This window comes from Streptomyces sp. NPDC031466, assembly GCF_055581265.1.
This window is the reverse complement of sequence record NZ_JBVIJT010000015.1, coordinates 57672-115342: the sequence shown is the minus strand read 5'-3', so window position 1 is coordinate 115342 and position 57671 is coordinate 57672. Positions and strand designations below refer to the sequence as shown.

Annotated in this window: 44 protein-coding genes and 2 pseudogenes (2 of these 46 cut by a window edge); 33 read left to right on the top strand and 13 right to left on the bottom strand. The window is 71.4% G+C overall.

Annotation, left to right across the window (positions count from 1 at the left end; all coding sequences use genetic code 11):
• The 5 genes and pseudogenes from rlmN to ACZ5GP_RS31530 all read left to right on the top strand — a co-directional run.
• On the top strand, positions 1-32 hold the final stretch of the coding sequence (gene rlmN / locus ACZ5GP_RS31550; RefSeq protein ID WP_468754112.1) for a dual-specificity RNA methyltransferase RlmN. It extends 1075 nt beyond the left edge of the window; the window shows 32 of its 1107 coding nt (coding positions 1076-1107); the start codon falls outside the window, past its left edge; it ends in the stop codon at positions 30-32.
• 250 nt (positions 33-282) lie between these two features.
• The gene (locus tag ACZ5GP_RS31545) at positions 283-1362 is read left to right on the top strand and encodes a thiamine ABC transporter substrate-binding protein (protein WP_468754111.1); all 1080 of its coding nucleotides are present in this window, start codon (positions 283-285) and stop codon (positions 1360-1362) included.
• On the top strand, positions 1338-3029 hold the full coding sequence (locus ACZ5GP_RS31540; RefSeq protein WP_468754110.1) for an ABC transporter permease: 1692 nt from the start codon (positions 1338-1340) through the stop codon (positions 3027-3029). The genes ACZ5GP_RS31545 and ACZ5GP_RS31540 overlap by 25 nt, the downstream gene beginning before the upstream one ends.
• A pseudogene (locus tag ACZ5GP_RS31535) lies at positions 3029-4069 on the top strand (ABC transporter ATP-binding protein); the annotation flags it as partial. The gene ACZ5GP_RS31540 and the pseudogene ACZ5GP_RS31535, both read left to right, overlap by 1 nt.
• 87 nt (positions 4070-4156) lie before the next feature.
• Positions 4157-4948 carry a maleylpyruvate isomerase family mycothiol-dependent enzyme gene (locus tag ACZ5GP_RS31530; protein WP_468754109.1) on the top strand — a complete coding sequence of 264 codons (792 nt, stop codon included), beginning with the start codon at positions 4157-4159 and terminating at the stop codon, positions 4946-4948.
• A gap of 73 nt (positions 4949-5021) precedes the next feature.
• Here ACZ5GP_RS31530 and ACZ5GP_RS31525 read toward each other — a convergent pair whose 3' ends face one another.
• Positions 5022-6191: an LOG family protein gene (locus tag ACZ5GP_RS31525; protein WP_468754108.1), complete on the bottom strand. Its 1170-nt coding sequence runs from the start codon at positions 6189-6191 to the stop codon at positions 5022-5024.
• 248 nt (positions 6192-6439) lie between these two features.
• On the opposite strand from ACZ5GP_RS31525, the gene ACZ5GP_RS31520 reads away from it, so the two are divergent.
• From ACZ5GP_RS31520 to ACZ5GP_RS31505, 4 genes are read left to right on the top strand one after another with little or no spacing between them, the layout of a single operon-like run.
• Positions 6440-10762, top strand: a complete 4323-nt coding sequence (locus ACZ5GP_RS31520) for a HAMP domain-containing protein (RefSeq protein ID WP_468754107.1) — start codon at positions 6440-6442, stop codon at positions 10760-10762.
• On the top strand, positions 10759-13203 hold the full coding sequence (locus ACZ5GP_RS31515) for a SpoIIE family protein phosphatase (RefSeq protein WP_468754106.1): 2445 nt from the start codon (positions 10759-10761) through the stop codon (positions 13201-13203). The genes ACZ5GP_RS31520 and ACZ5GP_RS31515 overlap by 4 nt, the downstream gene beginning before the upstream one ends.
• Before the next feature lie 33 nt (positions 13204-13236).
• Positions 13237-13599: an STAS domain-containing protein gene (locus ACZ5GP_RS31510; RefSeq protein ID WP_468754105.1), complete on the top strand. Its 363-nt coding sequence runs from the start codon at positions 13237-13239 to the stop codon at positions 13597-13599.
• Positions 13596-14528 carry an anti-sigma factor RsbA family regulatory protein gene (locus tag ACZ5GP_RS31505; RefSeq protein WP_468754104.1) on the top strand — a complete coding sequence of 311 codons (933 nt, stop codon included), beginning with the start codon at positions 13596-13598 and terminating at the stop codon, positions 14526-14528. Before ACZ5GP_RS31510 ends, ACZ5GP_RS31505 begins: the two co-directional genes overlap by 4 nt.
• A 55-nt stretch (positions 14529-14583) precedes the next feature.
• Here ACZ5GP_RS31505 and ACZ5GP_RS31500 read toward each other — a convergent pair whose 3' ends face one another.
• The 5 genes and pseudogenes from ACZ5GP_RS31500 to ACZ5GP_RS31480 all read right to left on the bottom strand — a co-directional run bounded on the left by ACZ5GP_RS31500 (position 14584) and on the right by ACZ5GP_RS31480 (position 19874).
• Positions 14584-14988 (bottom strand): VOC family protein, encoded by a 405-nt coding sequence (locus ACZ5GP_RS31500; protein WP_468754103.1) that lies wholly within the window; start codon positions 14986-14988, stop codon positions 14584-14586.
• Positions 14989-15113: 125 nt separating this feature from the next.
• Positions 15114-16289, bottom strand: a complete 1176-nt coding sequence (locus ACZ5GP_RS31495) for a hypothetical protein (protein ID WP_468754102.1) — start codon at positions 16287-16289, stop codon at positions 15114-15116.
• Positions 16290-17053: 764 nt separating this feature from the next.
• Positions 17054-17770, bottom strand: a pseudogene (locus ACZ5GP_RS31490) (ABC transporter ATP-binding protein); the annotation flags it as partial.
• A gap of 194 nt (positions 17771-17964) precedes the next feature.
• A complete protein-coding gene (locus ACZ5GP_RS31485; protein ID WP_358579146.1) occupies positions 17965-19344 on the bottom strand; it encodes an aspartate aminotransferase family protein in 1380 nt (459 codons plus the stop codon).
• Positions 19329-19874: an Lrp/AsnC family transcriptional regulator gene (locus ACZ5GP_RS31480; RefSeq protein ID WP_358579149.1), complete on the bottom strand. Its 546-nt coding sequence runs from the start codon at positions 19872-19874 to the stop codon at positions 19329-19331. The genes ACZ5GP_RS31485 and ACZ5GP_RS31480 overlap by 16 nt, the downstream gene beginning before the upstream one ends.
• Before the next feature lie 162 nt (positions 19875-20036).
• Here ACZ5GP_RS31480 and ACZ5GP_RS31475 point away from each other — a divergent pair, with 162 nt between their 5' ends.
• The 10 genes from ACZ5GP_RS31475 to ACZ5GP_RS31430 all read left to right on the top strand — a co-directional run bounded on the left by ACZ5GP_RS31475 (position 20037) and on the right by ACZ5GP_RS31430 (position 33319).
• Positions 20037-21473 (top strand): gamma-aminobutyraldehyde dehydrogenase, encoded by a 1437-nt coding sequence (locus ACZ5GP_RS31475; protein ID WP_468754101.1) that lies wholly within the window; start codon positions 20037-20039, stop codon positions 21471-21473.
• A gap of 251 nt (positions 21474-21724) precedes the next feature.
• Complete coding sequence (locus tag ACZ5GP_RS31470; RefSeq protein WP_468754100.1) at positions 21725-24319, top strand: MXAN_6230/SCO0854 family RING domain-containing protein; 2595 nt, start codon at positions 21725-21727, stop codon at positions 24317-24319.
• Positions 24320-24436: 117 nt separating this feature from the next.
• A complete protein-coding gene (locus ACZ5GP_RS31465; protein ID WP_468754171.1) occupies positions 24437-25609 on the top strand; it encodes a polyamine ABC transporter substrate-binding protein in 1173 nt (390 codons plus the stop codon).
• A gap of 333 nt (positions 25610-25942) precedes the next feature.
• The gene (locus ACZ5GP_RS31460) at positions 25943-27250 is read left to right on the top strand and encodes a B12-binding domain-containing radical SAM protein (RefSeq protein WP_468754099.1); all 1308 of its coding nucleotides are present in this window, start codon (positions 25943-25945) and stop codon (positions 27248-27250) included.
• A complete protein-coding gene (locus ACZ5GP_RS31455) occupies positions 27247-28773 on the top strand; it encodes a B12-binding domain-containing radical SAM protein (protein ID WP_468754098.1) in 1527 nt (508 codons plus the stop codon). Before ACZ5GP_RS31460 ends, ACZ5GP_RS31455 begins: the two co-directional genes overlap by 4 nt.
• Positions 28770-30545, top strand: coding sequence for a fatty acyl-AMP ligase (locus ACZ5GP_RS31450; RefSeq protein ID WP_468754097.1), 1776 nt, complete (start codon positions 28770-28772; stop codon positions 30543-30545). The genes ACZ5GP_RS31455 and ACZ5GP_RS31450 overlap by 4 nt, the downstream gene beginning before the upstream one ends.
• Positions 30535-30810 carry an acyl carrier protein gene (locus ACZ5GP_RS31445; RefSeq protein WP_468754096.1) on the top strand — a complete coding sequence of 92 codons (276 nt, stop codon included), beginning with the start codon at positions 30535-30537 and terminating at the stop codon, positions 30808-30810. The genes ACZ5GP_RS31450 and ACZ5GP_RS31445 overlap by 11 nt, the downstream gene beginning before the upstream one ends.
• An 11-nt stretch (positions 30811-30821) precedes the next feature.
• A complete protein-coding gene (locus ACZ5GP_RS31440) occupies positions 30822-32090 on the top strand; it encodes a beta-ketoacyl-[acyl-carrier-protein] synthase family protein (RefSeq protein WP_468754095.1) in 1269 nt (422 codons plus the stop codon).
• A 36-nt stretch (positions 32091-32126) separates the two neighbouring features.
• A complete protein-coding gene (locus tag ACZ5GP_RS31435; RefSeq protein WP_468754094.1) occupies positions 32127-32561 on the top strand; it encodes a PaaI family thioesterase in 435 nt (144 codons plus the stop codon).
• Positions 32562-32581: 20 nt separating this feature from the next.
• On the top strand, positions 32582-33319 hold the full coding sequence (locus ACZ5GP_RS31430; protein WP_468754093.1) for an enoyl-CoA hydratase/isomerase family protein: 738 nt from the start codon (positions 32582-32584) through the stop codon (positions 33317-33319).
• 34 nt (positions 33320-33353) lie between these two features.
• Here ACZ5GP_RS31430 and ACZ5GP_RS31425 read toward each other — a convergent pair whose 3' ends face one another.
• Positions 33354-34268: a helix-turn-helix domain-containing protein gene (locus ACZ5GP_RS31425; RefSeq protein ID WP_468754092.1), complete on the bottom strand. Its 915-nt coding sequence runs from the start codon at positions 34266-34268 to the stop codon at positions 33354-33356.
• Positions 34269-34483: 215 nt separating this feature from the next.
• Here ACZ5GP_RS31425 and tkt point away from each other — a divergent pair, with 215 nt between their 5' ends.
• From tkt to gnd, 6 genes are read left to right on the top strand one after another with little or no spacing between them, the layout of a single operon-like run.
• A complete protein-coding gene (gene tkt, locus ACZ5GP_RS31420; RefSeq protein WP_468754091.1) occupies positions 34484-36580 on the top strand; it encodes a transketolase in 2097 nt (698 codons plus the stop codon).
• Positions 36581-36612: 32 nt separating this feature from the next.
• Positions 36613-37764 (top strand): transaldolase, encoded by a 1152-nt coding sequence (gene tal / locus ACZ5GP_RS31415; RefSeq protein ID WP_468754090.1) that lies wholly within the window; start codon positions 36613-36615, stop codon positions 37762-37764.
• Complete coding sequence (gene zwf / locus ACZ5GP_RS31410; protein ID WP_468754089.1) at positions 37761-39293, top strand: glucose-6-phosphate dehydrogenase; 1533 nt, start codon at positions 37761-37763, stop codon at positions 39291-39293. The genes tal and zwf overlap by 4 nt, the downstream gene beginning before the upstream one ends.
• A complete protein-coding gene (opcA, locus tag ACZ5GP_RS31405) occupies positions 39290-40231 on the top strand; it encodes a glucose-6-phosphate dehydrogenase assembly protein OpcA (protein WP_468754088.1) in 942 nt (313 codons plus the stop codon). The genes zwf and opcA overlap by 4 nt, the downstream gene beginning before the upstream one ends.
• Positions 40224-41882, top strand: coding sequence for a glucose-6-phosphate isomerase (pgi, locus tag ACZ5GP_RS31400; RefSeq protein WP_468754087.1), 1659 nt, complete (start codon positions 40224-40226; stop codon positions 41880-41882). The genes opcA and pgi overlap by 8 nt, the downstream gene beginning before the upstream one ends.
• A gap of 13 nt (positions 41883-41895) precedes the next feature.
• Entirely contained in the window at positions 41896-42801 is a 906-nt protein-coding gene (gene gnd, locus ACZ5GP_RS31395) for a phosphogluconate dehydrogenase (NAD(+)-dependent, decarboxylating) (RefSeq protein WP_358913841.1), read from the top strand.
• 138 nt (positions 42802-42939) lie between these two features.
• On the opposite strand, the gene ACZ5GP_RS31390 is transcribed toward gnd, so the two are convergent.
• The 4 genes from ACZ5GP_RS31390 to ACZ5GP_RS31375 form a co-directional block, all read right to left on the bottom strand.
• Positions 42940-44106 (bottom strand): serine hydrolase domain-containing protein, encoded by a 1167-nt coding sequence (locus ACZ5GP_RS31390; protein WP_468754086.1) that lies wholly within the window; start codon positions 44104-44106, stop codon positions 42940-42942.
• A gap of 119 nt (positions 44107-44225) precedes the next feature.
• The gene (locus ACZ5GP_RS31385) at positions 44226-45173 is read right to left on the bottom strand and encodes a DUF72 domain-containing protein (protein ID WP_468754085.1); all 948 of its coding nucleotides are present in this window, start codon (positions 45171-45173) and stop codon (positions 44226-44228) included.
• A gap of 44 nt (positions 45174-45217) precedes the next feature.
• Positions 45218-45898 (bottom strand): glycerophosphodiester phosphodiesterase, encoded by a 681-nt coding sequence (locus ACZ5GP_RS31380; RefSeq protein ID WP_468754084.1) that lies wholly within the window; start codon positions 45896-45898, stop codon positions 45218-45220.
• Between the two features lie 25 nt (positions 45899-45923).
• Positions 45924-46988: an adenosine deaminase gene (locus tag ACZ5GP_RS31375; protein WP_468754083.1), complete on the bottom strand. Its 1065-nt coding sequence runs from the start codon at positions 46986-46988 to the stop codon at positions 45924-45926.
• 124 nt (positions 46989-47112) lie between these two features.
• Here ACZ5GP_RS31375 and ACZ5GP_RS31370 point away from each other — a divergent pair, with 124 nt between their 5' ends.
• Positions 47113-48036 (top strand): DUF4190 domain-containing protein, encoded by a 924-nt coding sequence (locus tag ACZ5GP_RS31370; RefSeq protein WP_468754082.1) that lies wholly within the window; start codon positions 47113-47115, stop codon positions 48034-48036.
• Positions 48037-48061: 25 nt separating this feature from the next.
• On the opposite strand, the gene ACZ5GP_RS31365 is transcribed toward ACZ5GP_RS31370, so the two are convergent.
• Positions 48062-49381 (bottom strand): aminotransferase class I/II-fold pyridoxal phosphate-dependent enzyme, encoded by a 1320-nt coding sequence (locus ACZ5GP_RS31365; RefSeq protein WP_468754081.1) that lies wholly within the window; start codon positions 49379-49381, stop codon positions 48062-48064.
• A gap of 112 nt (positions 49382-49493) precedes the next feature.
• Between ACZ5GP_RS31365 and ACZ5GP_RS31360 the strand changes: the two genes are divergently transcribed.
• Positions 49494-50732: an MFS transporter gene (locus tag ACZ5GP_RS31360; RefSeq protein ID WP_468754080.1), complete on the top strand. Its 1239-nt coding sequence runs from the start codon at positions 49494-49496 to the stop codon at positions 50730-50732.
• A gap of 13 nt (positions 50733-50745) precedes the next feature.
• Here the strand turns inward: ACZ5GP_RS31360 and ACZ5GP_RS31355 are convergent, their stop codons facing one another.
• Positions 50746-51303 carry an NADAR family protein gene (locus ACZ5GP_RS31355; protein WP_468754079.1) on the bottom strand — a complete coding sequence of 186 codons (558 nt, stop codon included), beginning with the start codon at positions 51301-51303 and terminating at the stop codon, positions 50746-50748.
• A 207-nt stretch (positions 51304-51510) separates the two neighbouring features.
• Here ACZ5GP_RS31355 and ACZ5GP_RS31350 point away from each other — a divergent pair, with 207 nt between their 5' ends.
• The 6 genes from ACZ5GP_RS31350 to ACZ5GP_RS31325 form a co-directional block, all read left to right on the top strand.
• The gene (locus tag ACZ5GP_RS31350) at positions 51511-53013 is read left to right on the top strand and encodes a gamma-aminobutyraldehyde dehydrogenase (RefSeq protein WP_468754078.1); all 1503 of its coding nucleotides are present in this window, start codon (positions 51511-51513) and stop codon (positions 53011-53013) included.
• Positions 53014-53082: 69 nt separating this feature from the next.
• Positions 53083-54333, top strand: a complete 1251-nt coding sequence (locus tag ACZ5GP_RS31345) for an ABC transporter substrate-binding protein (protein ID WP_468754077.1) — start codon at positions 53083-53085, stop codon at positions 54331-54333.
• Positions 54334-54477: 144 nt separating this feature from the next.
• Positions 54478-55638, top strand: coding sequence for an ABC transporter ATP-binding protein (locus ACZ5GP_RS31340; RefSeq protein ID WP_468754076.1), 1161 nt, complete (start codon positions 54478-54480; stop codon positions 55636-55638).
• On the top strand, positions 55635-56573 hold the full coding sequence (locus ACZ5GP_RS31335) for an ABC transporter permease (RefSeq protein ID WP_468754075.1): 939 nt from the start codon (positions 55635-55637) through the stop codon (positions 56571-56573). The genes ACZ5GP_RS31340 and ACZ5GP_RS31335 overlap by 4 nt, the downstream gene beginning before the upstream one ends.
• On the top strand, positions 56573-57373 hold the full coding sequence (locus ACZ5GP_RS31330) for an ABC transporter permease (protein ID WP_468754074.1): 801 nt from the start codon (positions 56573-56575) through the stop codon (positions 57371-57373). Before ACZ5GP_RS31335 ends, ACZ5GP_RS31330 begins: the two co-directional genes overlap by 1 nt.
• Positions 57374-57436: 63 nt before the next feature.
• Positions 57437-57671, top strand: partial view of an NAD(P)/FAD-dependent oxidoreductase gene (locus ACZ5GP_RS31325; protein ID WP_468754073.1) — the 5' end (the start) only. The gene runs 1184 nt beyond the window's last position; the window shows 235 of its 1419 coding nt (coding positions 1-235); the start codon lies at positions 57437-57439; its stop codon lies off the right edge, out of view.

The window sequence follows — 57671 nt, the reverse complement described above, 5'->3', positions numbered from 1 at the left end:
CGTGCGGCCAGCTCGCCGCGGCCGAGAGGTAGTCTGACGGGCGTACGCCTCGCACACCCGGTCGCGTACGGTCGTCACCACATCTGCATATTCCGACAGGGGAGCGCCACAGCGCTGAGAGTGCGGCACCTTGGACAGGTGGGCCGCAGACCCTCTGAACCTCGCCCAGGTCATTCTGGGTAGGAAGTTCGGGCACGACTCAAGCTGTTGCGCCCTGCCCGCGGGCCACTGGGCCCGCGGGCAGGGCCGCGTCTCTTCCTGGACACCCAGGAGGACATTCAAGTGAGCACCAAGAAGATCACGTCCGTCGCCGTCGCGGTGGGCCTCGGGCTCGGCGCCCTCTCGGCCTGCGGCTCCGGGGACGGCTCCGACCAGGCCGACTCCAAGACCGTCACCCTCGTCAGCCACGACTCCTTCAACGTCTCCAAGGACGTACTGAAGGACTTCGAGAAGCGGTCCGGCTACCGGGTCAAGGTCCTCAAGGACGGCGACGCGGGCGCCGCCGTGAACAAGGCGATCCTCTCCAAGGACAACCCGCAGGGCGACGTCTTCTTCGGCGTCGACAACACCCTCCTGTCACGGGCGCTCGACAACGGCCTCTTCCAGTCGTACGAGGCCAAGGGCTCGGGCGCGATCAGGCCGGAGTTCCGGGTCGACGCGGCCGAACACCGGGTCACGCCCGTCGACAGCGGCGACATCTGTGTGAACTACGACAAGAAGTACTTCGCCGAGAAGAAGCTGGCGCCGCCGAAGTCCTTCGCGGACCTGACCAGGCCCGCCTACAAGAACCTGCTGGTCACCGAGAACGCCTCGACCTCTTCGCCCGGCCTCGGCTTCCTGCTGGGCACCGCCGCCGAGTACGGCGACGACGGCTGGCAGGGCTACTGGAAGAAGCTCAAGGCCAACGGCGTCAAGGTCGTCGACGGCTGGGAGCAGGCCTACAACGAGGAGTTCTCCGGCTCCGCAGGCGGCAGGAAGGCGGGCGGCGAGCGGCCGCTCGTCGTCTCCTACGCCTCCTCGCCGCCCGTCGAGGTGCTCTACGGGAAGCCGCAGCCGAAGCACGCCCCGACCGGCGTCGCGACCGGTACGTGCTTCCGCCAGGTCGAGTACGCGGGCCTGCTCGGCAACGCCGGGAACCCGAAGGGCGGCAAGGCGCTCCTGGACTTCCTCGTGGGCAAGGAGTTCCAGGAGGACATGCCGCTGAACATGTTCGTCAACCCGGTGCGCGAGGGCGCCAAGCTGCCCGGGCTGTTCACCGAGCACGGCGTGCGCGTCGACAAGCCCGAGACCATGGATCCGAAGAAGATCGCCGACAACCGCGAGCCGTGGATCAAGTCGTGGACCTCGCTCGTACTGAAGTGACGAAGCCCCGCTCCCGGGCGGGCCTCGGCCGGGGGAGCGCGACGCGGCTCGCTCTGCTGGCCGTGCCCGTCGCGTTCTTCGCGCTCTTCTTCGCCTACCCGGTCACCGCGATCGTCGCGCGCGGCCTGCACGTCGACGGCGCCTGGCGCCTCGGGCGGATCGCGGACGTGCTCGGGCAGTCCGACGTCCGGCACGTGCTGTGGTTCACCACCTGGCAGGCGCTCGCGTCGACCGCGCTCACGCTGCTGATCGCGCTCCCCGGCGCCTACGTCTTCGCGCGCCTCGACTTCCCGGGCAAGCGGGTGCTGCGGGCCGTCGTGACGGTGCCGTTCGTGCTGCCGACGGTCGTCGTCGGCACCGCCTTCCTCGCGCTCATCGGGCGCGGCGGGCTCTTCGACGAGCTGTGGGGCGTGCGCCTGGACACCACCGTGTGGGCGATCCTGCTCGCCCACGTGTTCTTCAACTACGCGGTCGTCGTCCGCACGGTCGGCGGGCTCTGGTCGCAGCTCGACCCGCGCCAGGAGGAGGCCGCCCGGATGCTCGGCGCCTCGCGCTGGACCGCCTGGCGGACCGTGACACTGCCCGCGCTCGGCCCGGCGGTGGCCGCCGCCGCGCTGATGGTCTTCCTGTTCACCTTCACTTCCTTCGGCGTCGTACAGATCCTCGGCGGACCCGCGTACTCCACGCTCGAAGTGGAGATCTACCGCCAGACCGCCCAGCTCCTGGACCTGCCGACGGCCGCCGTCCTGACCCTCGTGCAGTTCGCCGCGGTCGGTCTGATCCTGGCGGTCCACGCGTGGACCGCCAGGCGGCGTGAGAGCGTGCTGAAGCTGGTCGACGTCTCGGCCGCCGCGCGCCGCCCGCGCGGCGCCGGCCAGTGGACGCTGCTCGCCTCGGTCATGGCGACGATCGCCCTGCTGATCCTGCTGCCGCTCGGCGTGCTGATCCAGCGGTCCTTCGACGGACCCGACGGCTTCGGGGTGACGTACTACACGGAGCTGACCTCGGCGGAGGGTGGCGCCTTCCTCGTGCCGCCGATCGAGGCGATCTGGAACTCCCTCCAGTACGCGATCGTGGCCACCGCCATCGCGGTCGTCGTCGGCGGGCTCGCCGCGGCCGCGCTCACCCGGCGTGCCGGTCACCTCGTACGCGGCTTCGACGCGTTGCTCATGCTGCCGCTCGGGGTGTCGGCGGTGACCGTCGGCTTCGGGTTCCTGATCACGCTGGACGAGCCGCCGCTCGATCTGCGGGCCACCTGGATCCTGGTGCCGCTCGCCCAGGCCCTGGTCGGCGTGCCCTTCGTCGTACGCACCATGCTGCCCGTCCTGCGCGCGGTCGACGGACGGCTGCGCGAGGCGGCGGCCGTCCTCGGGGCCTCGCCGCTGCGGGCCTGGCGGGAGGTGGACCTGCCGATGGTGCGGCGGGCGCTGCTGATCGCCGCCGGGTTCGCGTTCGCCGTCTCGCTCGGCGAGTTCGGGGCGACCGTGTTCATCGCGCGGCCCGACAACCCGACGCTGCCGGTCGCCGTGGCGCGGCTGCTCGGCCGTGCCGGTGACGTCAACTACGGGCAGGCGATGGCCCTGTCGACCCTTTTGATGGTGGTGTGCGCGGTGTCCCTGCTGCTCCTGGAACGCCTGCGGGCCGACCGTACCTCCGGAGAGTTCTGATGACCTTGCTGAGACTTTCCGGGGCGAGTGTCCGCTTCGGGGCGCGGGCCGCGCTCGACGCCGTGGACCTGGAGGTCGCCGAGCACGAGATCGTCTGTGTGCTCGGGCCGAGCGGCAGCGGCAAGTCGACGCTGCTGCGGGTGGTGGCGGGGCTCCAGGCGCTCGACGCCGGGCGGATCGAGCTGGACGGTCGCGACCAGCGCGGGGTGCCGGCGCACAAGCGGGGCGTCGGCCTCATGTTCCAGGACCACCAGCTCTTCCCGCAGCGCGACGTGGCGGGCAACGTCGCCTTCGGGCTGCGGATGCGCGGTGCCTCGCGGGCCGAACAGGCCGACCGGGTCGCCGAGTTGCTCGAACTCGTCGGGCTGCCGAAGGCGCAGCGGCGCGCGGTCGCCTCGCTGTCCGGCGGCGAGCAGCAGCGGGTCGCGCTCGCGCGCGCGCTGGCCCCCCGGCCCCGGCTGCTGATGCTGGACGAGCCGCTGGGCCAGCTCGACCGGTCGCTGCGGGAGCGGCTGGTGGTGGAACTGCGGGACCTGTTCGGCGAGTTGGGTACGACCGTGCTCGCCGTCACGCACGACCAGGGCGAGGCGTTCGCGCTCGCCGACCGGGTCGTCGTCATGCGGGACGGGCGGATCGCCCAGTCCGGTACGCCGCTTGAGGTCTGGCGGCGTCCGGCGGACGAGTTCGTCGCCCGCTTCCTCGGCTTCGACAACATCGCGGACGCGACGGTCACCGGTGGGACGGCCACGACGGTGTGGGGAGCCGTTCCCGTGCCACCCGGCACCCCCGCGGGACGGCACAGGATTCTGGTGCGCCCCGCCGGGGTGCGGCTGCTTGCCCCCGAAGAGGGGTTGCCGTGCGAGGTGACGGCCCGTACGTTCCGCGGCACCCACGTCGCCCTGCGCCTCCAGCCGAAGGAGGGGCCGAGCCTGGAGGCGGCGTGCGCGCTGCGCCGTGCGCCCGAGGTCGGCGAGGTCGTCGGGGCGGGCTTCGACGCCGGGGACATCGTCATCCTCGGGGAGGCGGGCGCGGTGCCGGAGGCGGGCTCGGCGCGGGCGTCGGGACAGCAGGACGCGACGCCGGAAATTGAAGTGTCCCCGGTGCGTAAATCACTCTAATGTTCGATCATGACGACTCTGAGCCATGACCGCTACTGCGCCGAAGTCACCACCCAACTCGACCTCTTGAGAGCCACGCTGAAGGGCGCGGACCTCTCCGCCACCGTCCCGACGTGCCCCGACTGGACGCTGGCGCAGCTCGCCCGGCACGCGGGCGGGGCGGTGCGCTGGAGCGAGCGGCTGGTCGCGACGCGCGCGCGGCGGAACATCCCGGCCGAGGAGGTCCCGCACGCCTCGGGGCCCGAGGGCGACGACCCGGCCGCCCTGGACGCCTGGCTGGCCGAGACCGCCGCGCTCGGCACCCGGACCTTCCGCGAGGCGGGCGCCGACGCCGAGGTGTGGGCGTGGGCCGATGACCACACCGCCGGGTTCTGGGCGCGGCGCATGACGCACGAGCTGGCGATCCACCGCGCGGACGCGGCGATCGCCGTCGGTGTCGCCTACGAAATCGCCCCGGAGATCGCCGCCGACGCGCTCGACGAGTGGCTGGACCTCCTACGGTTCATTCAGCTCAACATCCCCGGGGGCAGTGCGGCGGAGCTGCGGGGCACCGGACGCTCCCTCCGTCTGCACGCGACCGACGCGCCGCCCGGCCTGGACGCCGAGTGGCTCGTCGAGCTCGGCGAGGACGGCTTCACCTGGCGGCGCGGCCACGCCGAGGCGGACGTCACGCTGCGCGGCCCGCTCACCGAGGTGCTGCTGGCCTTCTACCGGCGGCGGCCACTGGACGCCGGACGCGTGGAGGTGCTGGGGGAGCGGGAGCTGCTGGACTTCTGGCTGGAGCGGGCCACGTTCGGCTGACGGCTCCGGGCCCGGCGCCGCGAGACCGGGGCGGGTCCCTCGCGCTCGCGGGCCGTCCGCTCCGGGGGCGGTCCTACGAGGTGCTCGCGGGGCCGTTGGAGGCGTGACCCGCGCCCGACAGGAGCGAGTCGAGCGCGGCCGGGGCGTCCTCCACCCGGTCCACCAGCGCGATCCGGGACTCCATGGACCTGCCGCTCGCCAGGGACCGGAGCAGCGGCCAGACCGGCAGGTGGTCCGTCCAGTGCGCGCGGTCGACCAGGACCATCGGGGTCGGCGTGCCGCGCGACTCGTAGTAGTTGGGGGTGGCGTTGTCGAAGACCTCCTGGACCGTCCCCGCGGCCCCCGGCAGGAAGACGACGCCCGCGTTCGACCGGGCCAGGAGGCCGTCCTCGCGGGTGGCGTTGGCGAAGTACTTCGCCAGGTGGGAGGCGAAGGCGTTCGGCGGCTCGTGGCCGTAGAACCAGGTCGGGATGCCGACGGAGGCGCCCCCCGAGGGCCAGCGCTCGCGGACCGCGAAGGCCGCCCGCGCCCACTCGGTGACCGACGGCGTGAACGAGGGGGCCTTGGCGAGGAGTTCCAGCGCCTCGTCCAGCATGCTGTCGGCGAAGACGGCGGCGTACGCGCCGAGGTTCGCCGCCTCCATCGCGCCCGGCCCGCCGCCGGTGGCGACGGTGAACCCGGAGCGGGCCAGGGCGCGGCCGAGCCGCGCCGCCCCCGCGTAGGCCTCGGTGCCCCGGGCCATCGCGTGGCCGCCCATGACGCCCACCACACCGGCCCCGGCGAGCAGCTCGTCCAGGGCGTCGGAGATGGAGTCGTCGTGTATGGCGCGCAGCATCGAGGAGAACACGTCGCCGTCGGTCTTGGTCCGCTGGAACCAGGCGTAGGCGTGGGCGTCCGGCGTCGCGTCGTAGCCGCCGTCGGCGAGGCCGGCGAAGAGGTCGTCCGGGGTGTAGAGCAGCCCGCGGTAGGGATTGAACGGCAGACCCGGCACCGGCGGGAAGACCAGGGCGCCCGAGGCCCGCACCTTCGCCGCCGCCTCCTCGTCCATGGGGCAGCCGAGGAAGACGGCGCCCGCGACATCGGCGCTCAGGAGCGCGGCGGTGCGCTCGGTCAGGTCGACGGCCTGGACGCGGCAGCCGGCGAGCGCGCCCCGTTCCCGGACGTCGTCGAACTCGGCGAGGGTCTCGATCTCGCGGTCCTCACCGGGCGCCGGGGTGGATGCGTGTTCGTCGGTCGGCTGCATGCGCCCATACTAGGAGGGCGCCTTTGGACCGGCGGCATCCGGAATGTCGGTTCTGGGGCGCTTTGCGTTGAGAGATAAATCTCGGCCCCTGGGTACGAGTTGAACCACTCGCTGCGTATGTTTGTACAGCCGTGTTCAGACGGTGAAGTTTGTGCGAGTCCGATGGCGGTCCCGATGGGCAGGCGAGTGCTGCCCGGTCGGGGCTGCCCTTTGTCGTGAGTAACCGAGCGAAACGAGGTCGAGCGATCATGGCTGAGGCGGCGGTCGAGAAGGAGCGCTCGGCGCCACGATCGCGGTCCTCTCGTGAGGGCGGCGGAGTGGGCGAGCCGGAGCTGCGGCAGTTGCTCGCGGGACTTACTGCCGTGCGGGACGGGGACTTCGGCACGAGGCTGCCGGACGAGGGCGACGGACTCATCGGAGAGATCGCCACCGTCTTCAACGGCATGGTCGACCAGCTGTCGCTGTTCACCTCCGAGGTGACCCGGGTGGCCCGGGAGGTCGGCACCGAGGGAACCCTGGGCGGTCAGGCCGTCGTGCCGGGCGTCTCCGGGACCTGGGCGGACCTGACCGACTCGGTGAACGCCATGGCGGGCAATCTGACCACCCAGGTCCGCGACATCGCCCAGGTGGCGACGGCGGTGGCCAAGGGCGACCTGTCGCAGAAGATCGACGTGGACGCCCGGGGCGAGATCCTGGAGCTGAAGGACACCGTCAACACGATGGTCGACCAGCTCTCCGCCTTCGCCGACGAGGTCACCCGCGTCGCTCGCGAGGTCGGCAGCGAGGGCCGGCTGGGCGGCCAGGCCCAGGTGCCGGGTGTCGGCGGCGTCTGGCGGGACCTGACCGACTCGGTGAACCTGATGGCCGGCAACCTCACCGACCAGGTCCGCAACATCGCCCAGGTCACGACGGCCGTGGCCAAGGGTGACCTGTCGCAGAAGATCACGGTCAACGCGCGCGGCGAGATCCTGGAGCTGAAGGACACCATCAACACGATGGTCGACCAGCTCTCCTCGTTCGCCGACGAGGTCACCCGCATGGCGCGTGACGTCGGTACCGAGGGCATCCTGGGCGGCCAGGCCGACGTCAAGGGCGTCTCGGGCACCTGGCGGGACCTGACCGACTCCGTGAACAGCATGGCCGGCAACCTGACGGACCAGGTGCGCTCGATCGCGCAGGTGGCCACCGCGGTGGCCGGCGGCGACCTGTCGCAGAAGATCAAGGTCAACGCCCGGGGCGAGATCCTGGAGCTGAAGGAGACCATCAACACGATGGTCGACCAGCTCTCCGCCTTCGCCGACGAGGTCACCCGCGTCGCCCGCGAGGTCGGCACCGAGGGCAACCTCGGCGGCCAGGCGACCGTCCGCGGTGTCTCCGGCACCTGGAAGGACCTCACCGACAACGTCAACGTCATGGCGTCGAACCTGACGGGTCAGGTGCGCTCCATCGCCCAGGTCGCCACGGCGGTGGCGCGCGGCGACCTCTCGCAGAAGATCACCGTCGAGGCCAAGGGTGAGGTCGCCGCGCTCGCGGGCGGCATCAACACCATGGTCGACACGCTCTCGGCGTTCGCCGACGAGGTCACGCGCGTGGCGCGCGAGGTCGGCACCGAGGGCCAGCTCGGCGGCCAGGCCCGCGTGCCCAACGTGGCCGGCACGTGGAAGGACCTCACCGACAACGTCAACTCGATGGCGAACAACCTCACCAACCAGGTGCGCAACATCGCCCTGGTCACCACCGCGGTGGCCAACGGCGACCTGTCGAAGAAGATCGACGTCGACGCCCGCGGCGAGATCCTGGAGCTGAAGACCACCATCAACACGATGGTCGACCAGCTCTCGGCGTTCGCCGCCGAGGTGACGCGCGTGGCGCGCGAGGTCGGCAGCGAGGGCAGGCTGGGCGGCCAGGCCGAGGTCGAGGGCGTCTCGGGCACCTGGAAGCGCCTGACCGAGAACGTGAACGAACTGGCGGGCAACCTCACCCGGCAGGTACGCGCCATCGCCGAGGTGGCGAGCGCGGTCGCCGAGGGCGACCTGACCCGCTCCATCACGGTCGACGCCTCCGGTGAGGTCGCCGAACTGAAGGACAACATCAACACCATGGTCGAGTCGCTGCGCGAGACGACCATGGCCAACCAGGAGCAGGACTGGCTCAAGTCCAACATCGCCCGCATCTCCGGCCTGATGCAGGGACACCGCGACCTCGCCGTGGTCGCGGAGCTCGTGATGGACGAGCTGGCGCCCCTGGTGGCCGCGCAGTACGGGGCCTTCTACCTCGCCGAGGAGGCGGACGGATCCACCGACCTCAGGCTGGTCGGGTCCTACGGCCGCCCGGTCGAGTCCGCCGGCCACCGGCGCTTCGGGCTCGGGGAGTCCCTGGTCGGGCAGGCGGCGCGCAGCAGACGGCCCATCGCCGTCCAGCAGATCCCGGCGGACTACGTCAGCATCTCGTCCGGGCTCGGGCAGGCCGTGCCGGGCAGCCTGATGGTGGTGCCGATCCTCGTCGAGGACCAGGTGCTCGGCGTCATCGAGCTGGCGTCGTTCGAGCAGTTCACCCCGGTGCACCGGGACTTCCTGGAACAGCTGATGGAGACGCTGGGGGTGAACGTCAACACCATCGTCGCCAACGCGCGCACCGACGAACTCCTCGAGGAGTCCCAGCGGCTCACGGCCGAACTCCAGGCCCGCTCCACGGAGTTGCAGGTCCAGCAGGACGAACTGCAGCGCTCCAACGCCGAACTGGAGGAGAAGGCGGCCCTGCTGGCCTCCCAGAACCGCGACATCGAGACGAAGAACCTGGAGATCGAGCAGGCGCGCCAGGAACTGGAGGCCCGGGCACAGCAGTTGTCCCTCACCTCCAAGTACAAGTCGGAGTTCCTGGCCAACATGAGCCACGAGCTGCGCACCCCGTTGAACAGCCTGCTCATCCTCGCCCAGCTCCTCGCGCAGAACCCCACCCGCAACCTCACCGCGAAGCAGGTCGAGTACGCCGGCATCATCCACTCGGCGGGCTCCGACCTGCTCCAGCTCATCAACGACATCCTCGACCTGTCCAAGGTCGAGGCGGGCAAGATGGACATCACCCCCGAGCGGGTGGCGCTGCGCAAGCTCCTGGACTACGTCGAGGCCACCTTCCGGCCGATGACCACCCAGCGGAACCTCGAATTCACCATCAGCACCGCGCCCGACGTCCCCGCCGAGCTGCGCACCGACGATTCGAGGCTGCGCCAGATCCTGCGCAACCTGCTGTCCAACGCGGTCAAGTTCACCGAGCGCGGCAGCGTCGAACTCCGCATCGAGATGGCCGGGGACAGCGAGGTGCCGGCGTCCGTCCGGCGCGGCGAGGCCATGCTCGCCTTCCGGGTCAAGGACACCGGCATCGGCATCGCCGAGCACCAGCTCGAAGCGATCTTCGGCGCGTTCCAGCAGGCCGACGGCACCACCAGCCGCAAGTACGGCGGCACCGGCCTCGGCCTGTCCATCAGCCGCGAGATCGCCCACCTCCTCGGCGGCGTGGTCGTCGCCGCCAGCACGCACGGGCAGGGCAGCACGTTCACGCTCTACCTGCCGGTGACCCGCGCCGAGTGGGAGAAGGCCGTGGGCGCCCCCGCGCCCCCCGCGCAGATCGCACCCGTGCGTCCGCAGGACGACGGGCCGGGCAACCCCCTCGCCGCCCCGGAGCCCCGGCAGCGGCGCCGGCTGCTCGTGGTCGAGGGGCGGGCCCGCGGCCTGCTGTCCCTGGTCGCCGAGAGTGCCGTGGCCGACCTGTCCGGCGGCCGCGACCTCTCCGTGAAGTCGGCGGACGCGGGCATCGAGGTCATCACCGCCGTCGGCGCGGTGGAAGCGGCCGAGAGCCTGGCCGCGGGGGCCTGCCACTGCGTCGTCCTCGAACTCGACATGCCGAAGGACGAGGCGCTGCGGTTCCTCGACGCGATGGACGGCGACACCGCCGTGACCTCGGTGCCCGTCCTCGCGCACAACAGCCGCCGGCTGGACCCGGAGCACGAGCAACGCCTCCAGTCCCGGTCCCTGACCCGGCCCCTGGAACTGATCTCCAGCCTCGACGAGCTGCGCGAGCGCATCGCACTGCACCTGTCCGCCGAGCAGCCCGGCGACGTGGTCCCGCTGGTGCGCGGGGATGACGTCGGCGAGCAGCGGCCTCCGCAGGCGGCCGGCGGCGGACTGTCCGGACGGCTCGTGCTGGTCGTGGACGACGACGCCCGCAACCTGTACGCCATCAGCGGCATCCTGGAGATGCACGGCGTCGAGGTCCTGCACGCCGAGAACGGACGCAAGGGCATCGAGACGCTGCGCGCCAACCCGGAGATCGACCTCGTCCTGATGGACGTGATGATGCCCGAGATGGACGGCTACGCGGCGACGGCGGAGATCCGGCAGGACCCGGCCTACGCGACGCTGCCCATCATCGCCGTGACGGCGAAGGCCATGCCGGGCGACCGGGAGAAGAGCCTGGCCTCCGGCGCCAGCGACTACGTCACCAAGCCGGTCGACGCCAACGATCTCGTCGCCTGCATGGGGCGCTGGCTCAGTGAGGAGTCGGCAACACAATGACCACCTCGACACCCCGTGAGGACCCCGCCCGCGAGGACGTACCGTCCCCGTCGGAGCTCTCCGCCCCGCCGGGTCACCAGCCGCCCGAGGCCGAGACGGAGCGCAGCGGCGTGGGGCGGCTCGCCGCGACGGTGGAGCGGCTGCGCGGCGAGATCCTCGCCGCGCAGGCGGCCGCCGACGGCCGCGCCCTGATCGAACTGGCCAAGGGCGTGCTGGTCGAGCGGCTGCGGTGCGGTCCCGCCATGGCCGCGCGGCAACTGGCCTCGCTCGCCGACGAGGCGGGCGTCTCCCAGCTGGAGCTGGCCGCGGACATCATCAACCAGTCGGCCCAGGACCGCCTCGCCGAGATCGCCAGCGGTTTCGCCAGCCGGGCCAACGGCGAACCGGACGCCGAGCCGGCCGCGACCTCCGTCGGCGTGCGCCTGCGCACGGCGGAGAGCGGCGCGCTGGCCTCGGGCGACACGCAGGCGGCCGCCCAGTCGCTCCTCGCGCACGCCCTGACCCCGCTGGGCGCTTGCGCCGTCGCCGTGTGGAGCGCGGGGACCGACGCGTCCCTGACCCTGGCCGGGCACGCGGGCTTCGGAGCGGTCGAGGCCGACCGCTGGCGCTACGTACCGCCGGGCGTGTCCACCCTGGCCCGCCGGGCGCTGACCGAGCGGCAGACCGTGCACGTCACGGACATGGCCGCGCAGGGCCTGCCGTCCGTGGGCCGGGCCCAGCACCCCCGCGGCGGCCGCATCGCCCTGCCGGTGGGCACCGGCGGCCGCGTCAGCGGCGTCCTGGAGATCTGCTGGCCGGACCCGCTGGAACCGCAGACACCGCAGATCCTGCGCCAGATCGAGGCGCTGGCGGAGCTGTGCGCCCACACCCTGGAGAGCCGTCCGGACACGGCGGCCGCGCCCTCGGTGGACACCTGGGTGCCCGCGCCGGAACTCGCCGAGCTGGTCGAGCTGGCCGAGGGCCTGTACGACCCCGCCCTGGTCCTGATCCCGCACCTGACCGCGGAGGGACAGCTCACGGACTTCCGGGTCCACCACGTCAACAGCAGCTTCGTGGACCCCGCGGGCCGGCCGCGCAGCGCGGTGAACGGAGCGCTGCTGCTGGAGGCCTACCCCATGGCCGTCAGCGGCAGCGAGCTGTTCGACAGGATCGAACGGGTCTACGCGACCGGCGAGCCGTTCCGCACCCGCCGGATGACCCTGACCGCGCTGGTCGGCCAGGTCTCGCTCGCCGCGGTCGCCGACGTCAGCATCAGCCGGCACGGTGGCTGCGTGCTGCTCATCTGGCGCATCGAGGACGAGGCCGCCCGCCTGGCCCACCTCCTGCAGCACGCCCAGCGCCTGGGCAGGATCGGCGGCTTCGAGGAGAACCTCACCACGGGCGAGGTCACCTGGAACGATCAGCTGTTCGATCTTTACGGCCGGCCGCACGACGCGTCGCCCGTGCCACTGGAGGCGCTGACGTCGTACGCCCACCCCGACGACGCCACCACCATCCGCCGCTTCCTGCGCACGGTCCTCCATCACCGCCGGTCGTCCACGGCCGCCTTCCGCCTCGGCCGCCCCGACGGCGTCACCCGGCACATGCGGGTGATCGCCGAACCGGTGCTCGACGCCGACGGCAGACTGCTCTCCGTACGAGGCGCCTACCAGGACATCTCCTCCCAGCACTGGACGGAGGTGGCGCTGGCGGCGACCCGCGACCAGCTGGCGCACACCGAACAGCAGGCCGCCGAGAGCAACCGCCTGACCCTCCAGCTGCAACACGCGATCATGCCGCCCACCCAGGCCCCGCTGAGCAGCCCGGGGCTGCAGATCGCCGTGCGGTACCGGCCCGCGGAGTCGGAGTCCATGGTCGGCGGGGACTGGTACGACGCGGTGACCCTGCCGTCCAAGCAGATCCTGCTGTGCGTGGGCGACGTGGCCGGACACGGCATCGAGGCCGCCACCAGCATGGTGGTCCTGCGCAACGCCATGCGGGGGCTCGCCGTCACCGGGGCCGGACCCGGGCAGCTGCTGTCCTGGCTCAACATCGTGGCCCACCACCTGACCAGCCAGGTCACGGCCACGGCCGTGTGCGGCCTGTACGACCCGGAGCGCCACACCCTGCGCTGGGCGCGCGCCGGACACCTGCCCCCGGTACTGCTGCGCGGGCAGGAGGCGGCACCGCTGCCCCAGGCGGGCGGTATCCTTCTGGGCGCCCTGTCCGACGCCTCTTACGAGGAACAGGAACTGAGCCTGGAACCCGGTGACATCCTGCTGATGTACACCGACGGACTGGTGGAGCGCCGTGACGAATCGGTGCAGGACTCCCTGGCCCGTCTGTTGACCACAGCGGGACCCCCCACCGCGAACCTGGAGCAGCAACTCGACAGACTGCTCACGCACAGCGCCTCCGACACCGATGACGACACCTGTCTCATCGGCGTCCGGGTCACCTGAGCGCGACGTACGGGACGGAAGCAGAGGGACGACGTGAACGAGCCGCATGGGGGGAAAGTGAAGGCCGATGAAGCGCCGCCGTCCGGCGAGCGACTGCACATCTGCCCCCTGCCGGACCGCGCCGGCCTGGAGGTGGCGGGCGAGGTCTGCCTGCCCACGCACGCGGCGTGGGAGCGGGCCCTTGAGCGGGCGGCCCGGCGGCAGCACGGCCCGTACCACTTCGACCTCTCGGCACTGACCTTCATCGACATGGCCGGCGCCACGGCCCTGGCGATGACGGCCCAGGGTCTGCACGGCGAGCAGCGGCTCGTTCTGGAGAGCCCGCCGCCTGCCCTGAGCCGTCTGCTGGAGCTTTTCTGGCCCGATCTGTCTGCAATCGAGGTGGCCACATCATGAGTGCCGTGACCGAGACCGAACCCTTCGTCCACCCGGCGCTGTTCTACCGGGGCGAGCGGGACTACGTGGCCGGCACCGTACCGTTCGTCGAAGAGGGCCTGGACGCGGGTGAGGCGGTGGCCGTGGCGGTCCCCGGGCCGAACCTGGAGCTCATCCGCGACGTGCTGGGCCCGCGCGCCGCTCAGGTACGCCTCCTCGACATGACGCAGGTGGGCCGCAACCCCGGCCGGATCATCCCGCGGGTGCTGCGTGCCTTCGCCGACGCCCACCCCACCGGGCGGGTGCGGATCATCGGCGAGCCCATCTGGGCCGGGCGCACCCCGACGGAGTACCCCGCCTGCGTCCAGCACGAGGCGCTGATCAACCTCGCCTTCCAGGGCCGCGCGGCGACCATCCTGTGTCCCTATGACCTGGAGCGGCTGGAAGAAACGGTCCTGTCCGACGCCTACGCCACGCACCCCACGGTCATCGAGGCCGGTCGGCACGGCCCCAGCGCGGCCTACGCCCCCGAAGCGGTGATCTCCCGCTACAACGAGCCGCTGACCGCGCCCGCCGACGTGCCGCAGACGCACTACACGGCGCAGACACTGCCCGACGTACGGCATTACGCCACCGGTCGGGCGGCGGAGCTGGGCCTGCCCGCGTCCCGGCTGGACGACTTCGCCCTGGCCGTGGCCGAGCTGACCACCAACAGCGTGGTGCACGGGCAGGGGTCCGGTGCGCTGCGGGTCTGGGCGCAGGACCGCTCCGTCGTCTGCGAGGTGCGTGACGAGGGGGTCCTCGCCGACCCGCTCGCGGGCCGCCGCCCGCCGCCCCCGGGCCAGAGCGGGGGCAGGGGACTGCTGCTCGTGCACGTGGTCGCGGACCTCGTCCGCATCCACACCGACCCACAGGCGGGCACGACCATCCACGGCCACTTCCACTGCTGACCGCCGGCGCCCGGCCGGTGGGGGGACGGGCCCGGCGCCGCCTGCGGGCTGTCGGTCAGCCCTGGACCTGGGCGGGGTCCATCCACATGAACTCCCAGGTGTGGCCGTCCAGGTCGTCGAACGCGCGACCGTACATCGTGCCGTAGTCCTGGACCTTGCCGGGCGTGGCACCGGCGGCGACGGCCTTGTCGACGATCTCGTCGACCTGCTCGCGGCTCTCGGCGCTCAGACACAGCATCGCCTCGCTGGTCTTCGCGGAGTCCGCGATCTCCTTCTGCGTGAACTGCGCGTAGTGCTGCTTGCTCAGCATCATCACGACGATGGTGTCGCTGATGACCACGCACGCGCTCTCGTCGCCGGAAAACTGCGGGTTCAGGCGGTAGCCGAGGCCGGTGAAGAACTTCTTCGACGCCTCGACGTCGTCCACGGCGAGGTTGACGAAGATCATCTGCTGGTACATGGGCGTCTCTCCCGGTGAGTTGCGTGTGCTGTGCACGTCTGCCGTACGCGTGTGTCGTACGGAGGGTTAGACGGCGGACCGGCACCGAACTCATCGCTCGTCGCGCTTTTTCTCGCACAAATTTCTCAACGGGTGAGCGGGAGCGCCGCCAGCTCCGCGACGACCCAGGTCAGCGGGGCGAAGACGGCGGTCAGCGCGCCGGCCCGCAGCGCCGCCGAGCCGCGCAACACGGTCGCGGGCGCCCCCAGTCGCAGCAGCGCCGCCGTGGTGTCCGCGCGGGACTGGCGGGCCTCGACGGCCGCCGTGAGAAGGGTCAGCACGGCACAGCCCGCCACGAGCAGCCCGCCGAGGGCGGTGAGCGGGCCGATGCCGGGACGCGGACCGGCGTACAGCACGGCGGAGGCGTACGCGCCCGACGCCACCGCGCACAGCACGCCGAGCGGCCGTCCGATGCGCCGGGCCTCCTCTTGCAGGACCCGCCCGGCGAGCAGCCGTACGGCGCCCGGCCGTGCCGCCTGGAGGATCCGGCCGCAGAGGTGTGTGAGGCCGGGGCCGGCGAGCGCGAGGCCGAGTGCGGTCAGGGCCCAGCCGGCGAGGACGCCCGCGGGGTCGCCCGTGACGCCGCCGCCTGGCAGCGGCAGGCCCGAGCCGGCGCCGGACCTGCCCGCGTACGTCTCCACGGCGAGGCCCGCCGCGAGCAGCGCGACGCCCCAGGGCAGGCCGCTCGGGGGCGGGGCGGGGGCGTCCGGTTCCTGCGCGGCCTCGGCGGTCCGGGCGCCGGACGCCCCCGGCTTGCCCGATGCGGGGCGCAGCGCGGCCGCGCTCGCGGCGGAGGCGGCGACCGGCACCACGGTGAGCAGGGTCAGCGTGGCGGCGAGCGGCAACGGCCGGTCGGCGGCGAGGACTTCGGCCGCCGCGCCGTCGAAGGGCAGGCCCGTCAGGTCGCCGCGCAGATGCAGGAAGCAGAGCAGCGCCAGCAGGGAGCCCAGTACGCAGGCCAAGGCCGTGGAGATCGCGGCGAGCACCATCAGGCGTCCCGGACCGAGACCCACGGCGGAGAGCCCGGCGCGGGGCCGGGTCCCCGGGTCGGCGCGGGCCACGGCGACGGCGAAGTACACGGTCGCGGCGATCGGCGCGACGCACCAGGCGAGCCGCAGCACGGAACCGGCCCCCGGGTGCCGCATGGCGTACGCCAGGGTGCACAGCAGCAGGAAGCCGGTGCCGGCGGACGCGCCGGCGACGAGCAGCCGCCGCAACTGGACGAGGGGGTGCGCCCCGCGGGCTAGACGGAGAGCGAGCACGCGGGCCGACCTTCCGCGTCGGAGACACCGGACCCGGGGCGCGCCCCGGCACGCGGCGCGTCCGGGGACCCCGGGCCCTGGGGGGCGTCCGAGGCGCTTGGGGCTACGGAGGCGTCCGGGGCGTCTGGGGTGCTGCTCTGGGTGTCCGGGGCGTCTGAGGTACCGGGGGTGCCCGGGGTGCCCGAGGCGTTCGGGGCGCTCAGGGCGTTCGGGGTGTCCGAAGTGTCCGAGGCCGGATCGTCCGGGGCGTCCGGCGTGTCCGAGGCACTCGGGGCATCCGAGGTGCTCGGGGCGTCCGAGGCGTCCGAGGCGTCCGGCGTGTCCAAGGCGCTCGGGGCATCTGAGGTGTCCGAGGCCGAGGCATCCGGGGCATCCGAGGTGCTCGGGGCGTCCGAGGCGTCCGAGGCGTCCGGCGTGTCCAAGGCGCTCGGGGCATCTGAGGTGTCCGAGGCCGAGGCATCCGGGGCATCCGAGGTGCTCGGGGCATCCGAGGCGTCTGAGGTGTCCGGGGCCGGATTGTCCGAGGCACCCGAGGCACCCGAGGCACCCGAGGCACCCGAGGCACCCGAGGCACCCGGGGCGTCCGGGGCGTCCGGGGTGCTCGGGGCGTCCGGGGTGCTGTTCAAGGCGTCCGTGGTGTTCGGGGCCCCTGTGTCCTGGGAGCCGGGGGGAGCGGTGTCCCCGGAGTCGGGGGAGGGCGTGGGAGCACCGTCGGCGGCCTCCGCCCCGGCCGAGGCCGCCGCCTCCGCGTCCCGCGCCGGGCCCGTCGGTGCGGGGGTGCCGGTGAGGGGTGGCAGGTGGAGCGTGTTGACGCGGCGGCCGTCCAGGAGGGTGACGGTGCGGTCCGCGAGGGCGGCCAGGTCCTGGTCGTGCGTGGCGAGCACGACCGTGATGGCGTGCGAGCGGGCCGCGGTCATCAGCGTGCGCAGGACGTGCGCGCGGTCGGCGCGGTGCAGCGGGGCGGTCGGCTCGTCGGCGAAGATCACGGTCGGTGTGGTGACGAGCGCGCGGGCGACGGCGACGCGCTGGCGCTCGGCCTGGCGGAGGTCGTGCGGCCGCTTGCGGGCGCAGCCGCCGACGTCGAGGCGGTCCAGCCACTCCTGGGCGGCGGGCCTGGCGACGCGGTGCGGGGCGCCGCGCAGCAGCAGCGGCAGGGCGACGTTCTCCCAGGCGCTCAGCTCGGGCACGAGGTGGGGCGCGGGGTCGATCCAGCCGAAGCGCTCCCGGCGCAGCCGCTCCCGCACCAGGGGACCCATGGTGTGCACGGGCGTGCTGTTGAACCAGATCTCGCCCTGCTGGGGCGGCAGTTGGCCCGACAGGCACCGCAGCAGGGTCGTCTTGCCACTGCCGCGCGGGCCGTTCACGGCGAGGATCTCGCCCTCGCGGACACCGAGCGAGACGCCGGTGAGGGCGGGGGAGCCATTGTGTGTGACGTGCAGTGCGCGTGCCCACAGCACGTCGTTGTCCGGCGGGGCCACCATGGCGTACACCTCGGTTCAGATCAGTTTGCCTCCCCCGTACGGGGGAACGAAGGCGGGGCCGATCGGTCACTGGGCACGCTAGGGATTCGGGCGGACTTGCCCGGAAAGGACGCGGCCCGGGGGCGCCCGTTCTCACTCGAACGGGCGCCCCCGGGCCGGTGCTGATCGGACAATCACGCCCGATCGGCCGAAGCTCAGAGCTTCGTCCAGGCCTCCGTGAGGACCTGCCGCAGGATGCCCTCGATCTCGTCGAAGGTCTCCTGGGTGGAGATCAGCGGCGGGGCGAGCTGGACGACCGGGTCGCCGCGGTCGTCCGCGCGGCAGTACAGGCCGTTGTCGTAGAGCGCCTTGGAGAGGAAGCCGTACAGGACGCGCTCGGTCTCCTCGTCGTTGAAGGTCTCCTTGGTGGCCTTGTCCTTCACCAGCTCGATGCCGTAGAAGAAGCCGTTGCCGCGGACGTCGCCGACGATCGGCAGGTCGTGCAGCTTGCGCAGGGTCTGGTAGAACGCGTCCTCGTTGTCGAGGACGTGCTGGTTGAGACCCTCCTTCTCGAAGATGTCGAGGTTGGCGATGCCGACCGCGGCCGAGACCGGGTGGCCGCCGAAGGTGTAGCCGTGCAGGAAGGTGTTGTCACCCTTGTAGAACGGCTCGGCGAGCCGGTCCGAGATGATGCAGGCGCCGATCGGGGAGTAGCCCGAGGTCATGCCCTTGGCGCAGGTGATCATGTCCGGGACGTAGTCGAACTTGTCACAGGCGAACATCGTGCCGAGGCGGCCGAACGAGCAGATGACCTCGTCCGAGACGAGCAGCACGTCGTACTTGTCGCAGATCTCGCGTACCCGCTGGAAGTAGCCGGGCGGCGGCGGGAAGCAGCCGCCCGCGTTCTGCACCGGCTCCAGGAAGACGGCCGCGACCGTCTCGGGGCCCTCGAAGAGGATCTCCTGCTCGATCTGGTCGGCGGCCCAGCGGCCGAAGGCGACCGGGTCGTCGCCGTGGATCGGGGCGCGGTAGATGTTGGTGTTCGGCACCTTGTGCGCGCCCGGCACGAGCGGCTCGAAGGGGGCCTTGAGGGCTGGCAGACCGGTGATGGACAGGGCGCCCTGCGGGGTGCCGTGGTAGGCGACCGCGCGGGAGATGACCTTGTACTTCGTGTGGTTGCCGGTCAGCTTGTGGTACTGCTTGGCCAGCTTCCACGCGGTCTCGACGGCCTCGCCGCCACCGGTGGTGAAGAAGACCTTGTTGAGGTCGCCCGGCGCGTAGTTCGCGAGGCGCTCGGCCAGCTCGACGGCCTTGGGGTGGGCGTAGCTCCACACCGGGAAGAAGGCCAGCTCCTGCGCCTGCTTGTAGGCGGTCTCGGCCAGCTCGTGACGGCCGTGGCCGGCGTTGACGACGAAGAGTCCGGACAGACCGTCCAGGTACTTCTTGCCCTTGTCGTCGTAGATGTAGGTGCCCTCGCCACGCACGATGGTGGGCACGGGTGCGTTCTCGTAGTCCGACATGCGGGTGAAGTGCATCCACAGGTGGTCGTACGCGGTCTGGCTGAGGTCCTTGCTCACGGCTATCGGGTTCCCCACATATAGGTCTGCTTCTTGAGCTTGAGGTAGACGAAGCTCTCGGTGGAGCGCACGCCGGGGAGGGCGCGGATGCGCTTGTTGATGACCTCCAGGAGGTGGTCGTCGTCCTCGCAGACGATTTCCACCAGGAGGTCGTACGAGCCCGCGGTCATCACCACGTACTCGGCTTCCGGCATGGCCGTCAGCGCGTCCGCCACCGGATCGAGGTCGCCCTCGACGGTGATGCCGACCATCGCCTGCCTGCGGAAGCCCACGGTGAGCGGGTCCGTGACGGCGACGATCTGCATCACGCCCTGGTCGAGCAGCTTCTGGACGCGCTGGCGCACGGCCGCCTCGGACAGGCCCACGGCCTTGCCGATGGCGGCGTACGGACGGCGTCCGTCCTCCTGGAGCTGCTCGATGATCGCCAGGGATACGGCGTCCACCGGAGGGGTGCCGTTCCCATTGCCGCTGCCGCCCGGATTTCCGGTGCGGGAGCCGCGGGGGCTGTTGGGGTCTGCGCTGCGACTGGCCACGACTTCACTGTGCACGACGTCTCGTCACTTCCGCAAGACCAAACCGATGAAATTCGTTGTCTGCGACTTCAATACTCACGGATTCCGCAGTTGTGGGGCGCTGGGTATGTTGAAAGCGTCGGTACAGCGACTACTGTGGGTGTCTCATCCACTGGACATCTGACTGGAGGGCCGGAAGTGAGCACCGAGCTGCGCCGTCTGCGCAACTACATCAACGGAGAATTCCGGGACGCGGCCGACGGACGGACCACCGAGGTGATCAATCCGGCGACCGGCGAGGCGTACGCCACCGCGCCGCTGTCGGGTCAGGCCGACATCGACGCCGCCATGAAGGCCGCCGCCGACGCGTTCCCCGCCTGGCGCGACCAGACGCCCGCGGAGCGGCAGAAGGCCCTGCTGAAGATCGCCGACGCGTTCGAGGAGCGGGCCGAGGAACTGATCGCCGCCGAGGTCGAGAACACGGGCAAGCCGATCGGACTCACGCGGTCCGAGGAGATCCCGCCGATGGTCGACCAGATCCGCTTCTTCGCGGGCGCGGCCCGGATGCTGGAGGGGCGCGCCGCCGGCGAGTACATGGAGGGCCTGACCTCCATCATCCGCCGCGAGCCGATCGGCGTCTGCGCGCAGGTCGCGCCGTGGAACTACCCGATGATGATGGGCGTATGGAAGTTCGCCCCGGCCCTCGCGGCGGGTAACACGGTCGTGCTGAAGCCGTCGGACACCACCCCCGCCTCGACCGTCCTCATGGCCGAGATCATCGGCTCCATCGTGCCGCCCGGCGTCTTCAACGTCGTCACCGGCGACCGCGACACCGGCCGCGCCATGGTCGAGCACCCCACCCCCGCGATGGCCTCCATCACCGGCTCCGTGCGCGCCGGCATGCAGGTCGCCGAGTCCGCCGCCAAGGACCTCAAGCGGGTCCACCTGGAACTGGGCGGCAAGGCGCCCGTCGTCGTGTTCGAGGACACCGACATCGCCAAGGCCGTCGAGGACATCTCGGTCGCGGGCTTCTTCAACGCGGGCCAGGACTGTACGGCCGCCACGCGCGTGCTCGTCCACGAGTCCATCCACGACGAGTTCGTGACGGCGCTCGCCAAGGCCGCCGCCGACACGAAGACCGGGCAGCCGGACGACGAGGACGTGCTCTACGGCCCGCTCAACAACGCCAACCAGCTCAAGCAGGTCGCCGGCTTCATCGAGCGGCTGCCCGCGCACGCCAAGGTCGAGGCGGGCGGCCAGCGGGTCGGCGACAAGGGCTACTTCTACGCCCCGACCGTCGTCTCCGGCCTCAAGCAGGACGACGAGATCATCCAGAACGAGGTCTTCGGCCCCGTCATCACCGTGCAGTCCTTCACCGACGAGGCGCAGGCCGTCGAGTACGCCAACGGCGTCGACTACGCGCTGGCGTCCTCCGTGTGGACCAAGGACCACGCGCGCGCCATGCGGATGTCCAAGGTGCTGGACTTCGGGTGCGTCTGGATCAACACGCACATTCCTCTCGTGGCCGAGATGCCGCACGGCGGCTTCAAGAAGTCCGGGTACGGCAAGGACCTTTCGGCCTACGGGTTCGACGACTACACGCGCATCAAGCACGTGATGACGTCCCTCGGTTAGTCGGAACCCGCGGGTGGGTGGGGGCTGGTCGCGCCCACGCGGCGGAGCCGCACATGTCACAGCCCCGCGCCCCTTCGGGGGCGTCCCGCTGCCCGGTGCTTAATCGTGTGACCGTCTCTCCGCCCCCGCGTACCGTTGGGTACGCGGGGGCGGCTCCGCGGTGTGCTTCCTTCTTTCTTCTTATGCAAAAAGATCCGTAGCGCATCCACTCCCCGCCCCCGCTTCTCCACGCGCCACGGGGGTGGGATCCGATGACGTCCGATGACCTCGCCGAGTTGCTGCTGCGCCGCCGGCAGAGTGTGTACGTGCCTGCCGGGCCCGGGCGGTCCGCCGAGGTCGACGCCGGGGTCGTCGTCCTCGAAGCCGAACTCGCCGACCGCGGGCACCTGTTGACCACCGGCCTGCGCCGCGCGCTGACCGGCCTGTCCGCCGCGGACCTCGCCGCGACCGGCCGCGGGCTGCTCGCCGACGTCGACGCCCTCATGGGCTCCGACCGCCGGCACGCCCCGCTGTTCCAGCGCTTCCCCGACGAGATCCCCTACCGGCTCGCCCACGACCGCTACGCCTCGGCCGTCCTCGCGCGCCTGGCCGCCCAGCCGCACCAGCCCTGCATGAACTGCGCGAACACCAAGGGGCGCGTCCGCGCTCTGGGGCCCTGCGCCCATCTCCTGTGCGACGACTGCCTGGGCAAGGAGAAGGACTGGGGCTGCTGCGACGAGTGCTGCGTCTGGTACGCCTGCCCGGTCTGCGAGAACCGGTACGAGACGGACGGGCCCACCCACCCGTGGCTCGACACCGGCGCCGGACTCGGCGGGGACGGCGGCCCGGTCCTGCGCGTCCTGCGCCTCGCCGCGCCCGGCGACACCGCCGCCGAACTCTCCGCGCTGCTCGCCCGCCGCACCCCCCTGAGCCCCCAGGACCACGACGACCTGCTCCTGCTCCTCGGGCACACGGACCCGCTCGCCGCCGCCGACTGGCTCCCCGAGGCCGTCCCGCTGCGCGAGAGCAAGGCCCTCGCCCTCGCCCCGCTCCTCGACGTCCCCGAAGTGCGGCCCCTCGTCGGACGGTACGCGGACACCGCCACGGACATTTTGCGGATCCTCGTCGTACGGTCCGGCGGCGACCCCGACCTGCTCGAACCGCCGCGCCTGCGCGGTCTTCCGCGCCCCGTGCGCCGCGCACTGCTCGGCCTGCTCGACCGCCTCGACCTCGGGCGCCTCACCGAGGACATGGCCCGCCACCCGCACGCCTGGAAGCGGGCCGGCGAGATCCTGCACCCCTTCGAGGGCGCCCACCGGCACGCCCGCGCGGCGCTCGCCTTCGCCGTCCTGCGCGGGACGCGCCTCGGCGCCGGCGCGCTCGGCGAGGTGCTGCTCACCGAGGCGGCCCGGCACGACGACGTCCGGCTCGTGGGCGACCGGCTGCGCGTGCTCACCTGGCAGAGCCGCGTCGAAGAGGCCCTGGACCGCTGGGACGTCACCTCCGCCGCCGCCCTGCTGCGCGAGCGCCCGGGCGAACTCCTGCGCCGCCTCGACCTGCTGCTGGCCCGCTCCGGCGCGACCACCCTGCCCCAGCCGGTCGCCGAGGCCCTCGCCCACGCCCTGCCCCGCACCGCGCCGGGCCCGCTGCTCGGCGCGTACGGCCGCATGAAGGTCCGTACCGCCCCGGGGCACCGCCGCGTCTTCTTCCCGCGCGGGCGGGTCACCAAGGCCTACGCCGTCGAGGACCACCGGCCGCCGCTTCCCCCGCTGGTCGCGGGCCGGGCCGGGGAGCTGATCGAGGCCGAGGCCGTCCGGCGTCTCGCCGCGCAGGAGGGGCAGCGCTACGACCTGGCCGTCCTGGACGCCTCCCTCGCCGATCTGCCCGTGCCGTTCGCCGAGCGCGCCTCGGCCGCCTCCCTGGTCGCGGTGCCGCGCGGCAGCTCGCTGCCCCTGCCCGCCGACGGCGAGACCGTGCGGCTCTTCCTGCACTGGCTCCAGCCCAAGGGCACCCGCGTCGACCTCGACCTGTCCGTCGCGCTCTACGACGACCTGTGGCGCTTCGTCGGCCTGTGCGACTACACCCACCTGGAGTACGCGGGCGGCGCCGCCCGGCACTCCGGGGACCTGACGTCGGCGCCCGCCCCGCACGGCGCCACCGAGTACCTGGACCTCGACCTGCCGCGGCTCGCGCACGCCGGGGTGCGGTTCGTCGTGCCCGCCGTCCTCTCGTACAACGACGTGCCCTTCGACGAACTCCCCGACGCCTTCGCGGGTTTCATGGCGGTCCGGGGGAAGGAGCGGGCCGATTACGACCCCCGGACCGTGCGGCAGCGCTTCGACCTCGCCGGCGACGCGAAGCTGCGGGTCCCGATGATCGTCGACCTGCGCGCGCGGCGCGCGTGGTGGGCGGACGTCACCCTGGCCACCACGGGGACCGGCCACGACGTGTGGCGCTACCGCGGGCCGATCCGGCGCCTGGGCAACGACCTGCTCGACACCTTCCGGCCGTGCGGCCGGGCCACCCTGTGGGACCTGGCGTGCTGGACGGCCGCCGCCCGCACCGACGGCGAGGTGTACGTACGCGGCCGCGGCCACGTCCTGTGGGGCTACCGCCGCGCGGCGGACGAACCGCGCGCCGACTTCGCGCTGCGCGTGCGCGACGGCTGGGAACCGGACGCGCTGCGCGCCGCACCCGAACTGACCGGCCGCCGCGCCCTTCTCGCCCTGCTGCACGGCGAGTTGGCGGGAGCGCGAGAGGCGGCGGCCGGCACGGTGTACCGCCTCTACCCGGGCCCGGTCGACGCCGCGCCGCTGGAGCGGATCACCGCCGGGGACCTCATGGCCCGGCTGGAGCCCGCCGGGTGAGTCGCGCGAGGACGCGGCGGTCGACAGGGTGTCGGGTCAGCCGCGCCCCGCTCGACGCAGCGTCCATTGCCCGCCGGGGGTGGGCGGGCGCATGCTGCCGGAGTGCGAGCGAACCCCATGGCCCCCGTGTCCCGCCGGTCCCTGCTGCGCGCCCTCGGCGGGGGCGCGGCCCTCGGCGCGCTCGCGGGCTGCGGGGTGCCCGCCGCGTACATCGCGCCGGACGAGCGCTCCGCCCGTGACCACTCGGCCGAGGACCGGCGGCTGGCCTTCGCCAACTGGCCGCTCTACATCGACACGGACGACGAGGACGAGACGCGGCGCCCCTCGCTCGCCGCCTTCGAGCGGCGGACCGGGATCGACGTCCGCTACACGGAGGAGATCAACGACAACGACGAGTTCTTCGGCAAGATCAGCCCGTCCCTGATGAACCACCAGGAGACCGGGCGCGACCTCATCGTCATCAGCGACTGGATGTGCGCCCGCTTCGTCCGGCTCGGCTGGGTGCAGGAGATGGATCGCTCCCGCCAGCCCAACGTCACCAAGTACCTGGACCCGCTGCTGCGTTCGCCGCACTTCGACCCGGGGCGCAGGTCCACCGTCCCCTGGCAGTCGGGCATCACCGGCATCGCGTACAACAAGCGGAAGCTCGGCCGCGAGATCAAGCAGGTCTCCGATCTGTGGGCCGACGACCTCAAGGGCCGGGTGACGCTGCTCTCCGGCCTGGACGAGGCGTTCGCGCTGCTGCTCCAGGGCGACGGCGTCGACGTCACCCGGTGGACGGCCGACGACTTCCACCGGATGTGCGACAAGGTCGAGAAGCTGGTGCACGGCCACCACCTCCGCCGCTTCACCGGCAACGACTACATCAAGGACCTCTCCAGCGGCGACGTGCTGGCCTGCCAGGCCTACAGCGGGGACGTCATCCAGCTCCAGGCGGACGACCCGGACATCGAGTTCGTCGTCCCCGAGGAGGGCGCCGAGCTGTGGGCCGAGTCCCTGATGATCCCCAACCTCGCCCGCCACAAGCGGAACGCCGAGCGGCTGATCGACCACTACTACGACCCCGAGGTGGCCGCGGACCTGGCCGCCTGGGTCAACTACGTCTGCCCCGTCCCGGCGGCCCGCGACGTCCTCGCCTCCGCCAAGGACAAGGAGCGGGCGGCCCTCGCGGAGGACCCGCTGATCTTCCCGGACGACGCCATGCGGGCGCGGCTCGCCATCGCGCGGGACATCACGCCGAAGGAGCGCACGGAGTTCGCCAGGCGGTGGAACGCGCTGGCAGGGCTGTAGGGCGCTTCCCGCCCCGGCCCCCGCGTGCTCCCGCATGGTTTTGGCCGAGTTGCCCGCAGCCCTGAGCGGCTCTCGAACCGGCGTGCGGTGCGCTCACCGGGGCGCGAGTCATTCGGATCAAGGAGCACGGGCACCGGCCGGTTGGCGTGAATGCGGTGGCGGCCATAACCGGCTTGGTGCGCGGGTTGACACGCATATTCAGCCGATCCTAGAGTCCAAAGTCTGTGCATGCTAAACGAAGTCGTTTTTGGTATTGCGGGCCGGTCGGACACGGCCATGCCTGAAATAGGCTGTCCATAAACAGCGCGTTTTCGTGGCGACAGGGGTCGGCAGATGAAGAGAGTGCTCCTCACGACCGCTCCGAAAGAGGCTTTGATCGAGCCCGACGGTGTCGGTGGGAACTGGTACGACCGGACCGACACCTATATGGCCTGGACTTGTGCGGTGGATCTGGAGGACCGGCTCTCCGTCACCTGTCCGCCGACCGGGCTCCGATTCATCAAGCACAATGTGCCGGACGTCGAAATCCTCGAGTATCCGACCTGGGACGAATATCTCGCCGCCTTACGGTCCGAGAAATGGGACATGGTCGGCGTCAGCTTCTACACGTGGTCCACCCCGGTCGCGATCGAAATGGCCAAGGCGGCACGCGAGGCCGGTGTCCCTGAGATATGGGCCGGGAACTACGGCGTCCTTTCCCCGGGCATCGACGCCTACTTCACCAAAAAGGTGAAGGGCGCGGGCGAGGCGCCGATCCACGAATACGTCTACGGCACGCCACTGCCCCGGGTGCGGCACCCGGCCATGCTCGGCGAGAGCGGATTCCGCGGGCTCAAGTCCCCGGTCGGCTATCTGTACTCGAAGCGCGGCTGCAACATCGGGTGCACGTTCTGCTCGACGCCGATCTTCAATCCCAAAGAAGAAGCCATCTTCATGGAGGACACCTACGCGGCGCTCGACGCGTACCGGGACGCCGACGTCGCCCACGTCATCATCTACGACGAGAGCTTCTTCCTCACCAACACCCTGGCCGAGCAGGTGGTCGACGCCCTCGCGGAGCGCGAACTCCCCTGGATCTGCCTCACCCGCGCCGACCTGATCCGTGGCCGGATCCCCGAGCTGACCGACCGCTACATGGACGGGGCGATCGTCGGCATCGAGTCGTACCGGGACAAGAACGTCGCCGACGTCAAGAAGCGCGACGACGTCTACAACGTCCGCCAGACGGTCCGCGAACTGATCGACAACGGCCGCCGCGCCCTCGGCACCTTCATGGTCGGGTTCGCGGAGGACACCATCGAGGACATGCGGTTCGACATCGAACAGCTCAGCGAGGAAGGGCTGTTCGCCTGCCAGCTCACCCTGCTGACCCCGTTCCACGGCACCCGCCTCTACCGGCAGATGGAACACCTGGTCGACGAACCCGACCTCAGCAAGCACGACCTGTACAACCTGGTGTGGAAGCACCCGAACATGGACCGCAGCGAGGCCCGCGATCTGCTCGCCTGGGCGCAGCGCAAGGTCAACGACCCCGACCGCATCGCCGCCACCCTCAAGCAGGAGATGAAGGCGAAGGTGCGCCGGGAGTTCGCACGCCGTCATCGCTCGACGCCGCTGAGCCCCTCGGGATCGCCGGCATGAGAAGCCTCAACATCCTCTGCGTCCAGCTGAGTTTCCACGAGGCGTATCCCGACGCGTCCACCTTGGCGACGACGTACAACGACGGCATCTACTACGTCGCCTCGTTCGTCCAGCAGGAATTCCCGGACGCGCGGGTCGAGATGTGCCAGATGTTCTGGGGGCAGAAGCCGCAGGACTTTCCCCTGGCCGAGTACGACTACATCCTCATCTCGGCACTCGCCACCCACTTCTGGTCGAACATCGAGACGGTCGAGCTGATCCAGCGCGCCAAACGCCCGGGCTGCGTCGTCATCATGGGCGGCCCGCACGCCGCTTTCGCCCCCTACGAGGCGCTGCGCTACGCCGATTACGCGGTGATCGCCGAGGGCGAGATCCCCGCCGTCCAGCTCATCAACGCGCTGGAGAGCGGCGACACCCTCACCGAGGTCGACAACCTGGCCTACATCGGGGCCGACGGCGACCTCGTGGTGAACAAAATCGCCCGCTACGGGAACATCGCCACCGCCATCAACCCGAAATTCCTGGCCGGCGCGCCGAAACTGCACTGGGCCACCGTGTCGATGTCCCGCGGTTGCCCCTTCGCCTGTTCCTTCTGCTACGCCATCCGCTTGCTGGGACGCCGGTTCCGCACCAAGACGGCACAGGACGTCCGTACCGAACTGGACGCCATCTACCGGCAGACCGGGTGCAACCGCTTCTACGTCACCGACCTGAACTTCACGACCCGCAAGGACTACTGCCGGGAAATCGCCGAGACCTTCCGGGACCGCGACTACAAGTTCATCGCCATGAGCCGGGTCAACCACGCCGACGACATGGATCTCGTACTCGACCTCAAACGGTCGGGGTTCGACGAATACTGCCTGGGCGTGGAGTCGGAGGACCCCAGCGTGCTCCAGGCGTTCAACAAACGCGTCGACCCCTCCGAGCAGACCCGGCGCCTGCTGCGCTTCGCGGAGAACGACATCGCCATCCACTCCGCGATCATCTTCGGGCTCGACGTCCAGGACCGGCCGGCCATCGAGGCCACCGCCCGCTGGTGCGCCGAGGCCCGCATCATGCACCCGGTGTTCGTCTGCCTCGCCGAGTACCCCTTCCAGAACCTGCTGTACGGGGCGCGCCAGGACGTCGAGGACCACCGGATCATCATGGAGGTGCCGACCTACCAGCACTACTCCTTCGTCGGGATCTTCCCGCGCGAGATGCGCCCCAGCGAACTGCAGCGCGGCATCCTGGACAGCTACGACATCTTCTTCAAGCGGGCGTTCGAGATCGAGACGCGGCCCCAGCGCCGGGCCCGCCTGAAGGCCTACTCCCGCAGCGTGGACCGCGGCCGGGAGGGGATGCGCCAGCACATCCACTTCCTCGAACAGCTGGAGAAGCCGTACTACACCGCGGCCGGAACCCTGCGGGAGGACCTGCTGAAGGCCGACTTCGACGCACGGCACGGGGAACTGCGCGAGTGGCTGGCGCGCTCGTCCAAGACCACCGACGTGGAATTCGTGAAGAGATACGCCCGATGACGGCGGAGCGCCCGGCGCGGACCGTCATCGACGCACTCCTCGACCACGCCGACCGCACCCCGGACCGGTTCGCGTTCCACGTGATCGAGCGGTCCGAGGAGGAGTTCGCCCTCACCTACGCCGACGTCCGCCGCCTCGTCGCCGGGACCGTTGCCGGGCTGCGGGCACACGGCATCGGGGAGGGGGACCGCGTCCTGCTCGTCCTGCCCACCTCACGCGACTTCCTCGCGGTCTACCTGGGCTGCCTCTACGCGGGTGTGGTGCCGGTGGTCGCGGCGGAACCGGCCGGGAGCGGCCCGCACCACGCGGCCCCTCTGCGCGGCCTCACCGACCAGGCGCGGGCCACCGCGGTCGTCGCGGCCCCGGAACTCGCCGACCCGCTCGGCGCCTTCCTGCCGGTCGCGGTCACCACCCCCGAGGCGCTGCGCGGGGAACCCGTCACCCTCGGCGCGCCGCGGGCGACCCCCACGTCCCTGGCCCATCTCCAGGCGACCTCCGGTTCGACCGGCGCGCCCAAACTGGCCATGGTCCGGCACGGCAACATCACCGCCAACGTCCGGGCGATCGCCGGGGCGATCCGCGCGCGACCCGACGACTCACTGGTGAGCTGGCTCCCCCTCTTCCACGACATGGGCCTCATCGGCATCTCGTACGCGCTGCACGCCCACATCCCGATGGTGCTGGCGGACCCGGTCACCTTCCTGCGCAACCCGATGTCCTGGCTGCGCTGGATCAGCCGGCACCGGGGGACCCTCTCGCCCGCGCCCAGCTCCGCGTTCCACATCTGCGCGCGGGTGGCCAAGCGGCGGCCCCCCGGCGATCTCGACCTGTCCTCCTGGCGCGTCGCGCTGTGCGGCGCGGAACCGGTGCACGAGGCCACCCTGCGCGAATTCCAGGCGGCCTTCGGCCCGTTCGGGCTGCCCGAGACGACGCTGCGACCGGTGTACGGGCTCGCGGAGGCGACCCTGGCGGCCACCATCTCGGACGTCGACCGGCCCTACGCGGTCGACCGGGTGGACGCGGAGGCCGTCTCGGCCCGGGGGCGCGCCGAGCCGCGCCCGGCCGGTGATCCGCGCAGCATGAGCATGATGTGCGTGGGCCCCGCCGTCCCGGGCCATCGGCTGAGGGTGGTGGACGGCGACGGAAGGCCGCTGCCCGACCGTGTGATCGGCGAGATCGAGGTGTCCGGGCCCAGCCTGATCGACGGCTATCTCCCGGCACAGGAGGACGCCACGCGCTCCGAGCCGCCGGAACAGGGCGCCACCACACGGATCGGCCCGGCCGACGAGCGGCTCAAACGGCCGGACGGCTACCTGCGCACCGGCGACCTCGGCTACCAGGTCGACGGCGAGCTGTACGTCACCGGCCGCCGCAAGGAGATCGTGATCATCTCCGGCCGCAACTACATACCCGACCAGATCGAGAGGTTCGTCGAGGCCGTCGCCAAGAGCCCGCGCACCCCCGCGGTCGTCGCCGTCGGCGTCCCCGACCCGATGCTCCGCACCGAACAGCTGCATCTCCTGCTCGACGAACGCATCGGTGAGGGCCGCGACCGGCGGCACGTCACCGACGAGGTGCGCGCCGCGCTGGCCGAGGCGTTCGGGATCAGCGGCGTCACCTTCCACTGGATCCGGCGGGCGCAGCTGCCCCGGACCACCAGCGGCAAGATTCAGCGCCATCTCTGCCGAAAGATCATCGAGGAACGCCCGCCGTTCCGACGTACCGACGAATCGAAGCGCGTGACCTCCGGAGGGGCACCAGATGCAGGATGACAAGCGGGACCAGGAGCTTTTCGAGAGGATCGTGCAGCACATCGGCGAGTTCGTCGAGACCGACGTGTCCCATCTGACCCCGCAGTCGAACATCGGCAACTCCATCGAGGGCATGAGCTCGCTCAAGATGGTCGAGCTGCTCCTGTTCCTGGAGGACTGCTTCGGCGTCGACTTCGACGAGTCCGTCATGGACGATCTGCAGACCATGCGGGATCTGGAGCAGTACATACGGCGGACACTGGACGCCTCGGAGCAGCGGGCCTGACGGAGCCGGACGTGCCGCGACACCGCGTGGTGGTCACCGGGGCGGGTGTGCTGTGCCCGCTCGGCTCGACGATCGACGAGCTGTGGCAGGGCCTCGTCGCCGGGCGTTCGGGGATCGCTCCCCTGACCCGCTTCGACGCCGGCCGGTTCCACACCCGGCACGCCGGCGAGGTGGACGACTCCGTCGTCACGTTCGCACCCGGCCCGCTCCGGTTCGAGACGGGGCGCATGAGCGCCTTCGCGCGGTACGCGCTCTTCGCCGCCGACCGGGCGCTCGAGGACAGTGGTCTGTGCGCGGCCGCGGAGCCCGGGGCGGACGGGGGAGCGGCACGGCGGGGATATCCGCCGGGCGGCGGCGTGTACCTCGGCGTGGCCATGGGCGGGCTGCCCAGCATCGAGGCGGGCGTCCTGCGCCAGGAGCGGCAGGGAGTGCGCAGGACCAGCCCGTTCCTGATCCCCTCCCTCATCCCCAACATGGCGGCGAGCGTGATCGCCCTGCGCCATGGCATCGAGGAGGAGCAGGTCACGGTCGCCGGCGCCTGCGCGAGCGGCAGTCAGGCCATCGGGCAGGCGATGCGCGCCATCAGGTCCGGCAGGCGCGCCTGGGCGGTCGCCGGCGGGGCGGAGGCGGTCATCACCCCGATCACCTACTCCGGTTTCCAGGCGATGCGGGTGCTCAGCCGGCACGACGACCCGGAATCCACCCCCCGCCCCTTCGACCGCTCGCGGGACGGCATCGTCGTCGGTGAAGGGGCCGCCGTCTTCGTGCTGGAGGAACGCGCGCACGCGAAGGCGCGCGGCGCGGTGATCCACGGCGAACTGACCGGCTTCGACGCCAACAGCGGGGGCGACGACCTCACCGGCATCTCGGCCCGCCACGTCACCCGCTGCATGACCGGCGCCCTCGCCGACGCGGGCGTGGAACCTGCCGCGATCGACTGCGTGTTCGCCCAGGCGTCTGGCATGGTGCAGGGCGACGCCGCCGAACTGGAGGCGTTGCGCGCGCTCACCGAGGACACCGGTCACCGGCCCGTCGTCACGTCGATCAAGGGGCACTTGGGGTACACGTTCGCCGCGAACGGGCCGCTTAACCTCGCCGGGGCCCTCATGGCGCTGCGCCACCAGGCCGTCCCGCCCACGCTGCACCTGAAGGAGACCGACCCGGAGTTCGTCAAGGCCGACATCGCCCGCGAAGTCCGCGAGAGGGAGATCCGCCGCTGTCTGATCAACGCGTTCGGCTTCGGCGGGATCAACGCGGGCCTCGTCGTGTCCCGCCCCTGACCGCGCCGCGCCCCCACCCCCCAGCAGAGGAGAACCGTGTCCACGCACTTCGAGAAGCTCACGCGTTGCTGCATGAACTGCAAGATCTCGCGCTTCCTGGACAAGACCATCGAGATCGAGGAGGCGGGGCGCGCCCGGGTCGCCATCCCGTTCCACGGCGACCTCACCCAGAACGCGGACTTCCTGCACGCCGCCATGATGTTCGAGGTCGGCGACACGGCCGGATTCGTCGCGGCCAACTCGATGGAGGAGACCTTCAGCGTCCTGACGGTCGACTACCACATCAACCTGATCCGGCCGGTCCAGAAAGAGGGCATCTACGCCGTCGGCCACGTCGTCACCGCCGGCCGGACGCTCTACGTCGCGCGCAGCGACATCTACAGCGACAGCGGCAAACTGGTGGCGGCCGGACAGGGCACGTACACGGTGTCGAAGATCCCGCTCACCGACCTCGACGGCTACGCGGACTGACCGGGGCGGAGGACCGACCAGTGATCGACGTGTCCGACCACGACGGCATCGCGCTCCTGACCCTGGACCACGGGCCGGTCAACGCACTGGACAAGGAGCTGCTCACACGCCTCCCCGAGGCCCTGGAGAAGGTGGCCGACGCCCGCGCGGTGGTGCTCACCGGACGCGGGCGGTCCTTCTCGGCGGGGGTGGACCTCAAGCGGGTGATCGACGGCGGACCGGAGTACGCCGAGGCCTTCCTGCCCGCCCTGCACCGCGCGACCCTCGCCCTGTTCGACCACCCGAGGCCGGTGGTCGCGGCGGTCAACGGGCACGCCCTGGCCGGCGGTTGTGTGCTGGCCGCCGCCTGTGACCTGCGGCTGATGTCCGACGGCTCCATCGGGCTCACCGAACTCGCCGCCGGGGTGCCCTTCCCGACGGTGTGCCTGGAGGTCGTACGCCACGCCGTGGGCCCGGCGCTCGACGCGATGGTGCTGGGGGCGGGGCGTCTGACGCCCCGGCAGGCGCTCGCCATCGGCCTGGTGCACACGCTCGTCGAGCCGGACGAGCTGCTCGCCGCCGCGCTGCTGCGGGCGCGGGAGCTGGGCCGCGCGCCGTCGGACGTCTACGCCCTCGCCAAGCGCCAGCTCCACCGGCCCACCCACGGGCGCATCGCCGCCGCCGGGTCGTCGGACGACGCCGAGGTGCTGAGGCTGTGGAGCGCCGAGCGCACCGGCCGCACCCTGCGCGGGTACCTGGCGGCCCTGCGCCGCGGCTGACACCCGGGGCCTGCGCCCGGGCGTGGGCGGGGCCTCAGGCCTGCTCCGCCCGGAACCCCGCCGGCGTGACCCCGGTCCGCTGCTGGAAGAACTTCGAGAAGTTCGCCGAGTCCGCGAAGCCGACGGCCGCCCCGATGCGCCCCGCAGGCAGGTCGGTGTGGGCCAGGAGCCGCTTCGCCTCCAGGACCACGCGGCGGTCGATGAAGTCCTTCGGGGTCAGGCCGGTGGCGGCGCGGACGGCGCGGACCAGGGTGCGGCGGGAGTAGCCGAGCTGGTCGGCGTAGGCGCTGACGCTGTGGTTGGTGGTGAAGCCCTGCTCGACCGCGCCGCGGAACCGGGAGAACGCCGAGTCCGGCAGCGGCCTGCCCTCGTCGGCCGCCGCCTGCGCCGACACGTGCGCCACCCGCAGCATGAAGGCCGTCAGGCAGTGCCGCAGCACCGAGGTGTGCAGGCTCGGCGGCAGCGTCGAGGTGTCCAGGTACTCGCGCTGGAGCTGCTCCAACGAGGCTTCGAGGGCCGCCAGTTGACCCTGGTCGGGACGCAGGAGCGGCGGCCGGTCGTAGCGGTACAGGCCCGTCGCCTCCACGATCGAGCGCGGCAGGAAGCCGGGCTGCATCGTGAGCGCGGTGCCGACGTAGGCGTCGGTCGCCGAGAAGCTGTGCACCTGGCCGGGCCGGATCCACAGGACGTCGCCGGCCCCGACCTCGTACTCCGTGAAGTCGACCATGTGGCGGACCGGGCCCGCGCGGAAGAACAGCAGTACGTGGAAGTCGATGCGGTGCACGCGCCGGGACAGGCCGACGCCGCCCGCCCAGGGCCCGTCCGTGCCCATCGGGCCGACCTGCATCCCCACCCCGGAGACGCTCGCGCTCGCGTCGAAGGGGTAGGTACGGATGTGCTCCGCGTCGCCCATGTGCGCGCTCGGATGCGCGTCGGCCTGCTCGGTCATGCGTGTTCCCGGGGTCTTTTCCGTGTCTTGTGGGTCCGGGCGGCTTCCGCCCGGCCCGGCTGTCCCATTTTCACCGGACGGTGACACGGGCGCACCTTCCTCGGCAAAAGTATGACCTTTAACTTCGAAGGTGGCTGGACCAGGGCCTTTGGCCCCGGACCGCCGGTGCCCCCCGGCACCGAGGAAGCACCACGGATGCGAAGGAAGTCATACAGATGAGCACGCAGACACCGGACGGCCTGGACCCCTTCGAGCGCCCCTTCGAGTGGACCGGACTCGACCGGCGTGCCGTCGACACCGCCCGCCTCCTGGCGGCCGACGCCGTGCAGAAGGTCGGCAACGGCCACCCCGGCACCGCCATGAGCCTCGCCCCGGCCGCGTACACCCTCTTCCAGAAGGCCATGCGGCACGACCCGGCCGACCCGGAGTGGACCGGCCGCGACCGCTTCGTCCTCTCCCCGGGCCACACCAGCCTCACCCTCTACACCCAGCTGTTCCTCTCCGGCTACGAGCTGGACCTCGACGACCTGAAGGCGTTCCGCACGCAGGGTTCCAAGACCCCGGGCCACCCCGAGTACGGCCACACCGCCGGTGTCGAGACGACGACGGGCCCGCTCGGCCAGGGCGTCGCCAACGCGGTGGGCATGGCCATGGCCGCCCGTTACGAGCGCGGCCTGTTCGACCCCCACGCCCCCCAGGGCACCAGCCCCTTCGACCACACCATCTGGGCGATCGTCTCCGACGGCGACCTGCAGGAAGGCGTCTCCGCCGAGGCGTCCTCCATGGCCGGCCACCAGAAGCTCGGCAACCTCGTCTTCCTCTACGACGACAACCACATCTCCATCGAGGGCGACACGGACACCGCGTTCTCCGAGGACGTCGCCAAGCGCTACGAGGCCTACGGCTGGCACGTGCAGCGCGTCACCCCGCAGCCCGACGGCGACATCGACGTCAAGGCCCTGTACGAGGCGCTCGCCGCCGCCAAGGCCGAGACGGAGCGCCCGTCCCTCGTCGTGATGCGCACGGTCATCGCCTGGCCCGCGCCGAACGCGCAGAACACCGCGGGCGCGCACGGCTCCGCGCTCGGCGACGAGGAAGTGGCCGCCACCAAGCGCGTCCTCGGCTTCGACCCCGAGCAGTCGTTCACCGTCGAGGACGACGTCTTGGCCCACACCCGCAAGGCCCTCGACCGCGGCGCCGAGGCGCACGCCGCCTGGGACAAGCGGCTCGCCGAGTGGCGCGCCGCCGACCCCGAGCGCTCGCGCCTGCTCGACCGCGTCGTCGCCGGCCGCCTCCCCGAGGGCTGGGAGCAGGCGCTGCCCGCCTTCGAGGCCGGCACGAAGCTCGCCACGCGCGCCGCGTCCGGCAAGGTCCTCCAGGCCCTCGGCCCGGTCGTCCCCGAGCTGTGGGGCGGCTCCGCCGACCTCGCGGGCTCCAACAACACGACGATCGACAAGACGTCGTCGTTCCTGCCCGAGGGCAACCCGCTGCCGGAGGCCGACCCGTACGGCCGCACGATCCACTTCGGCATCCGCGAGTTCTCGATGGCCGCGGAGATGAACGGCATCGCGCTGCACGGCAACACCCGGATCTACGGCGGCACGTTCCTCGTCTTCTCCGACTACATGCGCAACGCCGTGCGCATGTCGGCCCTCATGCAGCTGCCCGTCACCTACGTGTGGACGCACGACTCCATCGGCCTCGGCGAGGACGGCCCGACCCACCAGCCGGTCGAGCACCTGGCCTCGCTGCGCGCCATCCCGGGCCTGAACGTCGTACGCCCGGCCGACGCCAACGAGACCGCCGTCGCCTGGCGCGAGATCCTGCGCCGCGGCTCGGCCAAGCCGGCCCCGCACGGCCTGGCGCTGACCCGGCAGGGCGTGCCCACGTACGAGGCCAACGAGCTGGCCGCCAAGGGCGGCTACGTTTTGGCCGAGGCGTCCACGGGCACCCCGGACGTCGTGTTGATCGCCACCGGATCCGAGGTGCACCTCGCCGTCGAGGCCCGGGAGCGGCTGGAGGCCGAGGGCGTCGCCACGCGTGTCGTGTCGATGCCGTCCGTCGAGTGGTTCGAGGAGCAGCCGCGGGAGTACCGCGACAGCGTCCTGCCGCCCGCCGTCAAGGCCCGTGTCGCCGTCGAGGCCGGCATCGGCCTGACCTGGTACCGCTACGTCGGGGACGCCGGACGCATCGTCTCCCTGGAGCACTTCGGCGCCTCCGCGGACGCCGACGTCCTTTTCGCCGAGTTCGGCTTCACCGCCGAGAACGTCGCCGCGAAGGCACGTGAATCCCTCGCCGCCGCCCGCGCCTGACCTCCCGTAACACCCGAAAGAAGATGACACACATGACCAGCGCCGCACCCGCTGCCCCCGCCCCCGCCTCCGCGCGCCTGAAGGCCCTGTCCGACGAAGGCGTCTCCATCTGGCTGGACGACCTGTCCCGCACCCGCATCGAGTCCGGCAACCTCGCCGAACTGATCGAGAAGAGCCACGTCGTGGGCGTCACCACGAACCCCTCGATCTTCCAGGCCGCCATCGGCTCCGGCGCGGGCTACGAGGAGCAGCTCGCCGACCTGGTCGTGCGCGGGGTCACCGTCGACGAGGCCGTCCGCATGATGACCACCGCCGACGTCCGCGCCGCCGCCGACGTGCTGCGCCCCGTGTACGACACGACCGGCGGCCGCGACGGCCGCGTGTCCATCGAGGTCGACCCGCGCCTGGCTCACGACACCGCCGCCACCATCGCCGAGGCCAAGCAGCTCGCGTGGCTCGTCGACCGCCCCAACGTCATGATCAAGATCCCGGCGACCGAGGCGGGCCTGCCCGCGATCACCGAGGTCATCGGCCTCGGCATCTCGGTCAACGTCACGCTGATCTTCTCGCTGGAGCGCTACAAGGCGGTCATGGACGCCTACCTCGCGGGCCTGGAGAAGGCGCACGAGCGCGGCATCGACCTGGCCGGCATCCACTCGGTGGCCTCCTTCTTCGTCTCGCGCGTCGACTCCGAGATCGACAAGCGCCTCGACAAGGTCGGCACGGATGAGGCCGTCTCCCTCAAGGGCAAGGCCGCCCTCGCCAACGCCCGCCTCGCCTACGAGGCCTACGAGCAGGTCTTCGCCTCCGACCGCGCTGCCCGCCTGGAGGCCGCGGGCGCCCACAAGCAGCGCCCGCTGTGGGCCTCGACGGGCGTCAAGGACCCGGCGTACAAGGACACCCTGTACGTCGACGAGCTGGCCGCGCCCGGCACCGTCAACACCATGCCGGAGGCCACCCTCAAGGCGACCGCCGACCACGGCGACATCCACGGCGACGCCGTCACCGGCACCTACGACGCCTCCCGCGCCGAACTGGCCGCCGTCGAGCAGCTCGGCATCTCCTACGACGAGGTCGTCCAGCAGCTGGAGGACGAGGCCGTCGCCAAGTTCGAGGCCGCCTGGACCGACCTGCTCGGCACCGTCGCCACCCGCCTGCGGGACAAGGAGGCCGACACCAAGTGAGCGCCACCGACTGGCACAACCCCCTCAGGGACCCCCGCGACCGGCGCCTGCCGCGCATCGCGGGCCCCTCCGGGCTCGTCATCTTCGGCGTCACCGGCGACCTGTCCCGCAAGAAGCTGATGCCGGCCGTCTACGACCTGGCCAACCGCGGACTGCTGCCGCCCGGCTTCTCGCTCCTCGGGTTCGCCCGCCGCGAGTGGGAGGACCAGGACTTCGCCCAGGTCGTCCACGACTCGGTGCGCGAGCACGCCCGTACGCCCTTCCGCGAGGAGGTCTGGCAGCAGCTCGCCGACGGCATGCGCTTCATCCCCGGCGACTTCGACGACGACACCGCCTTCCGCCAGCTGCGGGAGGCCGTCGAGGAGCTGGACGACAAGCGCGGCACGAGCGGCAACTACGCCTTCTACCTCTCCGTACCGCCGAAGTTCTTCCCCAAGGTCGTCCAGCAGCTCAAGAAGCACGGCCTCGCGGACGCCCCCGAGGGCTCCTGGCGCCGCGCCGTCATCGAGAAGCCCTTCGGCCACGACCTCGCGTCGGCCAAGGAGCTGAACGCGATCGTGCACGAGGTGTTCGCTCCGGACCAGGTGTTCCGGATCGACCACTACCTCGGCAAGGAGACCGTCCAGAACATCCTGGCCCTGCGCTTCGCCAACCAGATGTACGAGCCCATCTGGAACCGCAGCTACGTCGACCACGTGCAGATCACGATGGCCGAGGACATCGGCATCGGCGGCCGTGCCGGCTACTACGACGGCATCGGCGCCGCCCGCGACGTCATCCAGAACCACCTGCTCCAGCTGATGGCGCTGACCGCCATGGAGGAGCCGGCCGCGTTCGACGCCGAGTCGCTCGTGATGGAGAAGTTGAAGGTCCTCAAGGCGGTGCGCCTGCCCGACGACCTCGCGGCCGCCACGGTCCGCGCCCAGTACGCCGCCGGTTGGCAGGGCGGCGAGAAGGTCAGGGGCTACCTCCAGGAGGACGGCATCGACCCCGCGTCGAAGACCGACACCTACGCCGCCGTCAAACTGGAGGTCGACAACCGCCGCTGGGCGGGCGTCCCCTTCTACCTGCGCACAGGCAAGCGCCTGGGCCGTCGCGTCACCGAGATCGCGGTCGTCTTCCAGCGCGCCCCGCACTCGCCGTTCGACTCCACGGCCACCGAGGAACTCGGCCAGAACGCCATCGTCATCCGCGTCCAGCCCGACGAGGGCATGACCGTGCGCTTCGGCTCGAAGGTCCCGGGTACGTCGATGGAGATCCGCGACGTGTCGATGGACTTCGCCTACGGCGAGTCGTTCACCGAGTCCAGCCCGGAGGCGTACGAGCGGCTGATCCTGGACGTGCTGCTGGGCGACGCCAACCTCTTCCCGCGCACGGAGGAGGTGGAGGAGTCCTGGCGCATCCTCGACCCCGTCGAGGAGCACTGGGACCACCACGGCAGGCCCGCCCGGTACGCCTCGGGCAGCTGGGGACCCGAGGAAGCGGACGAGATGCTCGCACGAGACGGACGGAGCTGGCGCAGGCCATGAAGATCGATCTGACCGACACCACGGCAAGCAAGATCAATAAGGCGCTCGTGGAAGGACGCCGGGCCATCGGCACGCCCGCCGTCGGCGTGGTCCTGACGATGGTCATCGTCACCGACGAGGAGAACGCCTACGACTCGGTCAAGGCGGCCGAGGAGGCCTCCCGCGAGCACCCCTCGCGCACCCTCGTCGTCATCCGGCGCACCGCCCGCTCCCCGCGCGACCGCCAGGGCAACCGCCTCGACGCCGAGGTGCGGGTCGGCTCCGAGGCGGGCACCGGCGAGACCGTGTTCCTGCGCCTGTACGGCGAGGTCGGCCAGCACGCCGACTCCGTCGTCCTGCCGCTGCTGCTGCCCGACGCCCCGGTGGTCGTCTGGTGGCCGGTCGACGCGCCGGAGCACCCCGCCAAGGACCCGCTGGGCGCCCTCGCGGCCCGCCGCATCACCGACGCGTACGCCGTCGAGGACCCGCTCGCCGCTCTCACGGCCCGCGCCGCGTCCTACGCCCCCGGCGACACCGACCTCGCGTGGACCCGCCTGACGCCCTGGCGCTCGATGCTGGCCGCCGCCCTCGACCAGGCCCGCGTCGAGGTGACGTCGGCCGCCGTCGAGTCCGAGGCCGACAACCCGAGCGCCGAACTGCTCGCGCGCTGGCTCGGCGCCCGGCTCGGCGTCGCGGTCGAGCGCGTCACTACCGCCGGGCCCGTCGTCACGGCGGTCCGCCTCGGCACGGCCGACGGGGAGATCCGCATCGACCGCCCCGAGGGCCCCCTCGCCACCCTGTCCCTGCCCGGCCAGCCCGCGCGCACCCTCGCCCTGAAGGTGCGCTCGACGGCCGAGCTGATCGCCGAAGAGCTGCGCCGCCTCGACGCCGACGAGATGTACGCCGTCGCGCTGCACGGAGACGCCCTCGGTACCAAGGAGCCCGTTCACCATGCCTGACACCAAGGACAGCAAGCCCCTCCTGACGCGCCGCCCCCAGTGGACCGCGCTGGAGGACCACCGCGCCAAGTTCAACGGCACCCACCTGCGCGACCTGTTCGCCGCCGACCCGGGGCGCGCCGAGCGCTACACCGTCCAGGTCGGCGACCTGCACATCGACTACAGCAAGCACGTCGTCACCGACGAGACGCTCGCCCTCCTCCAGGAGCTGGCCGCCGCCACCGACGTCTTCGGGCAGCGCGACGCCATGTTCCGCGGCGAGAAAATCAACACCACCGAGGACCGCGCCGTCCTGCACACGGCCCTGCGGGCACCCGCCGGCGCCGTGATCGAGGTCGACGGCGAGAACGTCGTGCCGAAGGTGCACGCCGTCCTCGACAAGATGGCCGCCTTCGCGCAGAAGGTCCGGTCGGGCGAGTGGACCGGCCACACCGGCAAGCGCATCAAGAACGTCGTCAACGTCGGCATCGGCGGCTCCGACCTCGGCCCCGCGATGGCGTACGAGGCGCTGCGCCCCTACACCGCGCGCGACCTCACCGTCCGCTTCGTCTCCAACGTCGACGGCGCCGACCTCCACGAGGCCGTCCGCGACCTCGACCCCGCCGAGACGCTGTTCGTCATCGCCTCGAAGACGTTCACCACCATCGAGACGATCACCAACGCCAAGGCCGCCCGCGCCTGGCTGCTGGCCTCCCTCGGCGACGAGGCGGCCGTGGCCAAGCACTTCGTGGCCCTGTCGACGAACGCCGAGAAGGTCTCCGACTTCGGCATCGACACGGCCAACATGTTCGAGTTCTGGGACTGGGTCGGCGGCCGCTACTCCTTCGACTCCGCCATCGGCCTCGCCCTGATGATCGCCATCGGCCCGGACGCCTTCCACGAGATGCTGGACGGCTTCCGCCTCGTGGACGAGCACTTCCGCACGGCACCCGCCGAGGCCAACGCGCCGCTCCTGATGGGCCTGCTGGGCATCTGGTACGGCAACTTCCACGACGCCCAGTCGCACGCGGTGCTGCCGTACTCGCACTACCTGTCCAAGTTCACGGCCTACCTCCAGCAGCTCGACATGGAGTCCAACGGCAAGTCCGTGGACCGCGAGGGCCGCCCGGTGCGGTGGCAGACGGGCCCGATCGTCTGGGGCACCCCCGGCACCAACGGCCAGCACGCCTACTACCAACTCATCCACCAGGGCACGAAGCTGATCCCCGCCGACCTCATCGGCTTCGCGAAGCCCGTCGTGGAGCTGGGCGACCTGGCCGCGCAGCACGACCTGCTGATGGCCAACCTCTTCGCGCAGGGCCAGGCCCTCGCGTTCGGCAAGACGCCCGAGGAGGTGCGCGCCGAGGGTGTGCCCGAGGAACTGGTCCCGCACAAGACGTTCAAGGGCAACCACCCCACGACGACGATCCTCGCCCGCGAGCTGACGCCCTCGGTCCTCGGCCAGCTCATCGCCCTCTATGAGCAGAAGGTGTTCGTCCAGGGCGCCGTGTGGAACATCGACTCCTTCGACCAGTGGGGCGTCGAACTCGGCAAGGTCCTCGCCAAGCGCGTGGAGCCCGCCCTCACCGAGGGCGCCGAGGTCCCCGGCCTGGACGCCTCCACGCAGGCGCTCGTCGCCACCTACCGCGCCCTGCGCGGCCGCACCTCCTGAACCCCGACCTCCGCTGACCCCCGGAAAGAGAGCAACTGACATGCAGCTCGGACTCATCGGCCTCGGCAAGATGGGCGGCAACATGCGCGAGCGCATCCGCCGCGCCGGCCACACCGTCATCGGCTACGACCGCAACCCCGACGTCTCCGACGTCGCCTCGCTCGCCGAACTCGTCGACAAGCTCGAAGGCCCGCGCGTCGTCTGGGTGATGGTCCCGGCGGGCGCGGCCACCCAGTCGACCGTGGACGAACTGAAGGACCTGCTGTCTGAGGGCGACATCGTGGTCGACGGCGGCAACTCCCGCTGGACGGACGACGAGAAGCACGCCGAGGAGCTCAAGGCCAAGGGCATCGGCTTCGTGGACTGCGGCGTCTCCGGCGGCGTCTGGGGCCTGGAGAACGGCTACGCGCTCATGGTCGGCGGCGACGACGAGCACGTCGCCCGCGTCAAGCCGGTCTTCGACGCCCTCAAGCCGGAAGGCGACTTCGGCTACGTCCACGCGGGCAAGGTCGGCGCCGGCCACTTCTCCAAGATGGTCCACAACGGCATCGAGTACGCCATGATGCAGGCCTACGCCGAGGGCTGGGAGCTGCTGGAGGCCGTCGACTCGGTGACCGACGTGCGCGAGGTCTTCCGCTCCTGGCAGGAGGGCACGGTCATCCGTTCCTGGCTGCTGGACCTCGCGGTCAACGCGCTGGACGACGACGAGCACCTGCAGAAGCTGCGCGGCTTCGCGCAGGACTCCGGAGAGGGCCGCTGGACCGTCGAGGCGGCCATCGACAACGCGGTCCCGCTCCCGGCGATCACCGCGTCCCTCTTCGCCCGCTTCGCGTCCCGCCAGGACGACTCGCCGCAGATGAAGATGATCGCCGCGCTGCGCAACCAGTTCGGCGGCCACGCGGTGGAGTCCGCGAAGTAACCGGCCCGGGACTCCGTGCGGCGCCGCCTCAGGAACGGCGGCGCCGCACGGGCGTGCCAGGCGTCCTCGGCGGCGTACCGCCACTTGGACCACGGCGGCGGCTTCCGGAACGGCACGTAGGTCGGCCGGTCAGGTCTCTCACTGCAGCGCGGCCCCGACGATGCGCTCGGCCACCGGGTTCTTGCCCGAGCCCTTCGCGTCGGTCGCGTTGACCGAGTAGACGAGGGTGCGTGAGCCGTCCTCGGTGGCGGCGATCAGGTTCGTGTAGCCGTAGCGTGCGCCGGTCTTGAGCCAGACGTCCTTGCCGCCGATCTTCATGTGCTGCGGGCCCCCGCCGTAGACCGCCTCGGGGACGTCCGGTGCGAGGCGGGGCAGCGTGAGCATCTCCTTCAGCTGGGCGTCCGGCAGTACCTGTCCGCCGAAAAGGGCCCGTGTGAAGGTCTCCAGGTCGGCCGTGGACGAGATCATGTCGCCCGCCGCGAAGCGGTCGGACTGGTTCCACTCGGTGACGTCCACCAGCCGGGCCGTGCCGTCCGGGCGTTCCATCGTCTGGTAGCCGCGGTTGTGCGGCCCGCGGATACGGGGGTCGGTGCCCGGGAAGTACGTGTCGCGCATGTGCAGCGGCTCGAAGATCCGCTGCCGGGCCTGATGGGCGTACGTGTCTCCGGTGACCCTCTCGATCAGCAGACCGAGCACGGTGTAGCCGATGTTGCGGTAGTGCTGCTCGGCGCCCGGGTCGTGCTGGGGGCCCTTGGCGAGGGCGGAGGCGACGACGGTCCGCGGGTCCAACGTGTCGTAGCGGTGGGCGTATTCGTCGTCGAAGCCGTCGCCCGGCTTGAGGCCGCTGGTGTAGTTCAGGAGGCTGCGGACGGGGATGGGCCGGAACTCGTTCCCGAACAGTTCCGGCATGTAGTGCTGCACCGGCTCGTCCAGGTCGAGCGCGCCCTCGGCGGCCAGTTGCAGGGCGACGGCAGCCGTCACGATCTTGGTCGTGGACCCGGCGCGGAACCGGCCCCGCGGGTCGGCCTGACGGTGCGTGACCAGGTCGTGGACGCCCGCACTGCCGCGCCAGGTGCCGTCCGTGCTGCCGACGCGGACGAGGGCCGCGGTCGCGTCGGCGTTCGGCAGCCCCTTGATCGCCTCGCGCAGGGCCTTGGAGTCGGGGCGGGCCGAGTCGGGGCGGGCCGAGGGGGCGTCCACGGTCGTCCCGCGGGCCGGGGTGTGCGCGAGGGCGGGGGCGGTCGCGGCGCCGGTCAGGCCGAGGATGAGGGCGGTGGCGAGAGTGGCGCGGGCGGGGACCTTCACGGGGACTCCTGGTGCGGTTGTGGTCTGGTACCTGGTGTCCTCATCCTCGTGATCATGGCGGAGCGGTGGATCGTCCGTAGGGAGGGTGCGTGCCCTGGACCGCACCGGGGTCAAGGAGCCTACGCGCCGGGGGAGTTCCCGGGGTTGTCCCCTAGGGGCGCCCAGTCCATCGGGAGCATCGCGTCGGCCGGGGTCTCCGGGCGCTCCGGGGAGTCCGGGGAGTCCGGGGCGAGGAGTCGACTCATCGACTCGGCCGCACGGACAGCGGCATCCCCGCAGCAGTTGTTGAACAGCACGTGGACCTCGTCGGCACGCTCGGCCATGGAGCGTATCCGCGGGACCCACTCGGCGAGTTCCGCCGCCGCGTACACGTGCCGGAACTTGTCCTCCTTGGAACCGGTGCCCCACGCCGCACTGCGACCGTGGAAGCGGACCACCGCGTGCCGCGCCGCGGTGACGGGGGCCACGGGAGGCATGGAGCCGGACAGGCCCTGTGCCGTGTCCACCGCGACCGCGGCCAGGTCCAGTTCCGTCAGCAGCGCCTCGCTGCGGGCGCGCCGGTCCTCGTCCCACCACGCGGGGTGGCGGAACTCCACGGCCACCGGCCAGCCCGCCGCGCGTTCGGCGCACTCGTGCAGCGCCTTCTCCGCCCGGGGCCCCGGGGTGAACCACGGCGGGAACTGGAAGAGCAGCGTCCCCAGCCGGCCCGCCCGACGCAGCGGTTCGAGCGCGCCGCTGAAACGCTGCCACACGGCGTCGAGCAGCCAGGGGCCTTCCGGTTCGCCCCGCAGGTCGGGCGGCAGCGCCGCCTGCCGGGTCGGGTGTCCGGTGAGCAGGGAGAACGCCTTCACGTCGAAGCGGAAGCCGTCCGGCGTGCGGTCCGCCCACAGCCGGCAGGTCTCCTCGCGGGGGAGCGCGTAGTAGGTCGCGTCCACCTCCACCACCGGGAAACGGCCGGCGTAGTGCCGCAGCCTCCCCTCGGCGTCCTTGAACCCCCGCGGATACCAACCGCTGGCCAGCAGCGCGCGGTCCGTCCACGAACAGGTCCCCACCAGAATGTCGTTCATCCGGTCCGGGTACCCCGACGCGCCCCCGACGTGCCCCTGATGTGTCAGGAGGCGCGCAGCGACTCCAGGACGTCGATGCGGTTGGTGGTGATCGCGTCCACACCCGCGTCGAGCAGCCGGCGCATCGAGCGGCGGGTGTCCGGGGTCCACGCCGAGACGAGGAAACCGTCCCGGTGCGCCTGGCGGACCAGCTCGCCGTCGACGAGCGGGAAGCGGTAGTTGAGCCAGCGCGGCTTCACCGCGTCGAGCAGTACGCGGCGGGGCGGGGCCAGCGTGGTCCAGGTCAGCGCGATCTCCGCGGCCGGATCGGCGTCGCGCAGCGCGAGCATCGTCTGACCGCCCGCGCAGTAGTACACGCGCTCGGCCGCCCCGCACTCCGCGACGGCCCCGACGACCGTACGGACTGCGTCGTGCGTCGCGCCCGGCAGGTCGATCATGATCCGGCGGCCCTCCGTGGCCGCGAGGGCCGCTTCGAGCGTCGGCACGCCGCCCTCGGTGAGACCGTCCAGCTCGGCGGCGGACAGGGCGCCGAGCGGACGTGCGTACCCCCACAGCCGTTCGAGCGTCGCGTCGTGCAGCAGGACGGGTACGCCGTCGCTGCTCAGGCGGACGTCGATCTCCACCGCGTCCGCGCCCCGTTCGAACGCGGAGCGCAGGGACGGGAGGGTGTTCTCGCGGACACGGTAGGGATCGCCTCGGTGGGCCACAGCTGTCACGGTGCGCATGGACCCATTGTGTGGTGCCGGCGGATCACGGGGCCAGCCACGCCTCCGTGTACGTGTCGATCTCGGCGGCGATCCGGGCCTTGCCCGCCGGATCGAGGAAGGACGCCTCCACCGCGTTCTTGGCGAGGGCGGCGATGCCGCGCTCGTCCAGGCCGAGGAGGCGGGCCGCGACGGCGTACTCGTTGTTCAGGTCGGTGCCGAACATCGGCGGGTCGTCGGAGTTGATCGTCACGAGCACACCGGCGTCCACGAACTGCTTGACCGGGTGCTCGTCCAGGGTGCGCACCGCGCGCGTGGCGATGTTCGAGGTCGGGCAGACCTCCAGCGGGACGCGGTGCTCGGCGAGGTGGGCGAGGAGCTTCGGGTCCTGCGCGGAGGTGGTGCCGTGGCCGATGCGCTCGGCGCCCAGGTGGACCAGGGCGTCCCAGACGGTCTGGGGCCCGGTCGTCTCGCCCGCGTGCGGCACGGAGCGCAGGCCGGCCGCGATGGCCCGGTCGAAGTAGGGCTTGAACTGCGGACGCGGGACACCGATCTCGGGGCCGCCGAGCCCGAACGAGACCAGCCCCTCCGGGCGCAGCTTCTCGTCGGTGGCGAGCCGCAGGGTCTCCTCGGCCGCCGCGAGACCGGCCTCGCCGGGGATGTCGAAGCACCAGCGCAGCACGGTGCCGAACTCCGCCTCGGCGGCCTTGCGGGCGTCCTCGACGGCGTCCATGAAGGCGCGGTCGTCGATGCCGCGACGGACGGAGGAGTACGGGGTGATGGTCAGCTCGGCGTAGCGCACGTTCTGCCGGGCCATGTCGCGGGCCACCTCGTAGGTGAGCAGGCGGACGTCCTCCGGGGTGCGGATCAGGTCCACGACCGAGAGGTAGACCTGCACGAAGTGCGCGAAGTCGGTGAACGTGAAGTAGTCGGCGAGCGCCTCGGGGTCGGTCGGCACGGCGGAGTCCGGGTGCCGGGCGGCCAGCTCGGAGACGATGCGGGGGGAGGCCGAGCCGACGTGGTGCACGTGCAGCTCCGCCTTGGGCAGTCCTGCGATGAAGGCGTGCGGGTCTTCGGCTGTCGCGGCTGCGGGCTGCTGCTGCTCGGTCACGGTTTCCTCCCCAGGAACGGACTTGATCGGCTGATCGGGTGGGTCGGGATCATCGTAGGCGGCGATGGGCCCGGGGGATGCGGGGGCCGTAGCATGACGGAACGTAGGGAAGGGGTGACCCGTCATGTCCGCGAAGTCCGAGGACGACGCCGTGCCCGGCGCGGGCGGCGCGGGGGCGCCGGAGGAGCGCGATCCGTGGGCACCGCCGCCGGAGGACGCGGCGCCGCGGAAGAAGCGGGGACCGTCGTCGCCCTACGGCCAACCGCCCTACGGCCAGTCGCCCCGCGGCCAGTGGCCCTACGGCCAGTGGCCCTACGGCCAGCCGGTCCCCGGTCAGTGGGCGCACGGTCAGCCGGTCCAGGGCCAGTCGCGCTACGGTCAGCCGCCCCCCGGTGAGCCGGTCCACGGTCAGTCGGTCCCCGGTCAGTGGGCGCACGGTGAGCCGGTCCAGGGCCAGTCGCGCTACGGTCAGCCGGCCCCCGGTGAGCCGGTCCAAGGCCAGTCGCCCCACGATCACTGGGCACACGGTCGGTGGACGTCCATCCCGATGCCGGAAGCGGCCCCGCAGGCGGCAGACGCCCACCTCTTCGCGGCACCCGGAGAACCGGTGCCGCCGCCGCCGATCTCGCCGGACGGGCCGGGCCAGCCGCAGCCGCCGTACGGGTACCCGGGACCCATGGGCCACCCGGTCGGTCAGGGCGGGCCCGGATACGGCTGGCCCGCCATGCCGGGGGCGCCCGCGAACGGCATGGGGGTCGCCGCACTGGTCCTCGGCGTCATCGCGACCGTCGTCTTCTGCCTGGGGCCGCTGCCCATCGTGCTCGGCGTCCTCGCGGTGATCTTCGGCGCGGTGGGACGCGGGAGGGCGCGGCGGGGCGAGGCGACGAACGGGGGCCAGGCCCTCGCCGGGATCATCTGCGGTGCGGTCGGCATCGTGCTGGGCGCGGCCCTGCTGGTGGTCCTCATCGTGGTGCCGGACGAGGACATGGACGCGAGGTTTCCGTCGGACGACACGGACCGTTCCGCCGTGTCGGTCGTCGGGCCTTAGCCGGCGTCCCGGGCGCGGCACCGGCTCAACCCCCGTACGTGGCCTCGGACTCGTCGAGCACGGCGGCGAAGTCCGCGGCCAGCCGGGTGGCGTCCGCCGTCCCCAGCGCGGCCGTGGTGACGCGCACGGCGGTGGGCGCGGCGATGCGGAAGCGCGCCCCCGCGGCCACCCACCACCCCCGCGAGCGCAGCCCGTTGACGACCGCGGACTCGTCCCGCACGGGCACCCATACGTTCATCCCGCTCGCCCCCCGCGCCGTGATCCCGCGTCGCGCGAGCTCACGGATCAGCGCTTCGCGCCGCTCCGCGTAGGCGCGCTCGGCCCGGCCCACCACCTCGCGCGCCGCGGGGTCGGTCATCGTCCGCCGGACCGTCTCCTGCAGTACGTGACTGACCCACCCCGAGGTGAGCAGCATCCGCCCCTCGTGCCTGGCCAGTGTGGTGGCGTCGCACGCGAGGGCCGCCCACCGCAGGTCGATGCCCAGGTGCTTGGAGACGGTGCGCACCTGCGCCCAGCGCGCGAGTCCGCCGGTCGCCAGCGAGTGCGGGGCCACCCCCGCCACCTCGGCGTTGTGGTCGTCCTCGACGACGAGCACGTCCGGGTGACCGCCGAGGACGTCGAGCAGCGCTTCGCGCCGCGCCGCGGTGAAGTGGCCGCCCGTCGGATTCTGCCCCCGCGGGCTGCACACCAGGGCCCTGGCGCCCGCCCGCAGCGCCCGGCGGAGCGGTTCCGGCCTGATGCCCTCGTCGTCCACGGCCACCGGCACCATGCGAAGGCCGAGCGCCGGTACGAGGTCGAGGAGATGGTGGAAGCCCGGGTCCTCCACGGCCACCGCGTCGCCCGGCTTCAGCTCCACCGACAGGAGCCGGGCCATGCAGTCCAGCGCTCCGTGGGCGAAGGTCACCCGCTCCTCGGGCACTCCGTCCCGCGCGAACCACTCCCGGGCCACTTCCTCCAGCTCCGCGAGGCGCGGCGCCGCGCGGTGCGAACCGCTCACCGGTTCCACCCGGGCAGGCGGCGCCAGGACCGGCAGCAGAGCGGAGTCCGGATGTCCGCCCGCCAGGTCGCGCACCCCCCGCGGTGCTCTGGGCGGTCTGCGGGTCCCGACCGCCGGGGCGCGTGCCACGACCGTGCCACCCCGGCCGCGTGTCACCACGATGCCGCGCTGCCGCAGTTCCTTGTAGGCCGTCGCCACCGTGCCGGCGCTCACCCCGAGTTCGTCGGCGAGCCGACGCACCGGAGGCAGCGCGGCGCCCGGCGCCAACCCACCGTCGGCCACGGCCTGTTCGACCGACGCGGTAATGCCCTTGGCGGTCGACCCACTGATCGAATATTGTGCTGCCACAGAAGCAAGTATGTACCGATACAAAACGCTGGGTCAAGGGGGATGGGTGAGCCTCGCTCGTCGACGGTCCGCGCTGTACGCACGCATACCGGGGGGTGCCGACGGCCGCCGCATGCTCTGGATCGCTCTGATCAACAAGGCGGGGACCGGTCTGTGGATGGGGGCGGCCGCTCTCTACTTCACCCTGGTCACCGGTCTGTCCGTCGCGGAGGTCGGCACGCTCCTGGGTGTCTCGGGCGCCGCCGGCATCGCGGGCGCGCCGCTCGCGGGCCACCTCGCCGACCGCTTCCCGGTCACCCGTGTCATCATCGGCGCCCAACTCCAGCAAGCCGTCGCGCTGCTGGCCCTGCTGACCACGGACCATTTCGCGCTGCTCCTGCTGTACTCGGCCGTCAACAGCCTCGCCGACCGCGGCGCCAACGTGCTCACCAAGCTGTACGCCGCCCGCGTCGCGGGCCCGGACCGCACCACGTACCAGGCCGTGCAGCGCACCGTCTCCAACGCAGGCTGGGCCATCGGCGGTCTCGCCGGCGCGCTCGCGCTCGCCCTCGGCAGCACCCACGCCTACCAGGCACTGCTCGTCGGCAACGTGCTCAGCTTCCTCGTCGCCGCGGCCCTCACCCTGCGCTGCGGCGAGCCGCCTTCACCGTCCCGCCTGATCACCGACTCCACGGCCACCACACCGGTCACCCCGCCGTCCAACCCCTGGCGCGACCGCTCCTACCTGCTCTTCACGGTGACCGAGGCGGCCCTCTTCTTGGACGACGCGGTGCTCCAGGTCGGCATCCCCCTGTGGATCGTCCACGCCACCGACGCCCCGCACGGTCTCGCGCCACTCCTCATGGTGCTCAACTGCGTACTGGTCGTCTGCTGCCAGGTACCGCTGTCCCGGTTCGGCAGCACCCCCGACCGGGCCCGCGCACTCCTGGTCCCCCTGGCGGCCTGCTTCGTCGTCGGATGTGCCGCCCTGACCGTCTCCACGCTCGGCGGCACCTGGCTCGCCGTCGCCGCCCTCACGGTCGCGGCGACCGCGCTCACCTTCGCGGAGATACTCCACGCCATCGCCTCCTGGGAGTTGTCGATCGCCCTCGCCCCCGACGACGCCCAGGGTGCCTACCTCGGGGTGCACGGCCTGTCCTCGTCGGCCCAGCGCAGCGGCGGGCCGCTCCTGGTCACCGCCGTGATCGCGGCGGGCCCGCTCGCCTGGCCGGTCCTCGGTGCGGGTGTGATCGTGACGGTGACGGCGCAGCGCCGTCTCGTACAGAAGCGGCTGACCCGGCCGGCCCGACAGGGCTCCGCCGTGGCAGGCGCCCCCGCGGTCGGCGAGGCCGCGGCGCCCCGAAGCACCTGAGGCGCCCCGCCGGTCAGAGGCGGGACCGCGCCTCCATCAGCGCGAAGCCCAGCAGGTTGGGGCCCTGCCACTTCTCGGGGTCCTCCACGCGCGGGTCGTCCGCGGCCAGCCCCACGCCCCAGACCCGGTCCAGGGGGCTCGCCTCCACCAGGACCCGCGATCCCGTCCCCAGCAGGAAGTCCCGCAGCGCCGGATCCGAGGAGAACTTGTGGACGGTGCCCTCGACCACGATCCGGAACCGCTCGCGCGTCCACGTCGCCTCGTCGAAGCCCTGCACGAGCCGCCCCGCCGTCTTCGCCTCAGCGGGGGTCCGCGCCGCGAGGGCGGCCCGCTCCGCGTCCGGGTCGCCGAAGAGGCGGGCCTTGGCCGCCATCATCCAGTGCTCGGCGGTCGCGTACCGCACGCCGTCCACGGTGAAGGGCGAGGGCCACCACTGGCTGAGGCAGCTCGCGCCGAGCGAACCGTCCCGTCTCGGCGTATGTCCCCAAAAGTGCAGGTACTTCACTTTCTCGCCCGCGCGCACCGCGCCGACCAGCGCTTTCACCGAGCGGATCGACTCGATTCCCGTCATGCACGCGAGTCTGGCACGCACCACGGACACTCCGTCCCGGGTTTTCCGGGACGACTCGACACCTGGTCGACAGATTCCGTCGCGTAACCAAAAGGCAACAACGGAATCACTTGTTGGACCACTACTGCTCTGTCAGGATCGGCACTCAAATCGATCTGGAGCTACGTCGACCCCGGCGGGACGGGGCGGGCGGCGGAGGAGAGCGTCATGCACAACTTCCAGGCGCGGGACCACTTCGCGGACGGCGCGCAGTACATCGCCGGCCGGCCGGCCAAGGGCACGTCCGGCCGGACCCACACCGTCGTGGACCCCGCCACGGGCGACGACGTCCACACGTACGAACTCGCCGGGCGCGACGACGTGGACGCCGCCGTCGCCGCCGCGGCCGAGGCGTTCCCCGGCTGGGCCGGCGCCACCCCGGGCGAGCGCTCCGACGCCCTGCACCGCTTCGCCGGCGTCCTGGCCGATCGCGCCGAGCAGTTCGCGCAGGCCGAGTCGTTGCAGTGCGGCAAGCCGATCAAGCTGAGCCGGGAGTTCGACGTCCCGGGGACGGTCGACAACACCGCCTTCTTCGCGGGCGCGGCCCGGCATCTCCAGGGCCAGTCGGCCGGCGAGTACACCGGGGACCACACCTCCTACGTACGCCGGGAGCCCATCGGCGTCGTCGGGTCCATCGCGCCCTGGAACTACCCGCTCCAGATGGCCGCCTGGAAGGTCCTGCCGGCCATCGCGGCCGGCAACACCATCGTCCTGAAGCCCGCTGAGCTGACGCCCTTCACCTCGCTGCTCTTCGCGCAGGCCGCCACGGAGGCCGGTATCCCGGACGGTGTCGTCAACGTCGTCTCGGGCGCGGGCCGGGACGCCGGTGAGCACCTCGTGGGGCATCCGGACGTCGCGATGACCTCCTTCACCGGGTCCACCGGCGTCGGCAAGCGCGTCGCGGAGATCGCCACCGCCACCGTCAAGCGGCTGCACCTGGAACTCGGCGGCAAGGCGCCCTTCGTGGTGTTCGACGACGCCGACCTCGAAGCCGCCGTGCACGGCGCGGTCGCCGGGGCGCTCATCAACTCCGGCCAGGACTGCACGGCCGCCACGCGCGCGTACGTCCAACGCCCGCTCCACGACGCCTTCGTGCAGGGTGTCGCCGACCTCATGCAGAGTGTGCGGCTCGGCGACCCGTTCGACCCGAGCACCGACATGGGACCGCTCATCTCCCACGCGCACCGCGACCGTGTCGCGGGGTTCGTCGAGCGCGCCCGCTCCTACGCGCGCGTGGTGACCGGCGGCGAGGCGCTCACGCACCCGGGCGCCTACTACCGGCCCACCCTCGTCACGGACGCGGCGCAGGACAGCGAGATCGTGCAGTCCGAGATCTTCGGGCCGGTGCTGGTCGTGCTGCCCTTCGACAGCGACGACGAGGGCATCCGGCTCGCCAACGACACCCCCTACGGTCTGGCCGCCTCCGCCTGGAGCCGCGACGTGTTCCGCGCGAACCGCGCCACCCGGGAGATCAAGGCCGGGTGCGTCTGGGTCAACGACCACATCCCGATCCTCAGCGAGATGCCGCACGGCGGCTACAAGGCGTCCGGCTACGGCAAGGACATGTCCGCGTACTCGTTCGAGGAGTACACGCAGGTCAAGCACGTCATGTTCGACAACACCGCGGTCGTCCGCAAGGACTGGCACCGCACGATCTTCGGGGACCGCTAGTCACGTAGCCACGTCATTACAGGCCGCCCGACCAGCGGCCGCCTGATTCCCGAAAGGGCAACCACGCGCATGGAGCAGAACCAGCCCGACAGCCTCTCCCCGGCCCAGTGGGCCGCCATGCGGCGCAGTCTGCGAAACGGCAGAGGGTCCTTGACCCGCCGTTCCCTGCTGCGCGCCTCCACGGGCGGCGCGCTCGCCTTCGGAGGTCTCGGGGCGCTGAGCGCCTGCGGGATCCCCGCGGCGGGCAAGAGGCAGGGCGAGGTCTCATCCGACGACCACTCGGCCCGGGAGAAGCAGATCACCTTCTCCAACTGGACCGAGTACATGGACGTCGACGACAAGGACGAGAACCGGCGGCCCACCCTGGAGGCGTTCACCAAACGCACCGGGATCACGGTCAAGTACACCGAGGACATCAACGACAACGTCGAGTTCTTCGGGAAGGTCAAGCCGCAGCTCGCCGCGGGCCAGGAGACCGGCCGCGACCTCATCTGCGTCACGGACTGGCTCGCCGCCCGGCTCATCCGGTTCGGGTGGGTCCAGAAACTGGACCCCGCGAACCTGCCGCACGCATACGCGAACCTCTCCAGCCAGTTCCGCACCCCCGACTGGGACCCGGGCCGCGCCTACTCGTATCCCTGGACCGGCATCTCCACCGTCATCGCCTACAACAAGAAGGCGACCGGCGGAAAGAAGATCACCTCGGTGGCGCAGCTGCTGGAGGACCCCAAGCTGCGCGGGCGCGTCGGATTCCTCTCCGAGATGCGCGACACCGTCGGCATGACACTGCTCGACATGGGCAAGGACCCCGCCGACTTCTCCGACGACGACTTCGACGCGGCCATCGCCCGCCTCCAGAAGGCCGTCGACAAGAAGCAGATCCGCCGCTTCACCGGCAACGACTACACCTCGGACCTCGCCAAGGGCGACATGGCCGCCTGTCTCGGCTGGGCCGGCGACGTCGTACAGCTCCAGGCGGACAACCCGGACATCGGCTTCCACATCCCGGACCAGGGCTACATCACGTCCACGGACAACCTGCTCGTCCCGAACAAGGCGCGCCACAAGAAGAACGCCGAGCGGTTCATCGACTACTACTACGAGCCCGAACCGGCGGCCCGCCTCGCCGCCTACATCAACTACGTGTGCCCGGTGGACGGGGTGCGGGACTCCCTCGCGAGGATCGACAAGGACGCGGCGTCGAACCCGTTGATCCTTCCCGACAAGGAGATGAAGGAGAAGTCCCGGGCGTTCCGGTCGCTGACTTCCAAGGAAGAGACCGCGTACGAGGAGAAGTTCGCGAAGCTCACCGGCGTCTAGGTGCGGTGCCGCTGCGCTGGGCTTGACGGTTTGCACCTGCGGGCCCGTTGTGGCTGGTCGCGCCCCGTGGCGGAGCCACAAATGTCACAGCCCCGCGCCCCTGACGGGGCGCCTCTGTTCCCCCTCGATTCCCCTGGACCCATCATGACGACTGCTCAAGAACACGGCGGCGATGTCCGTCTCACCGGGATCAGCAAGACGTACGGCTCCTTCACCGCCGTACATCCACTCGACCTCACCGTGCCGCAGGGCTCCTTCTTCGCGCTGCTCGGCGCCTCGGGCTGCGGCAAGACCACCACGCTGCGCATGATCGCCGGCCTGGAGGAGCCCAGCTCCGGCACCGTCCACCTCGGCGAGCAGGACGTCACGGCCCTGCCACCGTACAAGCGGCCCGTGAACACGGTCTTCCAGTCCTACGCGCTCTTCCCGCACCTGGACATCTTCGAGAACGTCGCCTTCGGCCTGCGCCGCCGCGGCATCAAGTCCGTGAAGAAGCAGGTCGGCGAGATGCTCGACCTCGTCCAGCTCGGCGAACAGGCCCGCAAGAAGCCGCACCAGCTCTCCGGCGGCCAGCAGCAGCGCGTCGCCGTCGCCCGCGCGCTGATCAACCACCCCAAGGTGCTCCTGCTCGACGAGCCGCTCGGCGCCCTCGACCTCAAGCTGCGCCGCCAGATGCAGCTGGAGCTCAAGCGCATCCAGACCGAGGTCGGCATCACCTTCGTCCACGTCACGCATGACCAGGAGGAGGCCATGACCATGGCCGACACCGTCGCCGTGATGAACGGCGGCCGCGTCGAGCAGCTCGGCGCCCCCGCCGACCTCTACGAGAACCCGCGCACCACCTTCGTCGCCAACTTCCTCGGCACCTCCAACTTCATCGGGGCCGAGGTGACGGCGAAGAGCGGCGACGACCTGATCCTCAAGGCGGGCGACTGCACGCTGACGCTGCCCGCCGCCCGATGTAGCGGCCCCACCGCCACCGGCAGCCGGATCCTGGTCGGCGTACGGCCCGAGAAGATCTCCCTGACGCACGCCGACGACGCGGGGCAGATCCCCGCCGGCCGCAACCGCGTCACCGGACGCATCGCCGACAGCAGCTTCATCGGCGTCTCCACGCAGTACGTCATCGACAGCCCGGCCTGCGACTCCTTCGAGGTGTACGCGCAGAACATCGAGCGGGACGGCCGCCTCACCCCGGGCGCCGAGGTCGTCCTGCACTGGAACCCCGCGCACACCTTCGGCCTGGACGCCGCCCAGGACATCGAGGCCGGTGCCGCGAAGGTCGAGGAGGACGCCTCCGCATGACCACCGCCCCCACCGAAGCGCCCCCGGCGAAAGACCCCGAAGCTCCGGGGTCCGCGCCGCGCAAGCCCCGCAGGCGCGGCCGCCTCGTCCCCTACTGGCTGCTGCTCCCCGGCATCCTCTGGCTGGTCGTCTTCTTCGCGCTGCCGCTGGTCTACCAGGCCTCCACGTCCGTGCAGACCGGCTCGCTCGAAGACGGCTTCAAGGTCACCTGGCACTTCGCCACCTACTGGGACGCCCTCACCGAGTACTGGCCGCAGTTCCTGCGCTCGGTGCTCTACGCCGGCGCCGCCACGGTCCTGTGCCTGCTGCTCGGCTATCCGCTCGCCTACCTCATCGCGTTCCGCGCGGGCCGCTGGCGCAACATCATCCTCGTCCTGGTCATCGCGCCGTTCTTCACCAGCTTCCTCATCCGCACGCTGGCGTGGAAGACGATCCTCGCGGACGGCGGCCCCCTGGTGGGCGCCCTCAACTCCCTGCACGTCCTGGACGTCACGAGCTGGCTGGGCGTCACCTCCGGCGACCGGGTCCTCGCCACCCCGCTCGCGGTGATCTGCGGCCTCACGTACAACTTCCTGCCGTTCATGATCCTGCCGCTCTACACCTCGCTGGAGCGCATCGACGGACGGCTGCACGAGGCCGCCGGCGACCTCTACGCCAGACCGTCCACGACCTTCCGCAAGGTGACGTTCCCGCTCTCCATGCCCGGCGTCGTCTCCGGAACGCTGCTCACCTTCATCCCGGCCGCGGGCGACTACGTCAACGCGGACCTGCTCGGCTCGACCGACACCCGCATGGTCGGCAATGTCATCCAGACGCAGTTCCTGCGCATCCTGGACTATCCGACGGCAGCCGCCCTGTCCTTCATCCTCATGGCCGCCATTCTTCTCATGGTGACCTTCTACATCCGCAAGTCCGGAACGGAGGACCTGGTCTGATGGCTGTTCTCGGTTGGCTGCGGCGCAACCTCGTCGTCATCGCGGGCCTGTGCACGCTCGCCTATCTGCTCCTGCCGAACGTCGTCGTCACCGTGTTCTCCTTCAACAAGCCGAAGGGGCGCTTCAATTACTCCTGGAAGGAGTTCTCCACCGACGCCTGGAAAGACCCGTGCGGCGTCGCCGACATGTGCGGCTCGCTCAGCCTGAGCCTGCAGATCGCCACCTGGGCGACGATCGGCGCCACCGTGCTCGGCACGATGATCGCCTTCGCCCTGGTGCGCTACCGCTTCCGGGCGCGCGGCGCCATCAACTCGCTGATCTTCCTGCCGATGGCGATGCCCGAGGTCGTCATGGCCGCCTCGCTGCTCACGCTCTTCCTCAACATGGGCGCGCAGCTCGGCTTCTGGACCGTCCTCATCGCCCACATCATGTTCTGCCTCAGCTTCGTGGTGACCGCCGTCAAGGCGCGCGTCATGTCGATGGACCCCCGCCTGGAACAGGCCGCCCAGGACCTCTACGCCGGTCCCGTGCAGACCTTCCTGCGGGTCACGCTGCCCATCGCCGCCCCGGGCATCGCGGCGGGCGCGCTGCTCGCCTTCGCGCTCTCCTTCGACGATTTCATCATCACGAATTTCAACGCGGGCTCGACCGTGACCTTCCCCATGTTCGTCTGGGGATCGGCACAGCGGGGCACACCCGTTCAGATCAATGTGATCGGTACGGCGATGTTCCTCGTCGCGGTGCTGCTCGTACTCGCCGGAATGCTGGCCGGCAAGCGCCGCAACAAGCAGTCCCAGTAGTCCCGGTAAGAAGTCCCGGTAAGAAATCTCATCACCCCCGCAATTTCTGAAGGAGTGGAAATCATGGCCCCAAGCGCCATGACCCGCTGGACCAAGTCCCTCTCCGACGCCCAGCCCGTCTCGTACTGGCTGGACGACCCCGGCAGGCCCGCCCCCGAGCCCGCCCTCACCGGCGACGACCGGTGCGACCTGCTCGTCGTCGGCGGCGGCTACAGCGGCCTGTGGACCGCGCTCAACGCCAAGGAGCGCGATCCGCGCCGCGAGGTCGTCCTCGTCGAGGGCCGCGAGGCGGGCTGGG

Bases quoted from the DNA above. Each gene is read 5' to 3' on its own strand.
- ACZ5GP_RS31450 (WP_468754097.1), top strand. From the start codon at position 28,770: ATGACGGCGGAGCGCCCGGCGCGGACCGTCATCGACGCACTCCTCGAC.
- ACZ5GP_RS31425 (WP_468754092.1), bottom strand. From the start codon at position 34,268: ATGACCGAGCAGGCCGACGCGCATCCGAGCGCGCACATGGGCGACGCG.
- ACZ5GP_RS31380 (WP_468754084.1), bottom strand. From the start codon at position 45,898: ATGCGCACCGTGACAGCTGTGGCCCACCGAGGCGATCCCTACCGTGTC.
- ACZ5GP_RS31460 (WP_468754099.1), top strand. From the start codon at position 25,943: ATGAAGAGAGTGCTCCTCACGACCGCTCCGAAAGAGGCTTTGATCGAG.
- ACZ5GP_RS31455 (WP_468754098.1), top strand. From the start codon at position 27,247: ATGAGAAGCCTCAACATCCTCTGCGTCCAGCTGAGTTTCCACGAGGCG.
- ACZ5GP_RS31360 (WP_468754080.1), top strand. From the start codon at position 49,494: ATGCTCTGGATCGCTCTGATCAACAAGGCGGGGACCGGTCTGTGGATG.
- tal (WP_468754090.1), top strand. From the start codon at position 36,613: ATGACCAGCGCCGCACCCGCTGCCCCCGCCCCCGCCTCCGCGCGCCTG.
- opcA (WP_468754088.1), top strand. From the start codon at position 39,290: ATGAAGATCGATCTGACCGACACCACGGCAAGCAAGATCAATAAGGCG.
- ACZ5GP_RS31515 (WP_468754106.1), top strand. From the start codon at position 10,759: ATGACCACCTCGACACCCCGTGAGGACCCCGCCCGCGAGGACGTACCG.
- ACZ5GP_RS31345 (WP_468754077.1), top strand. From the start codon at position 53,083: ATGGAGCAGAACCAGCCCGACAGCCTCTCCCCGGCCCAGTGGGCCGCC.
- ACZ5GP_RS31335 (WP_468754075.1), top strand. From the start codon at position 55,635: ATGACCACCGCCCCCACCGAAGCGCCCCCGGCGAAAGACCCCGAAGCT.
- ACZ5GP_RS31530 (WP_468754109.1), top strand. From the start codon at position 4,157: ATGACGACTCTGAGCCATGACCGCTACTGCGCCGAAGTCACCACCCAA.
- ACZ5GP_RS31505 (WP_468754104.1), top strand. From the start codon at position 13,596: ATGAGTGCCGTGACCGAGACCGAACCCTTCGTCCACCCGGCGCTGTTC.
- ACZ5GP_RS31330 (WP_468754074.1), top strand. From the start codon at position 56,573: ATGGCTGTTCTCGGTTGGCTGCGGCGCAACCTCGTCGTCATCGCGGGC.
- pgi (WP_468754087.1), top strand. From the start codon at position 40,224: ATGCCTGACACCAAGGACAGCAAGCCCCTCCTGACGCGCCGCCCCCAG.
- ACZ5GP_RS31340 (WP_468754076.1), top strand. From the start codon at position 54,478: ATGACGACTGCTCAAGAACACGGCGGCGATGTCCGTCTCACCGGGATC.
- ACZ5GP_RS31465 (WP_468754171.1), top strand. From the start codon at position 24,437: ATGGCCCCCGTGTCCCGCCGGTCCCTGCTGCGCGCCCTCGGCGGGGGC.
- tkt (WP_468754091.1), top strand. From the start codon at position 34,484: ATGAGCACGCAGACACCGGACGGCCTGGACCCCTTCGAGCGCCCCTTC.
- ACZ5GP_RS31385 (WP_468754085.1), bottom strand. From the start codon at position 45,173: ATGAACGACATTCTGGTGGGGACCTGTTCGTGGACGGACCGCGCGCTG.
- ACZ5GP_RS31355 (WP_468754079.1), bottom strand. From the start codon at position 51,303: ATGACGGGAATCGAGTCGATCCGCTCGGTGAAAGCGCTGGTCGGCGCG.
- ACZ5GP_RS31470 (WP_468754100.1), top strand. From the start codon at position 21,725: ATGACGTCCGATGACCTCGCCGAGTTGCTGCTGCGCCGCCGGCAGAGT.
- ACZ5GP_RS31350 (WP_468754078.1), top strand. From the start codon at position 51,511: ATGCACAACTTCCAGGCGCGGGACCACTTCGCGGACGGCGCGCAGTAC.
- ACZ5GP_RS31500 (WP_468754103.1), bottom strand. From the start codon at position 14,988: ATGTACCAGCAGATGATCTTCGTCAACCTCGCCGTGGACGACGTCGAG.
- ACZ5GP_RS31445 (WP_468754096.1), top strand. From the start codon at position 30,535: ATGCAGGATGACAAGCGGGACCAGGAGCTTTTCGAGAGGATCGTGCAG.
- ACZ5GP_RS31370 (WP_468754082.1), top strand. From the start codon at position 47,113: ATGTCCGCGAAGTCCGAGGACGACGCCGTGCCCGGCGCGGGCGGCGCG.
- ACZ5GP_RS31520 (WP_468754107.1), top strand. From the start codon at position 6,440: ATGGCTGAGGCGGCGGTCGAGAAGGAGCGCTCGGCGCCACGATCGCGG.
- ACZ5GP_RS31525 (WP_468754108.1), bottom strand. From the start codon at position 6,191: ATGCAGCCGACCGACGAACACGCATCCACCCCGGCGCCCGGTGAGGAC.